Genomic DNA, 55,630 nt, shown 5'->3' on the forward strand with positions numbered 1-55,630 from the left:
CAAATGATGGCAAAACCACCACGCTCACCTACATCGCGCCGCCGAAGGGTATCTATCACCGCGCAATGCTGGAGCGGCTGGCCGAGTGGATCGCGCGGGACATGGCGGAAAAGGGGGTGCGCCCCCGGCTGATCCACGCGCACAAGCTGACCGTGGAAGGCATAGTGGCTTTCGCCCTGGCCCAACGGCTCGACATCCCTTTTGCGATAAGTCTGCAGGGCAATACGGACGAGCGGATCATGCGCGCGCGCCCCGATCTCAAGGCGCATTTCGCCCGCATCTGGCGCGGAGCGGCGATCGTATTCGCCTATGCGCCGTGGATCCAGCGGCTTGCTGAGAGCAAGTTGGGGCCACGTGACGGGGCCACCGCCATCCTGCCCTGTCCTACGCCGCAAGACGCCATCCTGCCACCTCGTGAAGCGCCGGCGCATCTGCTCACGGCTTTCCATCTCAGGCTTCGCAAGCTGAAGAACATCGACACGCTGATTGCAGCGGCGAAACGGGCGGGCGAGAACCGTCCGACCATCGAACTGCAGATCGCGGGTGGGGGCGAGGATGCCGATTTCGCGGCGATCGAGGCGATGATTGGAGGCAGTCCGCACGCACAGCTTGTCGGGCCGGTGCCGCACTCTGAAATGCAGGGGCGGATGAACGCAATGGCGGGTTTCGCGATGGTATCGCGGCGCGAGAGCTTCGGACTTGTATTTGTCGAAGCGCTACTGGCTGGTTGTCCGATCGTTTATCCGCGGCACATGGCGGTGGACGGCTATTTCGACGGGCTGCCATTCGCCATTGCAGTCGACCCCGACGATGTCGGCGAGATCGCGCAGGCGCTGGAAAGGTTGGTCGATCAGCAGGCGTTTCTGAAGGCTGAGCTGGCCAAATGGCAGCAGACGTCCGAGGCCGCGCGTTTCCGAAGTGCTTCTATTGCTGCCACTTATCGGGCGGGGGTGGCGGCGGCTCTCGGTGGGCCGCTATCCGCCGGTGGGCTCGAAGACTAGCGTTCCCAGCGTCGCATTGCTCCCGAAAGGTGCGCGCAGCTCCAATTGCTGAACCGGGCAATCCGCGCTGATCGCGATCGATGCGGGCCAGTCTCTACCACTCATTTTGCGCCCACCTGCAGCGCAGGATAGCTGCCACTGCCAGTCTCCGCTGTCTGCCGCACCGTCGGCGGGCTGGAGGCGATAGGAGCCGGGGGGCAGTGCGAGCATGCGCGTCGTTCCGTCCGACCCGATCGCGTTGGAGCGCCGCAGAACCGGCCCGTTCTGCCCATCCTGCGCGGTTCGATAGCCCTCGGCGAGCCGCCAGCCGAAACCACTGCTGCCGACCGAGTTCTCACTCCAGTCGAGGCGCAGAGGATAGCCCTCAGGCGCAATAAAGCTTGTATAAAGCCGCGCGCCGAGTTCGTTCCTGCGGCTATAGCGCAGGGTCTCGATCACCTGTGCGGTTGCCTCACGGTCGAGATCTCCGCCGCCGGTGCGTAGGTTCGGGGTGAGGGCGACAATGCTCTCATCCTCTATTTCGGCCGCATGTTCGCTGAGAAAATTGATCGGCCAAGCCTCTCCGCCTGAACGCCTCATCGCTTCACCGAGTGCCTCTACGAAACCGCGATTGCCATCGACCCGCTGCGCGAAATCCTCGAACAGCGGTTCGGCACTTTTCTGGCGGCGCAACAGCGCTTCGGCCTGCTGAAGCGCGAGGGCGGGATTGCTATCGATAAAATGGTTGTAGAGGTTTTGTTGCGTCAGAGTGCTATGGCGTGAAAGCCGCCCGGCATGTTCGAGAAGTCGATCGGCCCGATCGCCGTCGGCGTGAATGCCGAGATAGGTAAAGGCTTCGGGACTGAGCGGTGACTGCCGGATCGCGCGGCGGACGAATTCGCCTTTTTCCTCGGTCGCATCAATATCACGCGCAAGCACCCATCGCGCAAGCGGGGCCGCCGCGAGGGGCTGCGAGCCCGGCGTACCGCGCAGCACCATTGTGCCCTGGAGCACAACCGCACCATAAAAGGCAGCAAACGCACAAGCGAGCCCGACCAGAGCGGCCACGACGTTCCGGGGGACCGACGGGCTGCTCTTGCGGGCCTGCCACTTATTTGCGGGCATTGGCCTTCTGTTCCAGCGCGGTCGGTGTGCCATACGCATAGTAGGAATAGCTGTAGCTATATGAGTCACCGGCCTCGAGCGGGCGGTACTTGGTCAGCACACCGCCGATGACATTGGCGCCGACGTCCAGCAGGCGCCGCATGGCTGCCTTGGCCTGGCCGTAATGCGCACGATTGGCCTCGACCACGAACAGCGTAGCGTCGACATGGTGCGACACGATCGGCGAGTCCGCCAGGCCGATGACCGGCGCGGTATCGAGAATGATGATGTCGTACGAATGGCGGTAGCGCTCGATGAACTTGGGCAACAGATCGCTCGACAGCAGCTGCACCGGGTTGGGCGGCAACGGACCGAGCGGAAGCACATCGAGATTCTCGATCGTGTTGACCAACATCTCGTTTTCAATCGGTGCGTCTTTCGACAGCACGTTCATGAAGCCGCGCTCGCTGTCATCATCCGGCGTGCGAAGCGACTTGCCGAGGCTCGGCTTGCGAAGGTCGGTATCGACGAGCAGCACGCGGCGTCCCGCCCGGGCGTAGTCCGAAGCAAGCGCGATCGAGGTGATCGACTTACCTTCCGAAGGCGAACTGCTGGTGACCTGCAGAACGGGATGCGACTTTCGACCCAGGGTGAAGTCGATCGCGACGCGCAGGGCGGAATAGGCCTCTGCCACGTGTGAATGCGGTTCGGACACGCTCTGAAGCGGTTCGCCTTCCGTGAACGGAATGCTCCCCAGCAGCGGCACGCCCAGCTTCGTTTCGACGTCGCGCGGCGAACGCACCCGATCGTCGAAAATCTGACGCATGATCGTCAGTCCGACGCCCAGACCGGTCCCGAGCAGCAACGCAATCAGAAGATTGGCGAACAGATTGGGTGAGTACGCGCCGTTCGGCACCTGTGCCGGGTCGAGGCTGGACAGGCGACTTGAATCGATATTCGCGGCCGAGGAGATCTGGTTAAAGCGGTTTAGCAGGCTGTCGAGCTGATCCTGAAGTGCCGTTACATCGCGATTGAGGATGTTGAATTGCACACGGCGGCTCTGTTCCTCGATGGCCGAATCCGAAACCGAATTGAGCTCCTCCAAAAGGCCGTTTTCCTGCCTCTGTGCGATCCGATATTCGTCGCGGATCACGCTCTTCACGTCATTCGCGATGCTGGCGATGTTCCGATCGATCGAGGTGAGCTGCGCACGCAGTTGCGCGACCTCGGGATAATCTTCGCGATAGCGCTCGCGCAGCTCGTTCAAGCGGCGCTCGATCTCGCTCTTCTGTGCGATGAGCCCTTGCACGACCGGATTGCTCTGCACTTCGGGCACCTGCATCGGTGCCATGTCCCGCACGGCAAGCCAGCGCTGCTCCGCCTCGATCCTTCGAATACGCGCCGCGGCATAGGTTTCGTTGACCGTGACGAGATTGGTGCCGCTGATGGTCTGCGCGGTGCCCACGGGCTCGCTGCCACCGCCTGCGTCGCCCCCGGAGCTGGCGCTTCGGGAGGACGAGATCGGCTGGCCGACGATGCCGTTGTTGCGGGCGTATTCGATCGCCTCGGATTCGGCTTCCTGTAGCGATTCGCGAACCTGTTCGATCTGCTCGAGCAGGATTTCGCGTGCGTAGGAGTTCACTTCCGAACCGCGCTGCAGTTCACTGAGAAGCAGGGATTCGACGTATGCGTTGGCAACCCGTGCGGTGAGCGCCTGATCTTCGGATTTGTAGCCGATGCGCATGACCCGCGTGCGGTCCACAGGCTCGGGCATGACATTGTCGGACAGCTTCTCGGCCGCGATCTTGCGACGCAGCGCCGCGCGCTGGTCTTCGGGAAGAGTGGTGTATCTCTCGGGTAGAGAATCGCCGATGAAGGACTGGTCCTGATCGAGCTGCAGCTCATCCACCACGGCCAAAGCCATCGATTGGCTTTCGATCACCTGGGTGAGGGTGGCCATGAAGACCAGGATGTCGTTCGGCCGGACCTCAGGGTCGATATCCTGGCCCTCGACGATCTGACCGCCAGTCTCCTCGATCTGGATCGAGGCATAGGCGCGGTATTCGGGCGTGGTGAGCAAGGTGGCGATGACGCCCAGCACAAGCGCCACTGCGATGCAGGCGACCAGCACGAAGCGTTCGCGCCAAAGAATGGAGCGAATATAAGCGAGATCGAGCAGGCCTCCGCCATCGTCGGAGCGCATGGCGCCCCCTTCCTCGATCACCAGGTCGTTGCGCCCACGCGCACCAACCGAGCGTTCATCCGCATTCATGTATAAATTCTCGCATTAAAAGACACGTGTGAAGATGGCAGCCGCCGGCAGCGCGGTAAGCGCGTCCTGCCACAGCTGCGACAGCTGCGAGGTGCCGACGACGACGCGATCGCCCGGGCGAAGCACCGGATCGATCATGGTCCCTCTGCGCATGGCAGTCAGATCGAACAGGGCGATGGTCATCCCTTCCGGCGTATCGCGGAAGACTATGATTTCCTCGGTTTCTGCCGTGCGGGTCGGGCCCTGGGCAAGCGAAAGCGCGCCAGCGAGGGTCGTGCCCGGATCGAAAGTAAAGACCCCTGGCCGGGTGACCGCGCCTTCGACGGTAACCCGGTGCGAGCCGTAGCTCACGACATTCACGCTTACGCTCGGATCATTGAGATAGCGCGCGGCGAGCTGGCTTTCGACGGTCTGGCGCACCTGTTCGGGCGTGAGGCCTTCCACTTGGACCAGGCCCAGCAGCGGCAGGGAGATGGTTCCGTTTACGGGGACCAGTACCTCGCCGACTGAAAGATCGGGCTCACGGAATACGCCGATGCTCAGGCGATCGCCGGGGCGCAGGATATAGTTCTGCGGCGCGACCGGCGAATACTGGCCTGCGATGCCCTGCGGCTCCGCCATCGGCCCGACCAGACCCGGGGTCGGGGGAGGCGTGCTCGCGCAGCCGGACAAGCCGATCGCAGACATCAAAAGCGCGGCGCCGAACCCGCGTGAGCGACCAGAATGTATCATTGAGGGGCTCCCAGGTGTTCCCGCAAGCGGGCATAGCTAGCTGGCGAAATAGAAGCAAGCGGATGAACCTTCACTTTAGCCCGCATCGGGGCCTCCGTGAGACGTATTTGCAACTGGCATTTCAAGGACTTTTGCGTAGGCGGCCAGCAGCGGCGCGATCTGCCGTCCCCATCCCAGTTCTTCTTCCACGCGGGTCCGGCCAGACAGGCCCATCGCCTCGCGGCGGGCGGGATCGTCAATCAGTTCGATGATCTTGTCACCCAGATCGCGGGCATTGTTGGGGGCGGCGTAGAGCGACGAATCCTGTGCCGAAAAGCGCCCCTCGGTCACGTCGAACTGCACGACCGGCTTGCCCATCGCCATGTATTCCATGATCTTGTTCATCGTGGACTTGTCGTTCATCGCGTTGACCCGATCCGGGTTGACGCCGACATCCATGGTCGAGAGCACCTCGAACAGCACATGGTCCGGTGCGCGGCCGGTAAAGGTCACGAACTCGCCTAGCCCGCGCTCCTCAACCATCGCCTTCAAAGACGTCAGGCTGGGTCCGCCACCCACGAGGCAGAACTGGATGTCGTCGCGCCCAAGCTTGCGCACGATATGTTCGACCGCTTCGATCAGCAGGTCGATCCCCTCCTGGTCGCCCATCACGCCGACATAGCCGACCATGTGGCGGCGCCCGTTCTTCCAGCTTTCGACCGGGGGCACGCGCACAAGCCGACCGAGATCGGGGCCGGAGCGAACGACGAACACCTTGTCGGGATCGATACCGCCGCGCTCGATCGCGATCTGGCGATAGCTGCGGTTGGTCGCCATCGTCACATCGGCGGCTTTGAAGGTCAGTTTCTCGAACAGGACCATCAGCTTCCAGAAGAACCCGCGGCGGTTGAACTTCGCTTCGTAAAGCTCTGGATTAATGTCGTGATGATCGAAGATGTATTTCACGCCCAGCAGCTTGAAGGGCAGGGCGACGAGGAAGATCATATCCGGCGGGTTGCAGCCCTGGATCACATGAAAGCCGCGCTTGAAATAGATTCTCCACGCCAGGATGGTTTCCCAGAACAACGCCGCTCCATATTCGAGCAGGAAGCCCAGCGCGCCGCTCGCGTCGAGCGGCAGCGAATGGCGATGGATGTGAACCCCGTCGATCAGTTCGTAGGACTTTTCGTATCCCTTGCCCTTGGGGCAGATCACCGAAACCTCGGCCCCGGCGGCGCGCAACGTGCGCGCTTCCTGCCAGACCCGGCGATCGAAGGGGAGGGGCAGGTTCTCGACCACGATCAGCACGCCCTTGCCGGCCAGCGGCTGGCCTTCGATGAAGGTCGGGACGGTGTTGCTCTTGTCTACATTCCCGCCGCCGGGCTGAGCAGTCATGGGATCGTGCTCAGGTCGATCGCCCGCACACCGCCCAGATCGAGCGTGTCGACCAGCCTATTGGTCGCGACCGCGACCGCATAGTCTCCGCTTTCGGCCTCGGCCTTGTCGACCAGCAGCGCGTCGATCGCGGGCAGGTTGGCATAGGCGTAGCCCAGATTCTGGCCGACCAGCTTTTCGGGGCTGAGCAGCGGATCGTAGATTTTCAGGTCGTAGCCTGCGTCGAGCAACTTGCGGGCGAGGTCGACTGCAGGGCTTTCCCGCAGATCGTCGGTATCGGCCTTGAAGGCGAGCCCGACCAGCAGGATTTTCGCGCCGGGCTCCAGGTCCTGCGTAACGCCGAGGAACTGGTGATGCTTGTGTGCTGCATTGGAGCGCAGCAACGAGTCGACGAGGTGCGTGTTCGCGCCGCTGTCGCTTGCGATATGCTGGAGCGCGCGGACGTCCTTGGGCAGGCAAGAGCCGCCGAAGGCACCCCCCGGCCGAGTGTAATAAGGTGAGATATTGAGCTTGCGGTCGGCCACAAAAATCTCGTGGACCTGCTTCGCGGAGATGCCCTGCAACTGGCAGACGCGACCGATTTCGTTGGCGAAGGTGACCTTCACCGCGTGCCAGGCATTGTCGACGAACTTGGTCAGCTCGGCCTCGCGGATGCCGACATTGAAGACCGGCGCCTCGATCCCCTCGTGCAGCGCTTCCATCTTGGTCGAGGGTTCGCCCGACATCGTGCCCAGCACGATCTTGGGCGGGTTGAAGTAATCCTCGATCGCGGTCGCCTCGCGCAGGAATTCGGGATTGTAGACCAGCTCCACCGCGGTGCCCGCCGCGTCGCCGAGAAACGAGCGGAAGATCGGCGCAATGATCTGTTCGGTGCTGCCAGGGCGCATGGTCGAACGGAACGCTACGGTGAGCGGGTCTTTGCGCTTGGGATCGACGGCGGCAGCGATCGCGCGTGTGACCTGCGCAATATAGGTCATGTTGTGCGCCCCGTCGGGGCCGCTCGGCGTGCCGACGCAGACCACCGCGATATCGCAGTCATCGAGTTCGTTGGTGACTTCCTTGACGGCGTCGAGGCGACCTTCGGTATGGGCTTGCGCCAAAAGTTCGTCGATGCCCGGCTCGCTGATCGGCGAGCGCCCGGCGCGAATGGCCTCGACCTTGTCCATGCTCGGGTCGATCCCGATAACCGTGTGGCCCTGGCTCGCGATACAGGCCGCACCGGTGCAGCCTACGTAACCGAGCCCGAAAATTGCTACTTTCAAGTGACTTTCCCTCGAAGTCTCGAAGACCCGGGGCGGGCCTTATGGAACGTCGCGCAATGCTGCAATGCTGCAATGCGAGATATCAGGTGTTCGTGCGTCGGCGCCCGCCCGCGATCTCTGCCGCGCTCGTCGCGACAGCGATCGCCACGAATGTGGCGGTGAAGATGGCGGCGGTGCGGAACGGATAGTCGACCAGCGAGTGGAGCAGCGGCAGCACAATCGCGACCAGTGCCATTCCCAGTCCGATGGCCTGTGCGGACTTCGCCTTGCGAGCCCGCAAAACCATCATAGCCAGCCAGCCGATTACGGCGGCGATCAGGGCGACCCCGAGCACGCCGAATTCCATGACCAGTTCCAGCACGTCGTTATGGGCGTGGTTGATGTATTTGATGCCGATCGCCGACAGCGGCTCGTGCACTTCCAGCGCGCGGCGAAAACTGCCGCCACCCGAACCGATCGGCCAGAAAGCCTGCAAGGCATCGATTACGACCGGCCAGATTTCCTCGCGCGGATCATCCTCTGCCGCCAGCCGGGATACAGCGGAGCCCGCTCTCGATCCGCTGAACAGCGCGATTGCCGCGACGGCCACCATGATCCCGCCCCCGCCAGAGACCGCAGGCCAGAACATCGGCGTGCGTCTTTCGCCCGCGAGAGCAAACAGGATCGCGGATGTCAGCCCCGTAGATGCCAGGATCAGCACGAGCCCAGCACGCGATCCGGTGCCGAGCACAGCAATGATTGCGAACAGGGCCACCGCCAGTGCGGCCCCGTAGACGATCCGCAGCTCGTCGGGCGTCCGCCCCGTGCGCAGGCGCTGGACGATCATTGCCAGCAGCGGGATGCCCATGGCGATGAAGCAGGCCTGGTGATTGCGATTGGCGAAGAAGCCGACCGCGATCGTCGAATGTGCGTTTGCGTAAAAGCGCGGCGCGATGCCGGACGCGGCGAATTGCAGCAGTCCGAAAAGGACGGCGAACAGCCACGCCGCCGCCAGGCCGAGCAGGATGGCGCGCCGCCGCTCCTCGCTTCCCAGGCGATAGGCGAAGTAGAAGGTTAGCGCGGGCAAGAGGTAGATCACCGTATAGAGCGTCTGTGCCGGTTGCAGGCTGATCGGCCGCCAGGGCAGGGCGTCGAACACCAGCAGGTCCCCTTGTTCGAAGATTTCGCGACCGGGCATGGCGGTCCAGAGCGAAGGCGGCAGCGGTATCAGCTGAAGCAGGAGCAACGCGACGATGCCGATGGCGAAATAGTCGCTCGCCCGCCTCTGCCACGACAAGGGGGCAGGCCGCCGCAAGACCGCGACAAGCGCCATTGCCGCGATCAGTTGGCCGATCAGACGCCCCCCGATCGAGCCGTCTCCGCCGCCGCCCGTAATCACCACGATGAAGATCGCTGCCGCCCAGATCAGCGCGGGCAGCGACCAATCCAGCACGGCCAGCCGCCCCCGTGCATTGGAGGGTCGTCTGGTCCTTATTTTCCGTGATGCCTGGGCTTCTTGCAATTCGATCTCATCCGCGCGAAAGGAAGCGGCGTTGTAGGGCCGTAGCCGCCTTAGTTAAGAATATAGGGTGGGACAACATGTTCAATCTACTCGGCTCGGGCCTCTATTTCATGGTTGCCCTGACCGCGCTTCTGGCCGCTTTCATGGTCCGGGGGGATCGGGTCGGAGACCGCATTCACTGGGTTGGCATAGCCGCGCTGTATATGGGCTTCGCCGCTTCGAGGTGGTTTCAGATCGAAGTCGGTCTGAGTTCGATGTTGCGCGAAACAATCCGTTCTGCGGGTGCCTATGGCGAGCGGGCCTCGTGGCAGGCTCCAGCAACCGTCGTCCTCGTCGTTCTGCTCTTCGCGCTCGGCTGGTACTTTGTCTCGACATGGCGCAGGCGGAGCCCCGGCAGCCGCGCGAGGGCGGTGTTCATATCCCGTTTCGCAGGGATTGCGCTGTTGCTGTTCGTGGGGGTCAGGATCGCGTCGCTGCACGCGATCGACAAGCTGATCTATTCGGGCGGGCCCATCCGGCTGAACTACATCATCGATCTCGGCTTGACGGGCATCGTGCTGGCGATGGCGATCCTCTACGCTTACCGTTCATGGCAGCGGGGGGGCGGCGGCAACCGACGCGCGCCCCGGCGCTGAATCACCGACGCGCGCCCCGGCGCTGAATCCCTGCCTCTCAGCCGAGTAGGCGAGCCACCGTTTCGGACAGTGATTCCTGCCAAGGCGGGGCGACATGGCCGAAGACTTCACCGAACTTCGCACTATCGAGGCGGGAATTGGCGGGGCGTGCGGCCTTGGTCGGATAGTCCGACCCCGGAATGCCTGTAACTTCGCAAACAGGGCCGCCGCACTTGCCGCTCTGCGCGAAGATCGCACGCGCGAAATCGGCCCAGTTGGTCGCGCCGGTTCCGCCGAAATGATAGAGCGCGTTCGCGCCATGGCCCGGCTCCGCCTGCCAACGATCGGCGACTGCTAGCAATGCGTCGGCGATGTCGAGCGCGCTGGTCGGGTTGCCGTGCTGGTCGTTCACGACGTTGAGCGCATCGCGCCCCTCGGCGAGCCGCAGCATCGTCTTGACGAAATTGGCGCCGAAGGGGCTGTAGACCCAGGCCGTGCGCAAAATGGCATAGGTGGCTCCCGATTCGCTGAGCGCCTCCTCTCCTGCCAGCTTGGTCTTGCCGTAAACGCCGATCGGGCCGGTCGGGTCATCCTCGCGCCATGCGCGCTCGCCACTGCCGTCGAACACGTAATCGGTAGAAAGATGCAGCACCGGCGCACCGGCGCTTGCCGCAGCCTTTCCGATGATGCCGGGGGCCTCACCGTTGATCGCCATCGCCAGATCGGGCTCGTCCTCGGCATCGTCCACTGCGGTATAGGCGGCGGCGGAGATGACGAGATCGGGCTGCGCCGCGTCGATAGCGCGAGCGATGCTGGCGGGATCGGCGAGGTCGAGCTCGGGCCGCGCGGCGAAGATCAGCTCGTGCGGATTGTCGCGTGCGCCGCAGCGTTCGGCCAGCGATTGCGCGACCTGCCCGTCGCGCCCGGTGACGAGGATCTTCATGTCTTGTCGGAGCCGAGCCGTTCGCCCGAATACTTGCCCGAGCGGATCGGGCCCCACCACCACTCGTTGTCGAGATACCAGTCGATGGTCTTGGCAAGCCCGCTCTCGAAGCTCTCCTGTGGGCTCCAGCCCAGCTCGCGCGCGATCTTGCTGGCGTCGATCGCATAGCGACGATCATGCCCGGGGCGATCGGTGACGAAGGTGATCAGTTCGCGGCGGCTGGTGCCGCCTTCCAGCGGGCGACGCTCGTCGAGCGCGTCGCAGATCGCTTCGACCACCTGCAGGTTGGTCCGTTCCTGGTTGCCGCCGATATTGTAGCTTTCACCCAGCTTGCCCTTGGTCAGCACGGTGATGAGAGCATTTGCGTGATCTTCGACGAACAGCCAGTCGCGCACGTTCTCGCCCGTGCCATAGACCGGCAGCGGCTTGCCATCGAGCGCGTTGAGAATGACCAGCGGGATCAGCTTTTCGGGGAAGTGATAGGGCCCGTAATTGTTCGAGCAGTTCGAGAGGACCACGGGCAGCCCGTAGGTCTCGTGCCAGGCGCGCACGAAATGGTCGCTCGCCGCCTTGGACGCCGAATAGGGCGAGGAGGGCGCGTAGGGCGTCTCCTCGGTAAACAGCGTGTCGTCGAAATCGAGATCGCCGAACACTTCGTCGGTCGAGATATGATGGAAGCGGAAGTTCGCTTTCTTGTCGCCTTCCAGCCCGCGCCAGTATTCGAGCGCGGCGTCGAGCAGGCGGAAGGTGCCGACCACATTGGTCTCGACGAAGGCGCCGGGTCCATCGATCGAGCGATCGACATGGCTCTCGGCGGCCAGATGCATGATCCCGTCGACGTTTTCCTCGCGCAGCAGCGCCAGCACCATCTCGTTGTCGAGGATATCTCCTTCGACCAGCCGATGGTTGGGCGCATTGGAGATCGTCTTCAGGCTTTCCGGATTGCCCGCATAGGTCAGCTTGTCGAGATTGATGACGCGCTTGCCGTCGCGCACCAGCTGGCGCACCACTGCCGAGCCGATGAAGCCCGCGCCGCCGGTGACGAGGATGGTTTCCATGGTCGGTCAGCCTTTATACGTAAACGGGGTATCGAAATCGGCGAAAAGCGGCGCTTCGAGATCCTTCTCGGACAGCGTCGGCTCGCCATCGATCGTGGGCCAGTCGATCGCTAGCGCAGGATCGTTCCAGCGGATCGCGCCTTCGTGTTCCTTGGAATAGGGGCCGCTGACTTTGTAGAGCACCTCGGTATCGGGCTCCAAAGTCATGAAGCAGTGGGCGAAGCCGATCGGCACCAGCAGCTGGTTCCATTTGTCCGCCGACAGCGTGACGCCGACATGCTGGCCATAGGTCGGCGAGCCCTTGCGGATATCGACCGCAACATCGTAGATCGCACCGCGCAGCACGCGGACCAGCTTGTCCTGCGCCACAGGCGGCACCTGGAAATGCAGACCGCGCACCGTGCCGACGGCGGCGGACATCGACTGGTTGTCCTGGATCCAGTCGATATCGATTCCCTCGGCCTCGAAGGCGGATCGTTTGAAGACCTCGGAGAAGAAGCCGCGATGGTCGCCATATTTGGGCGGGATCACCTCGACCACGTCGGGGATGGCATGACGGATGAACTGGGTCACGCCGGGTTCTCCACGAGCTTCTTCAGATAGGCGCCGTAGCCGGTCTTGCCCATCATGCCGGCACGTTCGAGCAGTGAGTCCGCGCCGAGCCAGCCCTGGCGGAAGGCGACTTCCTCCGGACAGGCGATCTTGATGCCGGTCCGGTGCTCGATCGTGCGCACGAAGCTCGATGCTTCGTGCAGGCTTTCGTGCGTGCCGGTGTCGAGCCAGGCATAGCCGCGGCCCAGCCGCGTGATGTGCAGGTCGCCGCGCTCCATATAGGCGCGGTTGATGTCGGTGATTTCGAGTTCGCCGCGCGCGCTGGGCTGCACGTTCTTCGCGATCTCGACCACATCGCTGTCGTAGAAATAGAGGCCCGTCACTGCCCAGTTCGATTTGGGATTGGCGGGCTTTTCCTCGATGCTGGTCGCTTTGCCGGTTTCGGCGTCGAAGGCGGCCACGCCATAACGCTCGGGATCGTCGACATGATAGGCGAACACGTTGGCTCCGCCTGCCGCAGCCTCGGCAGCAGCGGTGCGGCATTTCTCGCCCATCTTCTCGCCGTGATAGATATTGTCGCCCAGAATGAGCGCGCTGGGCCCGCCGGCAACGAAGTCCGCACCGATGATGAAGGCTTCTGCAAGGCCGTTGGGTTCGGGCTGCACCGCGTAGGACAGGTCGATGCCGAAGGCCGATCCGTCACCGAGGAGATTTTCGAACATCGGCAGGTCGCGCGGGGTCGAGATGATCAGCACCTCGCGAATACCCGCCAGCATCAACACGCTGAGCGGATAATAGATCATCGGCTTGTCGAACACGGGCAGCAGCTGTTTCGAGAGCGCCATGGTGGCGGGATAGAGCCGCGTGCCGCTGCCGCCGGCAAGGATGATGCCTTTCAAGTGAATTCCCCGAATTGCCTGACGTGGTTTACCGTCCGCGAGCCCACTAGCCCTAGGGCCCAAAAGTGTCACCCCTCCGCGCGATCTTGCCCCGAATTGGGCGCAAACCCGGTGCGCTGCGACGACCAAACAATGTTTCGGGAGGCGTCTGCACGGCACTCGATCGGCTGCATCGAGCAGCCTCCAAACTGCGGCATTTGGCCAGGCAAGCCTTTCTATCTTGGCTTCCAAGCCCGAAGCCGTCATGTGGGGCCGCGATGACGAAACTGACGCATCTCCAGCGCCTCGAGGCAGAGGCGATTCACATCATGCGCGAAGTGGTGGCCGAGACCGCCAGGCCCGTGATGCTCTATTCGGCCGGCAAGGACAGCGCGGTGATGTTGCATCTGGCGCGCAAGGCCTTCCACCCTTCGGCGCCGCCGTTCCCGCTGCTCCATGTCGATACGACATGGAAGTTCCAGGAGATGTACGCGGTACGCGATGCCTCGGCCAAGGCAGCGGGGATGGAGTTGCTCGTGTGGCAGAACCCCGAGGCGAAAGAACGCGGGATCAACCCGTTCGATCACGGTCCGCTCCATACCGATATGTGGAAGACGCAAGGGCTCAAGCAGGCGCTCGATCATTACGGCTTCGATGCCGCTTTCGGCGGTGCGCGGCGCGATGAGGAGAAGAGCCGCGCGAAGGAGCGCGTGCTGTCGTTCCGCACGGCGGCCCACGCGTGGGACCCGAAGAACCAGCGGCCCGAACTCTGGAACCTCTACAATACGCGCAAGGATGCGGGCGAGAGTATTCGCGCCTTCCCGATCTCCAACTGGACCGAGCTGGATATCTGGCAATACATCATGGCCGAAAAGATCGAGATCGCCTCGCTCTACTACGCCGCACCCCGCCCGGTGGTGGAGCGCGACGGGATGCTGCTGATGGTCGACGATGATCGTTTTCCGCTGGCCGAGGGCGAGCAACCGCAGACCCGCTCGGTCCGATTCCGCACGCTGGGATGCTACCCGTTGACCGGCGCGGTCGAGAGCGAGGCGGACACGATCGAAGGCGTCGTGCAGGAAATGCTGCTTACCACCAGCAGCGAGCGACAGGGCCGCGCGATTGACAAGGACGAAGGCGGCGCCGGGATGGAGAAGAAGAAGGCGGAGGGGTATTTCTGATGGCCGACGCCGAAGACCGGACATACCGCCCCGATGCGCTGATCGCGCAGGATATCGAGGCCTATCTCGCCCGCCACCGCGACAAGGGCCTGCTGCGCTTCATCACCTGCGGCAGCGTGGATGACGGCAAGTCCACCCTGATCGGGCGGCTCCTGTATGATTCGCGCGCCGTGTTCGAGGATCAGCTGAGCCAGTTGCACAGCGACAGCGCGAAGGTCGGCACGCAGGGCCAGGAGATCGACTTCGCACTGCTGGTCGACGGCCTCTCCGCCGAGCGCGAGCAGGGCATCACGATCGACGTCGCCTACCGCTTCTTCGCGACCGAGACGCGCAAGTTCATCGTCGCCGACACCCCGGGGCACGAGCAATATACCCGCAACATGGTCACCGGCGCATCGACCGCCGATGCCGCGGTGCTGCTGGTCGATGCCCGCAAGGGTGTGCTGGTCCAGACGCGGCGGCATGCTTTCCTCGCGCATCTGCTGGGCATCCGTCACATCATCCTGGCGGTGAACAAGATGGACCTGATCGATTACGACCAGGCCACCTTCGAGACGATCCGGGATGAGTTTGCGCAGTACGCCGCCGATCTCGACTTTGCCGATATCACGGCGATCCCGATCTCCGGCTTCAAGGGCGACAATATCGTCACCGCGTCCCCGGCGATGGAATGGTATGAGGGCCCGACGCTGGTCGGCCAGCTCGAAGCCGTTCCGCTTCCGGGCGAGCGCGCGCAGGCGCGGCCCTTCCGCATGGCCGTCCAGTGGGTCAACCGGCCCAATCAGGATTTTCGCGGGTTCGCCGGGCTGATCGGCGATGGCGCGATCCGGCCGGGCGATCCGGTTCGCATCCTGCCCTCGGGCGCGCAAACCACCGTGAAGAGCATCTCCACCTTCGACGGCCCGCTGGATGAGGCGGTTGCAGGTCAGTCGATCACGCTTACCCTGTCGGACGAGGTCGATTGCAGCCGGGGCGATGTGATTGCGACCGCCGACGATCCGCCGCAGGTCGCCGACCAGTTCGAGGCGAGCCTCGTGTGGATGGACACGGCCGCGATGAAACCGGGGCGGGGCTACTGGCTCAAGCTCGGCAGTCGCATGGTCACTGCGACGCTGCAGGCGCCGAAATACGAGATCGACGTCAACAATCCGCTCGGCTCGGGGGCGCATCTGGCGGCAAAGACACTCGAGTTGAACGGGATCGGCGTGCTCGAACTGCACACCGACCGCCCGATCGCGTTCGAGCCTTATGCCGACAGCAAGGCGCTGGGCGGGTTCATCCTCATCGACAAGGAGAGCAACGCGACTGTCGCCTGCGGCATGCTCAACTTCGCGCTCCGCCGTGCGCAGAACGTCCACTGGCAGCCGACGGACATAGCCCGCGAACATCATGCGGCGCTCAAGAACCAGGTGCCGCGCGTGCTGTGGTTCACCGGGCTCTCGGGCTCGGGCAAGTCGACCATCGCCAACGCGGTAGAAAAAAAGCTCGCGCTGATGAACCGGCACACCTTCCTGCTCGACGGGGACAATATCCGCCATGGGCTCAACAAGGATCTCGGCTTCACCGAGGCCGACCGGATCGAGAATATCCGCCGGATCGGCGAGGTCGCCAAGCTGATGGCCGACGCCGGGCTGATCGTGCTGACCGCCTTCATCAGCCCTTTTCGGGCCGAGCGGCAGATGGTGCGCGAGATGCTACCCGACGGGGAGTTCATCGAGATTTTCGTCGAGACCCCCATCGAGGTGGCCGAGAAACGCGATGTCAAAGGCCTCTACAAGAAGGCGCGCGAGGGCAAGCTGAAGAACTTCACCGGGATCGACAGCCCCTATGAAGCGCCGGCGAGCCCTGAGATACGGGTCAACACGGTCGACATGAGCGTGGACGAGGCGGCCGATCACATCGTCTCGAAAATCCTGCCGCTCAAATAACGTCGAACCGGGGGGATACGATGTTTCTGTTCAATGGTCGCGAGGCCCATTCGCGCTCTTTCGTAAAGGCGGTCAGCTGGCGGGTATTGGGCAGCATCGACACCTTCCTGCTCAGCCTTCTCTTCACCCGCAACGTCGGGGCAGCAGGGGCTATCGCGACCACCGAAGTCCTGACCAAGATGTTCCTCTATTATTTCCATGAGCGGGTCTGGGCCGGCATCTCATGGGGCCTGTCCGGCGACACCGGACAAACTGCCGAGGCCCCGAAGGCCTCAAACACATGACCGATCTGGAACTGGCACATGCGCTGGCCGAGCAGGCGGGCAAGGTCGCGCTCGCGATCCGTGCCGCCGGCCTTATCGAGGGCAAGCCGCTGGGCGCAGCAGGCGACCGCGCAGTCAATGCATTCCTCGTCCCGGCAATCGCCCAGCACCGGCCCGATGACGGGCTGCTCTCCGAAGAGGAGAAGGACGATTCTGCGCGGCTCGACAAGTCTCGCGTGTGGATCGTCGATCCTGTCGACGGGACGCGCGAATATGGCGAGGAGCGTGAAGACTGGGCGGTCCACATAGGGCTGGCGATCGACGGCGTTGCCCATACCGGCGCGGTCGCTCTGCCGGGTCTGGGCCTCGTCCTCACCAGCGATGGCGCGTCGCGCGAGGACCATGCACCCACCGGCAAGATCGTCGTCAGCCGCAGCCGTCCGCCTGCAGAAGCGGAGCGGGTCGCCACGGCGCTGGGCATGGAGCTGGTCGGCATGGGCTCTGCCGGTGCGAAAGCGATGGCGGTCGTGCGCGGCGAGGCCGATGCCTACCTGCATAGTGGCGGACAATACGAGTGGGACAATTGCGCGCCGGTCGCGGTGGCGCAGGCGCACGGGCTGCACTGTTCGCGGATCGACGGATCGCCGCTGATCTACAACCGCGCCGACGTATCGCTGCCCGACCTGCTGATCTGCCGTCCGGAGCTGGCGGAAGATATCCTCGGGGCGGCTCGGCAAGGTTGAGCCGACGCCGCGTCGCTGGCCCCTCGTCCGGTCGAACCACGCGCTGCCAAATTTGCTGGCAGTGAGTTCGATTTTATGCCACGCAGTCGCGTCGCCCTTGACCCCGAGAAGTCTCGGGCAGAGATCGTCGCACTTGATCCCGATCCGAGTCGGACACACTACGTCGAGAGTAATTTCAGACGTTTGTCTTGCGAGGGCTCAACCGGGCGGTCTTTGGCGATAGAGTTTTTTGGGAGCGGACAAATGGGTATGTCGTTCGACGAGCGTATCCTGAATTTCGACCGTTCAGCCGACATACCGATCGAGAAATATCGGATCCAGCTCTATATATTCCTGCTGATCGGGGATGTGTTGCTGATGGCGTCGTCGATCCTTGTGGTCAGCGGTATCTACGAGGTTCGTCCCTGGCACACGGCGGCCGGAGAAGAGATTGCATCTGCAATTACCCCGATCTTTGCGATCCTGTGCTTCTATCTCGGGCTCTATTCGATCCCGTCGCTCGCCAGCGTCCGGAAGATGGTGCTTATCGTATTGCACGCGTCGGTAGCATCGGCCGTGCTGTTTCTGATCGTCACGTTCGTGACGAAGACCACGGCCGAAACGTCGCGTTTCATGCTTACCGTGGGGCTGACCGTGGGCACCATCATGGTCATCGCCTTCCACGCGGTCGTCACCGGGATTTGCCGGAAATGGCTAGGCACGAACTTCGAGAACGTGATGATCGTCGATGCCGGTGGCGGCCCGATCGAACTCGACGGGGCGCACCAGTTCGATGCGTCGGGTATCTGCCTCGAACGCCTCAAGCATTCGCCCGACGAGTTGCACGATCTGGGCTCGAAGATGCGCAATATGGATCGCGTGATCCTGAATTGCCCCCCCGGCGACCGGCCCGACTGGGCCCATGTCCTCAAGGCATTGGGGGTACGGGCGGAAATAACCTCCTCCATCCTCGAGGACATGGGCGCGCTCGAGATTCGAAAAGAGGATGGGTTCACCACCATTCTTGTCGCCACCGGTCCGCTCAGCCTGCGCAAGCGCGTGATCAAGCGCGCGTTCGATCTTGCGCTTACGGTGCCCGCGACCATCGTTCTGCTACCTGTATTCCTCATCATCGCAATTGCCATTCGGCTCGACGACGGTGGTCCGGTGTTCTTCCGGCAGCGCCGCACAGGCCGCAACAATTGCTTCTTTACGATGCTGAAGTTCCGCACCATGCGGGTCGAGAAGACGGACAGCGACGGCAATGTTTCCGCTTCGCGCGACGATGACCGGATTACCAAGGTCGGAAGTTTCTTACGTCGCACCAGCCTCGACGAACTGCCACAGCTTTTTAATGTGCTCCTCGGCCATATGAGCATCGTCGGCCCGCGTCCGCACGCGATCGGATCTCGCGCTGGCGACAAGCTGTTCTGGGAAGTGAGCCAGGAATACTGGCAGCGTCATGCGATGAAGCCCGGGCTGACGGGCCTCGCGCAGGTGCGTGGCCTGCGCGGCGCGACCGATCGCGAGGAAGACCTGACCAAGCGATTGACCGCCGATCTGGAATATCTCGCGAACTGGTCGCCGCAGGGGGACCTGTGGGTCATCCTGCAGACGCTGCGCGTGCTGGTGCACCCCAACGCCTATTGAGGGTTGCGTAAGGAGCGCGTGGCGGGAGGTGACCTGTCTCTCTCTCCGCTCGACCGGAGGCCCTCGCTTGACGCTACCTGGCGGAATTGCAAATCTCCCACTCGCGGCGTTCGCCAGGACCGCCGCATAATGGCAGCCATTGGGGGAAATGGGGATGTCGAAGGGATGGATGCTGGCCGCGGGCCTGACATGCGCATTTGCGGTTTCGGCTCAGGCGCAGGAGCAACCGCAGCCGGACAAGCAATCAACGTCGATCGAGAAGGCAGACCTCGTCCACGTCTCTCGCGGCGTCGAAACCGCCGTTCTCGGCGACCGCGACGAAGCACGGCGCGAACTGGCTGCGAAGGTAGAGATGGCGGCGCGCATGGCCTGCGCCGATTCCTGGAGGCCGCGCTCCACGATCTATGAATCGATCCGCTATAGGGTCGACTGGTCGGTGCCCGAGAATGCCCGCGCCGGTGGGCGCAAGGCCATCGCGCGCGATATCAGCGTGCGTTGCCGGCGCTAGCTCCGCCTCTGGCGAGCGACGCCATACCGCGCTAGGGCAAGGCTATGACGACCATGCCCAAGCCCGCCGCCGATGTCCGTCCGTGGGCAGCCCGATCGCTTCTGTTCGTGCCGGGCGACAGCCCGCGCAAACTTGAGAAAGCGTTGGCGGGCGAGGCGGACCTCATCATTCTCGACCTTGAGGATTCGGTCGCCGAGAATGCCAAGCCGGGCGCGCGCGAACATGTGGCCGAGGCGCTGACTTCGGGCGAGCGCGCAAAGCCGCTCTGGGTGCGCATCAACCCGCTCGATTCGGCCGATGCCCTCATCGATCTGGTCGCGGTCGTGAAACACCGGCCCGACGGGATCATGCTCCCCAAGGCGACACCGGACGAGGCGCTGCTGCTGGGCCATTACCTCACCGCGCTCGAAGCAGCTGCGGGGATCGAGCACGAGACGATCCGCCTGATCGTCGTCGCGACCGAGACCGCGCCTGCGCTGTTTCGGCTTGGCGACTATGCGAGTGTGCCCCGGCTCGATGCGCTGACCTGGGGGGCGGAAGACCTCGCGGCGGCGTTTGGTGCAGCTGCCAACCGCGATGCTCAAGGCAATCTACTCGAACCCTTCGCGCTGGCGCGCACGCTGTGCCTTGCCGGAGCCCATGCGGCGGGAATCGCACCGATCGAGACGATCGACCCGAATTTCCGCGACGAGGATCGCATGGCCAAGGTGCCGACGGATGCACGCCGCGTCGGCTTCCGGGGCATGATGGCGATCCATCCGGCGCAGGTCGGCCCGATCAATCGTGCTTTCACTCCCTCGAAGGAAGAACTGGCGCGCGCGCGCCGGATCGTCGACCTGTTCGAGCAGAGCCCCGATGCGGGCGCGCTCCAGCTCGATGGCGAAATGATCGACATCCCGCACCTGAAGCAGGCGCGCGGTTTGCTTGCACAGGCGCGCGTGTAGGGCTCTGACACACCTGACACAGTGTCCTAGGGGCAAAAAACTCCCGGCTCGGAAGGTGCGGACGCGGGCGCGCGAAAGACACGCCGCCGCAAGAAGCGAATGGGGTCGACGGTGAGAAAGAGCTGCGAAGAGGCTAGCGAGGACTGGGCGAGTAGGAAATCCAGCTCCCGTCCGCGTGTCTATCTAATCTCGCAGCATACTACCGTCCCTTGAACTGTGCCTCACGCTTGCCGAGGAAGGCCTGCACGCCTTCGACGAAATCCTCGCTGTTGCCCGCGATCCGCTGCGCTTCGGCCTCGGCATTCATGGCGTCGGAAAGGCTGCCCGATTGCGCGCCCCGCACCAGCCGCCGGATCTGCCCCATCGCCACGGTCGGGCCATTGGCGAGCCGCTCCGCGAGTGCCCGTGCCTCGTCCATCACCGCATCGTCTTCGACGCAGCGGTTGATCATGCCCAGCTCGTGGGCGCGCTCGGCCGCGATCCGCTCGCCGAGCAGCATTGCTTCCATCGCCGCCGGGATGCCTGCCGCCTTGGGCAGCACCCAGGTCGCGCCGCCATCGGGGACGAGGCCGATATTGACGAAGGCCTGCAGGAAATAGGCGGACTTGCCCGCCACGATCAGGTCGCCCGACAGCGCCAGCGTGCAGCCGATCCCGGCGGCCGCGCCGTTGACTGCGGTCACCACCGGCACATCGAGCCCGGCAAGCGCCAGCATCAACGGGTTGAAGCTGGTCTGGAGCGACCGGCGCGAGGCATCGCCGGGCTTCGATCCGCCACCGCCAAGGCTCCGTCCGGAAAGGTCCGCGCCCGAGCTGAACCCGCGTCCCTCGCCCGTGATCAACAGTGCGCGCGCTTCCATGCCCGGCAGGGCGTCGAAGACGGACATCATCTCGGCGACCATTTCCGGGCCCATCGCGTTCATCTTGTCCGGCTTGTTCAGCGTCAGGGTGACGACGCCGCCGGACTGGTCCACGCGAACGGTGTTATAATCTGCCATGGCGTTCGGTTCCTCTTTCCCAGGTTCTTTGGCGCTTGGTTCGGGCATGGAGTCGAATTTGGCAAGGGTTGCGCTTTGCAATCGACCTTTCCCGGTTGCGCAGGGGCGGGGCGGGTGCCACCTGCTCGGGCATGAGCGATTCCTCGTCAGCCTCCGGCCCCACCTTCCTCGCCACAGACGGCATCCACAATTTCCGCGATTACGGCGGCTATCGCACGCAAGGGGGAGGGCGCGTGCGTACCGGCCTCCTGTTCCGCTCGGGCCAGCATGTCGAGGCGAGCGAGGCGGACCTGAAGACCTTCGCCGATCTGGGCATTCGTACGGTGATCGACCTGCGTGGCAACGCCGAGCGCGAACGCCATCCGTGCCGCCGCCCGGACCTGTGGGACGGCGAGGTCGTGTTCTACGATGGCGAGACGAGCTCGCGCCCCCCGCATGAGCCCGAGCAGCCCATCGAACTGACCGCCGAGACTGCGCACGGCCGCATGCTCAAGGTCTATACCCGCATGCCGCACAACGAGCCGATGCAGACGATCTTCGGGCAATATTTGCGCGCGCTGGCAGAGCGAGACGGCGCAAGCCTCGTCCATTGCTTTGCGGGCAAGGACCGCACCGGCATCGCCGCCGCGCTGCTCCACCATATCCTCGGCGTGTCGCGCGCCGACATGCTGGAAGAATTCCTGCGCACCAACGATGCGCCAACCTACGATATTCTCGAGCGGCAATCGCTTCCGGGCATCGAGGCACGGCTGGGCGGCCCGCTGGATCGCGATGCGGTGGCCGAGCTCATGCAGGTGCGCGAACCCTATTATCAGCGCTTCATGGAGACGGTCGGCGAAGGATGGGGATCGCTGGACTCGTTCCTCGATCGGGCGATTGGTGTGGATGACACCTTGCGAGAGCAGCTTCAGGCGCGCTTCGTGGCGTGACTCTCGCGATCACGATCCCCATACTTGCAAGCCAAGACTTCAGAAGGACAGGAGAAGCGCGCACATGGCGACGCACCGCACCAAGATGCTCATCATCGGTTCCGGCCCGGCAGGCTACAGCGCCGCCATTTACGGCGCGCGCGCGATGCTCGAACCGGTCATGGTCCAGGGCCTTCAGCCGGGCGGGCAGCTGACCATCACCACCGATGTGGAGAACTATCCCGGCTTCGCCGACGTGGTCCAGGGCCCGTGGCTGATGGAGCAGATGCGCGCGCAGGCGGAGCATGTCGGCACCAGGATGCACTGGGACACGATCGTCGAGATCGATCTCAAGTCCGGCCCGCCGTTCCGCGCGGTGGGCGACAGCGGCGACGAGTATATCGGCGACACCGTGGTGATCGCGACCGGCGCCTCGGCCAAGTGGCTCGGCGTGCCGGGCGAGCAGGAGCTGGGCGGCAAGGGCGTATCCGCCTGCGCAACCTGCGACGGGTTCTTCTATCGCGGCAAGAAGGTCGCGGTGATCGGCGGCGGCAACACCGCGGTCGAAGAGGCGCTGTATCTCACCAACCACTCCGACGACGTCACCTTGATCCACCGCCGCGACGAACTGCGCAGCGAGAAGATCCTGCAGGAGCGGCTGTTTGCCTCCGACAAGATCACCCCGCTGTGGAACAAGGCGGTCGAGCGGTTCGAGGCGGGCGAGAACGGCGCGTTGCACCATCTCGTCCTCAAGGACACGCAGACCGGCGAGGAGAGCACGCTCGAAGTCGATGGCGCCTTCGTCGCGATCGGCCACGCGCCTGCGACCGAGCTGTTCACCGGTCAGCTGCCGATGGACGATGGCGGCTACCTGATGGTCGCGCCGGGTACGCCCAAGACCGAGATCCCCGGCGTGTTCGCCTGCGGCGACGTGATGGACCACACCTATCGCCAGGCGGTGACCGCAGCGGGCACGGGCTGCATGGCCGCGCTCGACGCCGAACGCTTCCTCGCCACGATGGACTTCGCGAAAGAGGAACTGCCGGCAGTCGAAGCGGCGGAGTAGCCGCTAGACCGTCTGGAGGAGGGCCTCACCGCCCCCGGTGCCGCCACCGAACACGGTGGCCGCAGCGATACCGATCAGCGCCATCAGCACCACGCTGGAAATCGCAAACAGGACGAAGCGCACGATCACGCGGTTGGCGGTCACTTGGACGATCGTGTGGATGACGCGCAGGCCCATGTAGATCCACGCGAGCAAGGCGGTGACGCCATCGCCCGCACCCAGAATCGCGAGCACGATTGCAGCAGCGTAGAACACAGTCGGCTGTTCGAGCAGGTGATTATAATTGTGCGCGGGCCACTGATCCCGCTCGGGCAAGACGCCGTCGAGCGCGCCGGTTGTCCCGCCATGCAAGTGCTTGACGTCGAGATCGGGGCTCTTCTGCATGGCCGGAATGCGCCGGATATACATCAGGAGCCACACGAACATGGTCCAGATCATCAGCGCGACGACGGGTTGCAGGATGTCCATGCCGATCATGAGGGGGCTCCGAGAGTTGCGATGAGCGCCATGACCGCAAGCGCGATCAGCGCGAGTGTCGAGGCGATAAACAGCAGGAAGCGCACTGCCACGATATTGACCGTTGCCTGCCAGACCGAATGAACGATTCGCAAAGCCACATAGATCCACGCCAGCAACACGGCGAGCGGGCTGGGGGCGAGGATCGCGAGGATCACGACCGTGGCGTAGAACACCGTCGGCTGTTCCATCAGGTGGGCGTAGTTGTGCGATTTCCACTGAACCTTGTCAGGGATCACGCCGTCAAGGTTCTGGCCGCGACCGCCGCGCGGTGCAGCCTTCAGCCCGCCGGTCACCTTGCCCATTGCCGGGAGGCGGGTTGCCGCCATCCACAAAAGCATCACGAGCGACCATGCGACAAGCACCGCAGCCGGTGCCAGCATCTGAGCCTGCATTATTTGCCCTCCCTGAAATCAGTTTTCGATCAAAACCTACCTTGGCGGGTTCGTGCCGTCAATCCGCCTCGCCGGTCGCGCGATACAGCCGTTCGAGCCGGTAATAGCCGCCCATGCCGTCGCGCCCCTTACGGGTCCAGCCTGGCTGTGCGGCAAGTTCTGCGGCTACCTCGGGCAGGTTGAGCCGGGGGGCGACATGAAATTGCTTGAGCCACCATTTGAGGATCCGCGCGCCCAGTGTGTCGCGCGCGCTGTAGCTGCCGAAGTCGACCACGTGTAGCGATCCGCCCGGTGCGACCAGCGTTGCCGCGTGGCGCAAGGCGCGTTCCCAGTCGGGGATCATCGACACCGAGTAGGACAGGATCACCCGATCGAAGGTCGCGCGCCCCAGCATGGCCCGCGCGTCGAACTGGCGCGCATCGGCGGGCGCGAGGATCGCTGCCGTGCCAAGCTTGCCTGCCGCGCTCTTGAGCATTTCGGTAGAGATATCGATCCCGAACGCCTTGGTGCCGGGGTAGGCGCGCTGCACCTTGGCAAGGTTGCGGCCCGTGCCACAGGCGATTTCGAGCACGCCGTCGCCCGGAGCGCAATCGAGCCCCCGGATCAGGTCGTCGCGCCCGAACAGGTAATATTTGCGCGTCACATCGTAGATGTACTTCTGGCCGCGATAGATCGAATCCATCAAGGCCGCGTGATCGTGCACTTTGCCGTCTTTTGGCCCCCCCTGCGCCATCATGCGAGCTCGTAGAGGTGCACGCCGCCGTAGATCGAGCTGCGGTCGCGCTGGGTCAGGTCCTTCGACAGCTCGTCGTGATAGGTCCACTGATCGAGGATTTCGTTGGGCACGCGGCCCGGCAGCAGGCTCGGCTCGGCGGCGGTGCGAAACAGCACGCGCGCCCCCTTGCGGGCGGTACGGGTCACTTCGCGCCACAGATCGGTCAGCTGGTGATCGTCCATCCAGTCCTGCGCATCGAGGAACACGTAGCGGTCGAGGCTCATCGCCGGCTGGGCGGAGAGGAATTCGGAAAGATTGGCGCGCTGCACGCTCAGCTTCGCCACCCGCTCGCGCAGATCGGCGTAGTTTTCGCGCTGGAGATAGGGGGGTAGCGGCGCATCGTCCTCCTTGGAATAGCCGCGATTGAAGGCCTGCCACGCGAAGTAGTTGTCCTTCACGTCGAAATCGCAGGAGAGCTTTTCCAGCCGCTTGCGCAGCACTTCCGCCATTTTCTCGTCGCCCGCCAGTGCGTCGTATTGCGCAGGGGGAATGCCGAGGCCGAACAGCGAAGCGGGCTGGTTGGTCACCCAGCGCACGAACTTCTTGTCGAACACGGGCGCAAGCTCGTTCTCGAACACCTCGCGCTGCTGCTCCACCGTCGGCGCTTCCAGCACCTTGCGCAGGTCCACCCCGTAAAGCTTGGCGAACAGGTGCGCCATGCCGATGAAGTTGCCGAGCAGACCCTGCTTGTAGATGCCGCGCGAGAACTGCGTGATCCGGCGACGTCCGCGAATGTCGCGTCCCTCCCAGTACTTGCGGCTTTCGGCGTCGAGCAGCGGGGCGATCCGGTCTTTGTAGATCGCCACGTTTTCCTTGTAGTCGGAATGCGCGAAGAAGCGGCGGAACAGGTCGTAATTGGGCAGCGCATTGATGGCCGCGATCTTGAGCCGGCCGAGCGCGATATGCGCGCGGTTGAGATCGACCGCCGTGATCGCCGCCGGGTTCGCGGTCAGGTAGCTCAGCGCGTTGCAGCTGCCGCTGGCGATGCACAGCACGCGGCTGTCTTCCTTGATCTGCAGGCCTTCCATGTCGACCACCGGGTCTTCCCAGATCTGGGCATAGACCAGCCCGCGAAACGCGGTGGCGAAGGCCTTGTCGAGCAGCGTGTCTTTCAGACCGGAGCTTTTGCGGACGACCGAACGGTCGATGATATGGGTTTCGCCTTGCGGCATGGGGGAAAGTCTCCGGTTAACGCGGGTCGATCGTGGCAGCGAAGCTCGCAGGGTCTACGTTGCGGCCTGTCACCATGATCGTGGTGTCGTCGATCAGCGCTAGCTTACCGGCAAGGGCTGCCGCAAGGGCCGCTGCGCCGCCGGGTTCGATTACCAGGCCCAGGTTTGCGAAGCCGAAACGCTGTGCCGCGCGCACCTCTTCATCGGTCACGGTGACGCCCGTCTCTGCGCGCCCGCGCAGCACATCGAGGTTGATCGGCTTGGTCGCGGGGGGCTGGAGCGCGTCGCAGATGGTCTCCGGCGCATCGGGCGCGACCTGCACGATTGCGCCTTTCGCCAGCGCTTGCCCGACCATATCCCACCCGTAGGGCTCGACCGGCACGATCTTGCTGTCAGGGCAGGCGAGGGCGAGTCCGGCGGTCAGCCCGCCACCGCCACAGCAAGCGAGGATCATGGGCGGCTGTTTGCCCAGTTGCTCGGTAATCTCGATCCCGGCGCTGCCTTGTCCCTCGATCACCCACGGATCGGCAAAAGCGTGGACCAGCACCGCGCCGCGTTTTGCGATCTCGCGCGCGGCGACCTCATCGCGATCCTCTCCGGGCCGGTCGTAGAGGATGATTTCGGCGCCGAGCGCTTCGGTCGCCTCCAGCTTCACCTTCGGTGCGTTGCGCGGCATCACGATAGCGGCCCTGATGCCGAGCTTCCCCGCCGCCCAGGCGACGCCCTGCGCATGGTTGCCGCTGGACACAGCGATCACGCCGCGCGCACGCTCTTCCTCGCTCAGACACGAAAGCCGCCACCAGCCACCGCGTATCTTGAACGCGCCGATCGGTTGCAGGCTTTCGGCCTTCACCCAGCATTTCGCGCCGTCGATCTCGACCGGCAGCAGCGGGGTCGGAGGCAGGATTTTTGCGATACTTGCGGCTGCGGCAAGCACGCCGTCGCGGGTCGGCTTGCGCATCAGGCTGCATGCTCCCTGACACACCTGACACAGTGTCCTGAGGCGAAAAAACCGGCCGGGTCACGCCGACACGCTTCAGGCAGTTCGATGATGGGATTTGGCGCGCTCATGCGGCCCCGTTAGAACCCCCGACCGGGTTAGGAAAGCACGCTTTGCCACAACGCGCGCCGGATCGTTTGGAGGCGCGCGTCCGTTTGGCTAAGGGCGCGCGCAAGGATTCGAATTCGAAAGGAATACGCACATGGCGAAGGTACTGGTGATCGGGGCAGGGGGCGTCAGCTCGGTCTGCGTCCACAAGATGGCGATGAACGACGGAATTTTCAGCGACATTCACCTCGCCAGCCGCACGAAATCGAAGTGCGATGCAATCGCCGCCTCGGTGAAGGAGCGCACCGGCGTGGACATCGCGACCTACGAGATCGACGCGGAAGAAGTCCCCGCGATGGTCAACCTGATCAAGAAGGTTCAGCCCAAGCTGGTCGTCAATCTGGCGCTTCCCTATCAGGACCTGCCGATCATGGATGCCTGCCTCGAAGCGGGCGTCGACTACCTCGACACCGCGAATTACGAGCCCAAGGACGAGGCGAAGTTCGAATATCACTGGCAGTGGGCCTATCAGGATCGCTTCAAGCAGGCCGGCCTGACCGCATTGCTCGGCTCCGGCTTCGATCCGGGCGTGACCAGCGTGTTCACGATGTGGCTCAAGAAGCACAAGCTGAAAACCATCCGCCAGCTCGACATTCTCGACTGCAACGGCGGCGACCATGGGCAGGCCTTCGCGACCAACTTCAACCCGGAAATCAACATCCGCGAAGTGACCGCGCCTGCGCGCCACTGGGAAAATGGCGAGTGGGTCGAAACGCCCGCGATGCAGGTGAAGACCGAGTTCGACTTCGAGGAAGTCGGCCCCAAGAACGCCTACATGATGTATCACGAGGAGCTGGAAAGCCTCGCCAAGTTCGTGCCCGAGCTAGAGCGTGCGCGCTTCTGGATGACCTTCGGCGATGAGTACATCAAGCACCTCAGCGTGCTGCAGGCGGTCGGCATGACCAGCATCGAGCCGGTCAAGTACCAGGGCCGCGACATCATCCCGCTGCAGTTCCTCGCCGCCGTGCTGCCCAAGCCGGAAAGCCTCGGCGAAACGACCAAGGGCAAGACCAATATCGGCGTCATCGCGACCGGCGAGGCGCTGGATGGCAGCGGCGAGAAGACGTTCTACATCAACAATATCTGCAGCCACGAAGCGGCTTACGAGGAAACCGGCAACCAGGCGGTCTCCTACACCACCGGCGTCCCCGCGATGATCGGCAGCGCGATGATGGTGCAGGGCACGTGGGACGGCGACGGCGTGTTCAACATGGAGCAGTTCGATCCCGATCCCTTCATGGACATGCTGAACGATCACGGCCTGCCGTGGAACGTGAAGGAGCTGGACGGGCCGGTCGGGTTCTGACGATGGGCGCGGTCCTCGAAGTCTACCGGGGCGATATTACGAAGCTGGATGTCGACGCAATCGTCAACGCCGCCAATTCCTCCCTGTTGGGCGGGGGCGGCGTCGATGGCGCGATCCACCGTGCGGCGGGCAAGGAGCTGGTCCACGAATGCCGCCTGCTGGGCGGATGCAAGACCGGGCAGGCCAAGATCACCGGCGGATACGAGCTGCTGGAGAAACACATCATCCATACGGTCGGCCCGGTCTGGCGCGGGGGTGATAACGGGGAGCCGGAATTGCTCGCAGACTGCTATCGCAACTCGCTGCGGGTCGCGCGCGAGAATGCGGTGCGAAGTCTGGCTTTCCCTGCGATTTCGACCGGCATCTACGGCTTTCCGATAGAGCGTGCCGCGCCCATCGCCGTGCGGACGGTGCGCGAAGAGGCGGCGCGGCATGACGGGGCGTTCGACCGCATCCTGTTCGTTTGCTTCGACGCCGCCGCGCAGTCGGCGTTCGAGGCTGCGCTGGCAGGCGATTGAGCGCGGTCCCGCAAGAGGCGAAGCGTGCGAGTTGACATGCCGGACCGCCGCTGCATTTGCTCGCCGGAGTTCAAGCAAATCGGCCGGAGTATTCTCAACCATGCGCAGCTTCGCCCTCGGGTGTCTTGTCTTTGCCTCGCTGGGCGTTTCGGTGCCTGCCACGGCGCAGGACGTGTCCGCTGGCTCGGCCCAGCCCGAGGCGGCTTTCGATGCGGCGGCGGCGTGGGGCGAGTTCGAACAGCTGCTGCGCGGCAGGTATGCCTATATCGAGCGCGACGATATCGACGTCGAGGCGCAGCTGAAGCGATCGCGCGCGCTGGCGGCCAGGGCGCCCGACAAGGCGGCGCTGCGGCGGATCATGCACCGCACCGCGCTCACCTTCATGGACCCGCACCTGATCGTCGGCCCGTTTGAGGATGACGACTACGCCATCGTGATGACCGCCGCCGATCTCGACGCGCGGTTCCATGATGGCGGGGCGATGATCGTCGATGTGCGGCGCGGATCGCCTGCGTTCGACGCGGGGTTGCGGCCGGGCGACGAGGTGCTTTCCATCGGCGGCAAACCAGCGAATTCTGCCGCGCGGGCTCCCTTCGTCGAGGTGCTGCCCGATCCTACCGCGGCGCAGCTCGACTACGGGCTGACGCTGGCGGTCAACGGGCGGCGCAGGGGCGAGCGCACGCTGGAAATCCGCTCGGCAAAGGGTCAGACCCGCACGGTCGAGCTGGGCTCGACGCGCGACTGGGCCAACTCGCTGCGCGAGCGCGATCTGGTCGATCTTTCCTTCGTCGGCACCGGCGGCGATGTCGCGGTTCTGACGCCGCTCAATTCGCTGGGCGACAATGGCACGATCACCGCCTTCGACGCAGCGATGAAGGAGGCCATCGGGGCGGGCGCTCGCGCGATCATCCTCGACATGCGCGAGACGCCCAGCGGCGGAAACACCGAGGTTGGCCGCTCGATCATCGGTCATTTCACCAACCGGGTGAGCCCATACCAGATGCACCGCATTCCCGCGTTCGAGCGAGAATTTACCGTGCCGCGCCAGTTCGTCGAGTATGTCTTCCCGCGCGAGCCCTACTTCGGCGGGCCGGTCGTCGTGCTCCACGGCCGCTGGACCGGCAGCATGGGCGAAGGGATCGTCATCGGGATGGATGCAGCGACCCGCGCGACGACGATCGGCTCGAACATGGGCGATCTGCTGGGCGGGCTCTGGAACGAGCAGGTCGAACTGAGCGGCGCGCGCGTCGACCTGGGCGGGGAGGCGCTGTTCCATGTCGATGGCACGCCGCGAGAGGACTACGTCGCCGCGATTCCCATCGAGCCAGCCAGCACCGGGGCCGACGGCTCGGATCCGGGGATCGCACGGGCATTGAAGGAACTGGAATAGCGCCGCCGACCGTGGGCGATCACCTGCTCGCCGGGCGGCCCCCATAGGCGATACCCAGCCGCACCGCCGCCCACACCAGCCCCAGGATCGCGATCGCCTTCAGCATCAGCGCCATGTCCGGCTGGAACAGCGCGAGCGTCGCCAGCGAGACGCCGAACAGCTGTGGTATGATCGACACGCACATCCATGCCACCGCCGCCATCGCGGCCAGCGGAAACCACAGACTGAACCGCCCGAACGCGCTGGCTCGTTTCGCACGCAGCGATCCGCGCTTCACCCATGCCCACGCCATCGCCAGCAGCAGCACGATGGGCCCGGCTGCCAGCGAGAGGAAGTTGGCGATCCGCATCGCTCGGCCCGTGTCTCCCGGCGGCGGCAGGTCGAGCGCGCGCGCGACCAGCCCGTAACGCAGCTGCGTCGTCTCGGCGAAACCCATCCCGCTGCCGCCATTGGTCAGCACCACCACACCGCGCTTCTTCGCGGGGATCATCGCCGCGATCGTCTCGAACCCGGGGCTCAGCCCGGTATGATAGGCGCTGCCTTCCGCACCATCGAGCATCCAGCCAAAGCCGTAACCGGGCGACGCATCGCTGGCAGGCTCGAGCATCCGTGCCTTGCCCGCCGCACTCAGGATATCGCCGCGCCCGTTCATCATCATCTGCAGATAACGCGCGAGGTCGCCCGCGGTGGAAACGATGCCGCCTTGCGGGGCCGAGCCAAGGCCGCTCCATTTCGCCTCCGTCGCGCGCATCGAACCGAACCACGGCACATGCCCTTGCGCAATCGCGCCCTGCGGCTCTCCACTCGAGACATAGCTGTCGTCCATGCCAAGCGGGTCGAAGATGTTCGCCGCAACATAGTCGGAATAGCGCATTGCGCTGACCGACTCGATCACGCGGCCGAGGATCAGGTAGTTGGCGTTGGAATATTCCCACCGGCTGCCGGGCGAATAGTCTGGTTCCTGCTGCGCAAACCATGCGGCGCGGCGCGCGATCCCATCGGGCAGAGCTTCGGTGTCCGCCGGGGCGCTGTTGCCCTGGAGGGTCGAATAGCCGCTGGTGTGGCCGAGCAATTGCCTCAGCGTGATCGCCCCGGCGGGCTTGCCCTGGAAATCGCCAAGGTAGTGCGACACCGGCTGGTCCAGATCGAGCTTGCCCGCTTCGACCAGTTGCATGATCGCGAGCGCGGTGAAGCTCTTGGAGATCGAACCGAGCAGGAAGCGCGTTTCGGCGGTCACCGGCTCGTCGCCGCCCCTTGCGACTACGCCATGCGCGCCGGTTGTCACTTCGTCGCCGTCGACCATCGCCCAGGCGACACCGGGCAGCGCGCTATCGCGCATCTGCCCCGCGACGAAATCGTCCAGCTCGCCTGCCGATGCAGGAGCGATCAGGGCCGCCAGCAACAACAATACCGCCGATATGCGGAGCATTCTGCGTTCCCCTCCGACTGTGCGCGAATCCGATCCCTGAAACGGTTGCATAGCACCGATTGCTGAGACGGCCACAAGTCGTCGACCGACATATCACGGCAGCCGATGACGGCAGCCGATGACAGCACCCGATGACAGGGGCGCGCCGCTTCCCTATCTGGCGCCCATGGAAACAAAAGCCGGCGACCCGGGCGCCTTCGCCCATTTCGATCTCTCTCGCGTCGAGACCCCTGCCTTCGTGGTGGATGCGGCCAAGCTGCGCGCCAACTGCCAGATCCTGGCGGAAATCCGCGACGAGGCGGACATCAAGATGCTCAGCGCGCTGAAAGCGTTCAGCATGTGGAGCACCGCGCCGATCCTGGGCGAATATCTCGACGGGGTATGCACATCGGGCCTGTGGGAAGCGCGGCTGGCATCCGAGTTCTACGATGGCGAGATCAGCACCTATTGCGCGGCCTACAAACCCGACGAGCTGGAGGAGGTTGCGCGGCTATCCGACCATGTCATCTTCAACTCGCCCGGCCAGATGAGCCGCGCCGCGCTGATCCTCGAGCATGCGCGCGCCAGTGGCGGTGCGTTCGATGTGGGCCTCAGGATCAACCCGCAAGTGCCGACCGGTGAGGTGCCGCGTTACGATCCGTCCAGCCCCGGCAGCCGCTTGGGCTTTCCGCTCAGCCAGCTGACCGAGGAGCATATGGAAGGGGTGGAAGGCATCCACTTCCACAATCTGTGCGAACAGGGCTTCGAACCGCTCAACCGCACGTGGGACCGGGTGTTCGACGCGATCGAGCCGTGGTTCGGCCAGCTCAAATGGATCAATATGGGTGGCGGCCACCACATCACCCGCGCCGATTACGAGCGCGACGAGCTGATCGAGTTCCTGCGCGACGCGAAGGATGACACGGGGGCGGAAATCTACCTCGAACCGGGCGAGGCGGTGGCGCTCGATGCGGGTATCCTGGTGGGCACGATCCTCGATACCGGAGAGAACGACGGGCCATTCGCCATCACCGACATTTCCGCCACCTGCCACATGCCCGACGTGATCGAAGCGCCGTACCGGCCCGCGATGCTGGACGAGAAAGCGGGCGAGCCGCCGGTGCGGCTGGGCGGATCATCATGCCTCGCGGGCGATGTGATCGGCGAATATTCGCTGCCGGTGCCCAACGAGCCGGGGCAGCGGATCGCCTTCCTCGACCAAGCGCATTATTCGATGGTGAAAACCAACACTTTCAACGGGGTCCCGCTGCCCTCGATCTGGCTGTGGGACAGCGAAACCGACGCGCTCGATTGCGTCAAGCGCTTCGGCTACGAGGAATTTCGCAACCGGCTTAGCTGAACCAGGCAAAGCGCGGTGCTGGCCAAAGCCCGCGGATTGTGGAAGCTTCTTCCGGCATCGGAAGGGGACGGACACACATGATTCGCAAGCTGACACTCGGATTCTCGCTTGGCCTCGCTCTGCTCGCCGCGCCTGGGTCGGCCCAGGATTACGCGCCGAAGCGCGTCGTCGGCGCGGTCGATATCGACGACCTTAAGGCGATCGTGGCCTCGCTCGATCACACGCTGATCGAAGTGGGGAGCGGCGACGAGGTTACGCTCGGCGCAAGCGCCGATGACGGCACCAAGTACATCCTCACCGGCACGGCCTGCGACCGGGGCGGCATAGCGGGCTGCCAGGGCGTGATGATGCAGGTTCGGTACGATCCGATAGCTTCGGTCACCGATGCGGATCTGGCCCGTGCCAACCGCGAACAGGCAGCCATTCTCACATGGCAGGACGATTCGAACGGCACGATCGGCACGACCCGTTACGTGGTGCTCGATCATGGGATAACGATGGCCAACCTGCGCGAGAACGTGCGCGTCTTGCTGGCCATCACCCCCCTCGCGATCGAGGCACTCGTCGGCGATTGAACGCGGCAGCCCGTCGCACTCTGGCGGGTTTTCGGAACCCCCTGCTTTCCCAGCGTTGAATCAAGGAACGCTGCGCTGACGATTTCTCTTGCATCGGTAGGCGGATGGCTTATTTGCCCGCCTCCGCTGCCCCAAGGGGACTCTTAAACCGCAAGGCAGCCCCGGCACCGTCCGGTACTGAAACCTAACCGTTTTGGGGGTCCCTTGAATTGGCCACTTATCCTGACGCTCGATCCGTAGTCGAAGCCCTCGCGCCCGACGAACCGGTCATTCTCAACCGTCCGCACGCCGCGGCCCGCGCCGCGCGTTTCTTCGCGAACGGGTTCCGCGGGCGTTCGCTCTATGCGGTCAAGGCGAACCCTTCGCCCGACCTGATTCGCATCCTGTGGGATAACGGCATCACGCATTACGACGTCGCGTCGATCGTCGAGGTGCGGCTGGTGCGGTCGATCCTGCCCGATGCGGAGCTGTGCTTCATGCATCCGGTAAAGCCCAAGAGCGCGATCGCCGAAGCCTATCACCAGCATGGATGCCGCACGTTCAGCCTCGATAGCGAGGAAGAGCTGGCGAAGATCGTCGACGCGTGCCGCGCGCCCGACGGTAGCCCCGCGAAAGACCTCAAGCTGCTCGTGCGCCTGCGCGTCTCCAGCGAGTTTTCCGAGCTGTCGCTGGCCAGCAAATTCGGGGCCGACCTGACCGAGGGGCCGGTGCTGTTGCAGCAGACCCGCCAGCATTGCGACTGGCTGGGCGTCTGCTTCCATGTCGGCAGCCAGGCGATGACGCCGTTCGCCTATATCCAGGCGATCGAGCGTGCGCGCGCCGCGATTGTCGCATCCAGCGTGGTGATCGACATCGTCGACGTTGGCGGAGGCTTTCCGAGCATTTATCCGGGCATGGAGCCGCCGCCGCTGGAAGACTACTTCGAAGTGATCTTCCGTGCGTCCGAATCGCTTCCGGTCTCCTATTCGTCGGAACTGTGGTGCGAACCTGGCCGCGCGCTGTGTGCGGAGTATTCCTCGCTCCTCGCGCGTGTCGACAAACGCCGCGGGAACGAGCTGTTCATCAACGACGGCGCCTATGGCGCGCTCTACGATGCGGCGCATCTGGGGTGGAAATTCCCGATCCGCGCGCTCGATCATGAAGAGCATGCGGCGGCAGAAGACTTCGCGCTCTACGGCCCGACCTGTGACGATGCGGACTACATGGAAGGGCCCTTCGCGCTTCCCGCCGACATCAAGGCGGGCGACTATATCGAGGTCGGCATGCTGGGTGCCTATGGCGCGGCGATGAAGACCGATTTCAACGGCTTCGGTGCGACCCGTGCCGTGGAAGTCGACGACGATCCGATGCTGAGCCTCTACGACGGCCGTCGCGAGCGTCCACAGACCGACAACGTGGTCAACCTGCGTTAATTTCCCGGTTGGGGCGGCGGGTCTTCCAGGGCCTGCCGCTCCGCCGCCTTCTGCGCTTCCCATTCGGCCATGCGCATCGCCTGGTAGCGGCGCAGCAGCTCGACCCGGCGCGGGCGGAAGCTCGTGCTGCCTGCCTCCAGCCGTTCCATCCGCGCGACTTCGAATGTGCGGTAATCCTCGCGCAGCAGGCACCAGCCGACCAGCATCAGCGTAGTCGGGCTGTAGGATAGGCCGAGCGGGAGGATCTCGCGTTCCGACACGCGCTCGCGCCGGTCGCGATAGGTTATCGTGACGCTCGTCTCGTCCCAGCAGGACTGGCGCAGCAGATCGACATCGACCGCGATCTCCGGCCGATCCCCCGGCATGCGCCACGATCGCATGATCGCATGCATCGATTGGCGCGCCTGACGGTCTGGCAGGGTGGCGATGATCCGCGCCATGGCGTCGCGACCGGCCTGTGCAAGCCGTTCGTCGCCCAGCTCCTCCAGACTGCCCACCGCCAGCATCAGCGCCTCGGTTTCGAGGCGGGAGAAGCTTTGCGGCGGCAGCGCGGGATCTTCGGTCAGCGTGTAGCCGAACCCTGCCGCGCCATCGATCAGCACGCCGCCAGCGCGCAGCGTGGCGACGTCGCGATAGAGCTGGCGGCGCGAGATTTCCGTTTCCGCTGCCAGACGCTCGGCCGTGACGGGCGAGGGCAGCCGCCTGAGCGCCGCCAGCAACCGCATGAGTCTGTCCTGCCGCGCCATCGCCCTACTGCCTCATTCTGTCAGTAGAGAGTGCATATCCGTGGCCCATCGAAAACGGAAAGGAAAATCACATGGCAACGCTCTATCACTCGCCTCAAACACGCTCGGACACGGTCGTCCATCTCGTGCATATGCTCGGTGCCGACGTCGACATTCGGGAAGTAACGATCACCCGGCAGGACGGTTCGGGTGCGGCCGACGCGGACAACCCGCATCCGGAGAAGAAGGTGCCCTACCTCGTCGATGGGGCCGATACCGTGCGCGAGCGGGGTGCGATCATGCTCTATCTGACGGACAAGTACCCGCAGGCCAAGCTTGGCCCGGTTGTGGGCGAGGCCGGGCGAGGCGCGTATCTTTCGTGGCTGTCGTATTACCAGGGCGTGATGGAGCCGCTGTTGATCCTCAAGTTCGCAGACCTGACGCATCCCGCCATCACCGCCGGTCTGGGCGACCTGGAAAGGATGCTGGGGCAACTCGACGCGGCGCTGAGCAAGGGGCCCTGGCTTCTCGGAGAACGGTTCAGCGCAGCGGACATGCTGTGCGCTTCGCCCTTCCAGTGGTTCGCGGAGATGCTGCCCACCGACCCGGCGATCCGCGACTGGGTGGATCGCTGCGCCGCCAAGGTTGCAGAGGCAACGGCTTAGGCCGGATGGCGGGGAGGGGGCAATCTCTCCCCGCACATCGCGCAAAAGCGGCTCTAGCGGCTATATGCCCGCTTCCACCGCCACGCGGATCAGGTCTGCCGAGGTGCGCAGCTCCAGCTTTTCCATCACCAGCTTGCGGTGCATCTTGATGGTCTTTTCCGACAGGCCGAGCGCGGCGGCAATCTGCTTGTTGAGCAGGCCCGCGGCGACCATCCGCGTGACCTCGAACTGTCGCGGAGAGAGCGTTTTCACCATGGCGGCCGCGCGTTCCCTCCGGCTGGCGGCCAGCGCCGGGTCGCCATCGGCGATCTCGACCTGGCTGCCGAGGAAATGCAGCAGTTGGTTCTCGTCGTCGAAGATCGGCGCGACGAGCACGGCGTTGCGGAACGGATCGCCGTTCTTCTTGTAGTTCAGAATCTCGACGATCACGGGGCTGCAATTGCGCACGCCCTCGCGGATTTTCTCGGTCAGCCAGGGCTCGGTCCCGTCGCCTGCGAGGAAGCGGCAGTTGCGGCCGAGAATCTCATCGGGCGGATAGCCGGTCAGATCGATGAAGGGCTGGTTCACCACGACGATCGGATTGTCGTGCTGGCGCGGGTCCGACACGACCGAAGCAATCGGGCTCGCCTCCGCCATCTGAAGCACCCACGGGGCGGGCCTGTCCTCCGAAACACAGAAGGACTGGTCGCCGAAAGCTTCCCATTTTACAGCGGGCTTAACCTCTTCCATGGCTCTTGTATCGCGAGGCCTGCGCGAAATTGCAATTCCCTACGAGCACCCCTTGCCCAGCGCCGGGCATGGCGCGGCGGGGTGAGGTGGCGGCGGGCGAGCGCGTCAATCGGCAAAGCCGACGAAGCGCACGGTTTCCTCGAGGCTCTTGCGCTCGGTCACCACGGCGTTCGCGGCGAAATCGGGATCGGGCCAGCCCATCGCGACGCAGATCATGATGACCTGATCCTGCGGAATATCCGCGTGTTCGCGCACGACCGGGCTTTGCATGATCCCTTGCGAATTGATCACGCAGCCAAGCCCGCGCGACCATGCCGCATTGACCAGCGCATTGGTGACCGCGCCGCAATCGAAGGGCGCGATATCGCTGCCGAGGATCGCGCGGTCGTAGGTAACGACGATCGATACCGGCGCATCAAACTGGCGAAAGCCACGCAACGTCCAGTCCTGCCTGCGTTCCTTGTCGTCACGCTCGATCCCCATCGCGCCGAACAATTGCTTGGCAACGTCGATCTGGCGGCGCCGGTGATGCTCGGGCATGTCGCCTTCGGGGCGACGGAATTCGCGGCTGTCGGGATTGCCCGCAAGGATACCTTCGGTGTTGCCCTGCCGGATCGCATCGAGCGGGTCGCCGGTGACGACGGTGAAGTTCCAGCATTGGTTGTTGAACGAGGACGGCGCGCGGGTGGCCAGCGCAATCACCTCCTCGATCAATTCGCGCGGCACCGACCTGTCCAGAAACCCGCGGATGCTGCGTCGGCCGGTGACGACCTCGTCATACGTCTGTTTGCCGCTCACCGCTTTTCTCTCCCATGGCATTTTGCCCGTCGATTAGCCCGGCCCAGAGTGCGCAGCAAATCCGCTACGGCACTGCGATGCTGCGCCTCAGGGGCGGGCGCGGGGGAGACAGGCGCCGGGCGCGGGATCGGGAAAGGTGCGGCAGTCGAAATAGATTGCTTCGCCATTGCCCGAACGCGCGGGCAGGAAGCTGAAGCCGAGCGTGCGCCGCGCCTCGTCCGAGAGGGGAAGCTGCGAGGGGATCGCGGAAGGATCGCTCCAGCCATAGACCTGGCAGAACCCGCCGCCCGGGCACAGTGCGCGCGCGCGTTCGACCAGTGCAGCGGGTGCCTCGCCGCGAGCGACGAGCACGAAATGCACGCGCGGATCGGGCGAGGTTGCGGGCGCGCTTGCGGCGGGGGAGGGTGGCTTGGAGCCTTCTATCAAGCGCGGGCCATCCTTGCCGCCGCTGGTGATCGTACGCTGCGCCGCGCCGTCTTCGGCGAAGGTCTTCAGGATGGTCTCAGGCCGTTCGATCTCCATTGCGGTTTCGCGCAGCCCCATCGGGTCGGGCTCGCCGCCGCGATAGCGCGCGTTGAGCGCCTGCGGCGTGCCCCAGAAGCCGCGCCAGCGATAGAACATGTGCGGGCCGACGGCTGCGATCTTGTCCAGCTGCGGGCTCCACCACGGATAGACGTAGTCCGCATGGTAATGGGTGGCGAGGCCGACTGCGGCTTCGACCCGGCCGCCCAGCGCTTCGTCGGCCCGCTGGCGGGCGGCGCGCCATTCGCTGTCGGGGTAGCGCCGCGATAGCGATCCGTCGCAGGTGAAGGTGAACTGGCAGCCCGTCCGTCGATGCGAGCCCTGATAGACGACGCCGCACACGGTATTTGCGAAACCGGGGTGGCGCGTGCGGTTGAGGATGACCTGCATCACCGCGCGCTGGTCCGCATCGCCGTAACCCGCCTCGGCCATCGCGGCGAGCGCGAGGCAGTCACGCGCGCGGACCCGGTCGGGCCCGCTGCCAGCGAACATGAAGGATGGCGCGGTGCCGGGCCCGCCCTCGACGATCTCGACCGCTGCATTGCGCGCAGCAGCGTCCTCTGGCGCGAGTTCGGATTCGCGCAGGTCCGCTTCCTCCCCGCTGGCTGGCAGTGCCTCGACCGGGGGCGGGGCGGCACTCTCGTCCAGGGCGCTCCGGGCCGCCGGCTCTGCGCGCCCAGCGCCGACGATCGCCATCGCGGCGAACACCACGAACAGGATCGCGCCAACGCCGAACAGGGGCGCATTCTCGCGGAACAGGCTGGAACGCTGGAAGTCCATCGCGCCTAGATAGCGCTGCGCGAGGGCAATACTATCGGTGTCGGTTCAGGATGCCCCAGCATTCGACCAACTTCGCAATCGCGGGCTGGCGCGATGCCTCAAACATGTTGCGGCACATGCCGGTGCTTTTGCAGGACTTTCGCCACTCTGCCCAACGCCGCACCGATCGTTTCGGGAAACTCGCCGGGCGCCAGGTCGGCGGTGGCATTATGCGCGGTTGCCACGCGGCGCGCGGCCGCCCAGTCCTGCGCCATGCCGATCGCCCATTCGCGAAAGGCGTCGGCGGCGTGCGGATCGGGTTCGAGCGCCTTGGCAAGCGTCGGATGAAACGACAGCCGACCGGTCATCGGCAACAGCGAGAGCGGGAAGGGTGCTTTGAGCGCGGTGAGCGTATCGTCGACGAAGATCGTGCCGCTGGGTGCGTGGTAGGCCAGCACCGACGTGAAATGCACGTTCTCGTCCTCGCACACCATCTGTACGCCCTTGGGGACGGAGAATTGCAGCGCATCGCCGAACAGCGTGTCGAGCGCACCGGCCTCGCACTTTTCGCTTTCCCACTTGAGGTCGGGGAATTTCTCGTGGTGGCGCTTGGTGCCGTAGAGTTTCGCCTGCGGGTAGGCGTTCGCCATCCACTCGCAATGCAGCGTGTGGAAGGGGTGCAGGTTGACGATCGCCGCGACCTTGCGCCCATTGTCCGTCAGAGCGTCGACCTTGGCCTTGAGCTCGTCGTCCAGCGTATAGCTGTCGAGGAAGACGAAGCGCCCGTCGGGCAATTCGACCAGCGCGCAATGCGTGCCGAGGTCCAGCACCCCACCGAGCCGGAAGGTCCCACGGATATGGTGGAAGCCGTTTCCGAAATCGGTGAGCGTGCCGGGTTTCGTTTTTGTTATCTCTGCCATGGTGGCCAAGCGGTTCAGTGCCCGCCCTGTTCCCGGCGTTTACTGCGGACGCATGATGAAAAGCGCGCCCAGCAGAAGGTCGCTATCGTCCGCACGGCGCGTCTGGATGCCCACCGATACCGCCGCCGTGCCGCCCTGCGGGCCGAAGAAGCCGCCCCCGAAAGTGCCGGAAGTGGTGTTGTTCGCATTCACGATCAAATCCGAATATCCCAGCGGATAGCCCTGCACATTCGCGAAGGTGGTCGTGCCGGTGAAGGTGCCGAGATCGGTTATCGTGCTTGATGCCTGACCGTTCGTCAGCAGCTGCCCCTTGAGAGTGAGCGAGAAACCGATCTGGCCATTGGTCGGATTGCCGGTGAGGGAGACGGTCGAGGCGGAGATGCGGTAGCTCTCGACCGGCCCGGCGCCAGCATTCCGCACCACCTGCGCCGTCCCGAAGGTGGCGAGCCCGCTATAGGTCACGCTCGTGGAGGGACGATCGGTCGCCAGCGTGGGTACGCCGAGCGCGCAGGTCTGGTTGGTGTAACCGGAGAAATTCTCGGCCACGACCTGGGATACCCGCACATAGGGCAACTCGGCGGAATTCTGCGTGATCGGGAAAATCGAGAAGCGCTCGGTAAAGCCGTTCGGCGTGTTCTTGCGATAGGCTTCCCCACTCACCGACGCATCGCGGTCTGCCTGGGTGAAGGAGGTCTCGAAGGGGGCGAACAGGCCGGTGCCGTCGCTCGCTACATTGTAGGAGGGCTGGCTACGATCGGAGACGATCGTGATCCCGGCTCCCAACGGAGCGCCGCCGACGGGCAAGGGGCTGCGTCCCGCCTCGATATAGCTGCCGCCGCAAGTCGTTATGAAAGTCTGAGTGCCGGAAAGCTGGGCGAATGTCTGGTAGGTCGGGCCCGCAGGCGGAGTGCCGCCACCGCCGCCGCCGCCACCCCCACCGCCAATCGGTGGAGTTGAGGAGCCACTGTCGCTGCCGCACGAAGCCAGCATGACGCAGCCGATCACGAACGCACTAGAACGCAAGCGACGCATATTCTGTTTTCCTGAAAATACCCCCGGCCCCGTTGGCCGTTTGAACTAAATAGCGCGGTTCGATCTCGGTGAATACGGATTTCGTACGCGGATCAGGAACATAACGACGTTTTGTGTTCTGGCGACCGGTGGCGCGTCACCTTGCCGGACCACCCGCCGCGCGGGTGGGGGATTTTCGCTTGGATATGAGGTCGCAAGCTTTGCTCAAATCCTCGTCAGATCGCGCATCGAATCCCCAGAGCGCGTTGAATTGGGCTGGGCCCTGCCGCTCGACCAGGAGCCGAAAAGGTCTGTCATCCCGAAATCGAGAATGGGCAACCAGAGAGCCCCGGATATCTCTCTCGCTGACATTACCGAAATGAACTTTGTCGACCGACATCTTGTAAACTTGGCGGCTACGCCAGTTTTCCATCCCATACGCTTTGCCGGCTTCCGCATCGAGCGTGAAGCTTTCGACAAACGACAGCTTCCCGCTGATCACGGCGAGGTTCGGACAACGCGCTTCGATCTTCGCCGAATTGCCGGTCGTTTGGCATGCCGAAACCGTCACCAGCAGGGAAATCAGGAGCATCCCATTTGATCGACACGCTACCCCCTCTCCCGGCGCGCCTACGCCGCCTGCCGCAGCTCCAGCTCAAGCCGGTCCCAGATCTCGGCCAGCGCATCGACCAGCTCGCGCATCATTTCCTCGGTGTGCGCGGGGCCGGGGGTGAATCGCAGGCGTTCGGTGCCGCGTGGCACGGTCGGGAAGTTGATCGGCTGCACGTAGACGCCGTATTCGGCGAGCAGGATGTCGCTGATCCGCTTCGCCTTCACCGGGTCGCCGACCATCAGCGGCACGATGTGCGTGGTGGAGTCCATCACCGGCAGGCCTGCATCGCGCATGATCTGCTTGAGCAGCTTGGCGGCGGCCTGCTGAGCGTCGCGTTCTTCGCTGCTGGCCTTCAGGTGCTTGACCGAGGCGAGCACGCCCGCGACCAGTACCGGCGATAGCGAGGTGGTGAAGATGAAGCCGGGCGCATAGCTGCGGATGCAGTCGACGATCCGCTTGTCCGCCGCGATATAGCCGCCCATCACGCCGAACGCCTTGCCCAGCGTGCCTTCGAGAATGTCGATCCGGTGCGCGGCCTCGTCGCGCTCGGAAATGCCGCCGCCGCGCGCACCGTACATGCCGACCGCGTGGACTTCGTCGCAATAGGTCAGCGCGTTGTACTTCTCCGCCAGGTCGCAGATCGCGTGCAGCGGAGCGACGTCGCCATCCATCGAATAGACGCTTTCGAAGGCGATCAGCTTGGGCGTGTCGGGGTCTTCTGCGGCGAGCAGCTCTTCGAGATGCTCAATGTCGTTATGCCGGAATACGCGCTTGGCGCAGCCCGAATTGCGGATGCCCGCAATCATGCTTGCGTGGTTGAGCGCGTCGGAGAAGATCACGCAGCCGGGCAGCAGCTTGGCAATGGTGGAGAGCGTCGCGTCGTTGGAGACGTAGCCACTGGTGAAGATCAGCGCCGATTCCTTGCCGTGCAGGTCGGCCAGTTCGGCCTCCAGCTCGACATGGTAATGCGTGTTGCCGCCGATATTGCGCGTGCCCCCGGAGCCAGCGCCGACATCGTGCAGCGCCTCTTCCATCGCCTCGGTCACCTTGGGGTGCTGGCCCATCGCGAGATAATCGTTGGAGCACCACACGGTGATCGGCTTCGGGCCGTTATGGCCGTGGAAGCAGCGCGCGTTGGGGTAGGCACCCTTGTTGCGCAGGATATCGATGAAGACCCGATACCGGCCCTCTTCGTGCAGGCGATCGATCGCCTTGTCGAATATATGGCTGTAGTTCGTCACGGTGGGCACCGTTTAAAGGTCAAAAACCGCAGTTTCCAGCGCGATCTTTGCGAGTGATTCGCAAAGGTGACGGATAGAATGCAATCAGAATTGCGTGGCGTGCATCAGCCCGTGGCGTTCGAGCATTGGCACGAGGCTGGTGAGGCCATTGGTGCTGCCGGTCACAACCGCGAAATCCTCTTGCTTGCGCGCAAAATCCTGCCCTTGCGTCAGCGAGGCAATCCGCCGTGCGATCCCTTGCGCGCCGTCGACCAGTTGAATGTCCTGCCCGAAGACCTCGCGCAGCTCTTCGGCCAGCAGCGGGAAGTGCGTGCAGGCCAGCACCAGCGTATCGAGGGCTTGAGCCTGCGGATGGTCGCGCAAGCCCGCCACCGCCTTTGCCACCGCGCCATGGGCCAGCATTTCGCCACGCATCTTCGCTTCGGCCAACGGCACCAGCGCATCGGCGGCGTGGCGAATCAGGCTCTTGCCCTGCGCGAACTCCGCCTCCAGCCGGTCGACATAGGGCTGGCGCACGGTTGCCCCGGTGCCGAGCAGGCCGATCGTGCCGGTCCTGGTGGCCAGTGCCGCAGGCTTGATCGCGGGCACCGTGCCGACGATCGGGATCGCGAGCACATCGCGAACCATGCCCAGCGCAATGGTGCTGGCAGTGTTGCAGGCGATGCAGATGAGGCGCGGCTGATACCGCTCTGCCATTCGCCCCAGCAGCCCGCACACCCGCGCGGCAACCTCGGCTTCGCTCTTGGTGCCATAGGGCAGGCCTGCGAAATCGGCGGCGTAGATCACCGGTGCCTCGGGCAGAGCCTCGCGCACTTCGGCGAGGATCGTGAGCCCGCCGACACCGGAATCGAAGATGAGGATGGGGGCCGTACGGGGCATGGATCCGAGCCCATGCCCCCGCACACCGTCGGGGTCAATCGACAGGCTCAGCTCGCGACACGGGCCCCGTCGTCGATCATCGGGGTCAGCCACGCGCGATACTCGGCCAGCGTGATGCGACCGTCGGTGTCACGATCGGCTTCGGCTAGCTCCTCCATATCGGGATCGCCCTGCCCCGATGTTTTGCGCTGCACCATGACGAAACGGGCGGTTCGGACTTCGGATGCATCGATCACGCCGGAATTGTCGCCATCCAAGACCAAAAAGGTGCGGTTGACAGTCTCGTTGGGGTTCCCTCCGGCACGGGCATATACGGTGGCATAATCGGGGGTGGCCGGAGGCGCTCCCATCTCGCCAGTTCCGCGGATTTCCGCATCGTGCTCTTGCGTCCCATTGTCGGCATCGATTGCGCCGACTTCTGCTTGACCGGTGATCTCTTCACCGTTGGCAGGCGTGCGTGCGCCAACATTGCCGGAAATTTGTTGTGTGGCAGCAAATGCCAAGGCTGCGATTAGAAGGCTCATGATGATCGCTCCGGGAACCGAGAGGCTGCTTCGCCGCCACTCCCTGGTCCCCGAAGGAAGCGCGACGCGGGCAGCATCATCTCGACCTCCCATCCCGTCCGGAAGCTCCGCCGGACCGGCTACGGTGCGGTCGTACCCCTCGGCCTCCGCCAGAAGACGCGCCGCCTCGAGCGAGGTCGCCACATCGAGCTTGGTCCGCGCCATCTTCAGCCGCTTCTCGACCGCGTGGTGCGAAATGCCGAGGTCAAGCGCGATTTCCTTCGCGGTCTTGTGCTCGAGCCACAGCCGCAGGCACTCGCGCTCCCGTTCGGTCAGCCGCGCAATTGCCGAGGCGGCACCCTGAGTTACTGAGGCTTCCATCGCGCGAAGGTTTACCCGCGGCGGTGGTGCGCGCAAGGTACGGTCTGCTGGTACTCGAACCGATCCGGGCGCATTTTGGCAGGCAGAGCTTCGACAAGCGGCCCGGGCGGGCTATGGGGAGGGCATGGACACTCTCTACGCCGCTCTGATCGGCTATCTCCTCGGCTCGATTCCCTTCGGCCTGTTGCTCACCCGGTTCGCGGGGCTGGGCGATGTGCGCAATATCGGCAGCGGCAATATCGGCGCGACCAACGTGCTGCGTACCGGCAACAAGCGGCTGGCGGCATTCACGCTGCTGGGCGATCTCGCCAAAGGCCTCGCGGCGGTGCTGATCGCGCGGGCACTGTTCGACCAGCCCGATCTGATGCCGCAGGCGGCATACGGCCCGGTGCCCGTCGCCGCGCTGGCTGCGGTGCTGGGCCACTGCTTCCCCGTCTGGCTGGGCTTCAAGGGCGGCAAGGGCGTCGCGACCAATGCGGGCGTCTGCTTCGGGCTGGCTTGGCCACTGGGGCTGACTTACGCGATCGTGTGGCTGGCCATTCTCGGCGGGCTGCGGATCAGTTCGCTTGCCGGGATGGCGGCGGTCGTGTGCGCCGCGATTGCCGCGTCCATCCTCGATTACGAGCCTTTCGTCCCGGTGCTCGCGCTGATCGCGGTGCTGGTGCTGTGGCTCCACCGCGCGAATATCGGGCGGCTGGTGAAGGGCGAGGAGCCCAGGGTCGGCGCGAAGAAATGACGCAAGGGGCGGGCTCCGGGCTGTCGCAGGCCGAAGCGTTCGCCCGCATCCGCCTGCTTCGATCCCCCCGGATCGGCCCCGTCACCTTCGCGCAACTGCTCTCCCGCTATGGCAGCGGGGAGGCAGCGGTCGAGGCGCTGCCCAATCTCGCCAAGGCGGGTGGAGGGCATCACACCCTCGCAAAAGAAGACGCGGTCCGTCGAGAGATCGACGCGGTGAAGCGCCACGGCGCGCGCTATCTGTTCCACGACCAGCCCGATTATCCGGAAGCGCTGGCCGCTTGCGAGGGCGCGCCGCCGATCATCACCTATCGCGGCGACCTGTCGCTGGCGAGCAAGCCGGTCGTCGCGATGGTCGGCGCGCGCAATGCCAGCGCAGCGGCGGTCAAGCTGTCGCGCGAGTTCGCTCAGGCGCTTGCGGGCGCCGGCTTCGTGGTCGTTTCGGGTCTGGCGCGCGGGATCGACGGTGCAGCGCACGAGGGCGCTTTTCCACGCACCATCGGCGTGATCGCGAGCGGGATCGAGATCGCCTATCCGCCGCAGCATGCCGAGCTGCAGAAGCGGATAGCGAGCGAAGGTCTGCTGATTGCCGAGCAGCCCCCCGGGACCGAGCCGCGCGGCAGCCACTTCCCCAGTCGCAACCGGATCATCGCCGGGCTCGCGCTGGGCACGCTGGTGGTGGAGGCGGCGGTGAAATCCGGCAGCCTCATCACCGCCCGGCTGGCGGGCGAATACGGGCGCGAGGTGATGGCGATCCCCGGCAGTCCGCTCGACGCGCGCAGCCACGGCTGCAATCACCTGATCCGCGAAGGCGCGGTACTGGTGCAGGAGCCCGCCGATGTGGTCGAGTTGCTGAGCAGCTTCGACGGATCGCCGCGCAGCACCTTCCGCGAATCCGTTAGCGCCTATGATGCAGTGTCCGATGACATCGCCGAGGCGGAGCCTGCCGACATCGCGAGCCTGCTCGGCAATGTGCCCGTCGCGGTGGATGAGCTGATCCGCCAGTCGGGCGCGCCAGCAGCAGCGGTGCAGCTCGCGCTGCTCGAACTGGAAATCGCCGGGCGGCTCGAACGGCATGCCGGGGGCCGGGTGAGCCTTTCCTCGGGCTGATCATCGCTCTATGCCTTTGCAATAAGGGCGTATCAGGGAACTCAGGGGGAAATCGAGTGGAACGCGAAGCCGACGTCAGTGGAATCTTGAGCCAGACGATCGAGACCGTCGGCGCAGCGGGGCGATCCGTGATTGTCTATGTGCTGGTGCTCGGTCTGCTTTCCGGATTTGGCGCGTTGTTCGGCTTCGTCTCCATGGATGACAACCTGTTTTCCATGCGCCTCTTCGAAGGCGGATTCGATACCGAAACCGTGGGCATGCTCGGTGCGCTGTTCGGTCTGGCGAACTTGGCTGTGTTCGTGATCGCCAGCTACTTTCTGCTGACACAGATGATGGCAGCGATGGGACGACCGATGCACGCCGGCGCGCGCTTCTGGAGTTTCGTCGGCTTGTCGATCCTCGCCGCGATTGGCGTGATGATCGGCTTCGTCTTTCTGGTAATCCCGGGCATCATCGTGATGGTGCGCTGGTCGGCTGCAAATGGTTACCTGCTGAGCGGAGAGCACGGTGTCACCGGGAGTCTCGGCGCGAGCTGGAAAGCCACCGACGGGCACGGGCTTTCGATCTTCGGCGCCGGGCTGCTCATCTGGATCGGGCTCGCGGTGCTCAGTTCGGGCGTGGTTATGGGGGTGGGAATTTCCGGCAGCGGCAACATGTTGTCGCCCATGTTCGCGCTCGCAATAACGCTCTCAAGCATCGTGGAATCGTTCAGCAATGCGGTGAGCTTCGCCTTCAGCATCGCGGTGTTCCACCTCCTCGCGCCGACCGACACCAGCGTAGCGGACGTGTTCGAGTAGGGCCTGCGGGCATTTAAATCGGGTGCGGGAGCGCATGCCGCTTGACGAACCGCCCAACCGATTCCCACTCTCGCGCGTACGTACACGTGAAGGAACGCCCCCACTCTTATGCAACTGGTCATCGTCGAATCGCCCGCGAAGGCGAAAACAATTGAGAAATATCTCGGCAAGGACTTCAAGGTTCTCGCCTCCTACGGGCACATCCGCGACCTGCCGCCCAAGGACGGCAGCGTGCGGCCGGACGAGGATTTCGCGATGGATTGGGAGATCTATTCCGACCAGCGCAAGCGTAGCCAGGTGAAGGCCATCGCCGATGCGGCGAAGAATGCCGACCGCCTCGTCCTCGCAACCGACCCCGACCGCGAGGGGGAAGCGATTAGCTGGCACGTGCTGGACATGCTCAAGAAGCGTAAAAGCCTGCCGACCAATGTCGACCGGGTGACCTTCAACGCGATCACCAAGGGCGCGGTGACCGAGGCGATGAAGAAGCCGCGCGCGCTCGACCAGGATCTGATCGACGCCTATCTCGCGCGCCGCGCGCTCGATTACCTGTTCGGCTTCACGCTTTCGCCCGTGCTGTGGCGCAAGCTGCCCGGCGCGAAGTCGGCAGGCCGCGTGCAGTCGGTCGCGCTGCGCATCATCGTCGACCGCGAGCGCGAGATCGAGGCGTTCAAGGCCGAGGAATACTGGTCGATCATCGCCAGTTTCGAACAGGACGGCACGCCGTTCACCGCGCGGCTGGTCACGCTCGACGGCAAGAAGCTCGACAAGATGACGCTCGGCGACGAGGGCAGCGCGATGGCCGCCAAGCAGGCGGTCGAAGACGGGCGCTTCACGGTCGAGGGGATCGAGACCAAGCCGGTCAAGCGCAACCCCGCGCCGCCGTTCACCACCTCGACCTTGCAGCAGGAGGCCGCGCGCAAGCTCGGCTTCTCCGCCAGCCACACGATGCGCTGCGCGCAAGGCCTCTACGAAGCAGGCACGATCACCTACATGCGTACCGACGGCGTGAGCATGGACCAGAGCGCCATCGACGCCTGCCGCGACGCGATCACCGATCGCTATTCCGCCGAGTATCGCCCTGAAAAACCGCGTTATTACAAGACCAAGGCGAAGAATGCTCAGGAAGCGCACGAAGCGATCCGGCCGACCGACTTCCGTAAGGACAAGGCAGGCTCGGGCGACGAAGCGCGCCTGTACGACCTGATCTTTAAGCGCGCGCTGGCGAGCCAGATGGCGACCGCGCAGCTCGAACGCACCACGGTCACCCTGACCGAGGGTAGCGGGCAGCACTCGCTTCGCGCGACCGGCCAGGTGGTGAAGTTCCCCGGCTTCCTCGCGGTCTATCAGGAAAGCTTCGACGACAAGGATGACGAGGACGGCGGCCTGCTGCCGCACATGCGCGAAGGCGATGCCCCGGCGCGCAAAAGCGTCGAGGCGAACCAGCACTTCACCCAGCCGCCGCCACGCTATTCCGAAGCCTCGCTGGTCAAGCAGCTGGAGGAGCTGGGCATCGGGCGTCCGTCCACCTACGCCTCCACCATCCAGACGCTGCGCGACCGCGAATATGTCCGGATCGAGAAGAATCGCTTCTTCGCCGAGGAATCGGGCCGGTTGCTGACCGCCTTCCTCGAACGCTTCTTCCCCACCTACGTCGCCTACGACTTCACGGCGGGGATGGAGGAAGAGCTCGACGACGTCTCCGGCGGGCGCGCCGAGTGGAAGGCGATCCTCGAAGCGTTCTGGAAGGACTTCAAGCCGAAGTCCGACGAGGTGATGGAGCAGAAGCCGTCGGACATCACGGCGGTGCTCGACACCTTCCTGTCAGACTATCTGTTTCCCGAACGTGAGGACGGCAAGGACGCACGCTTCTGCCCGCTTTGCGACAAGGAAGGCCGCGCCGGGGGCCGCCTGCACCTTCGTGGTGGGCGCTTTGGCGCGTTTGTCGCCTGTGAAAACTATCCTGAGTGCAAGTTCACGCGTCGCTTCGCGCAGCCCGGCAGCGACTCCGACGAGGTGGCCGAGGACGCGGTGCTGGGCAACGACCCGGAAACGGGCCTGCCGGTCGAGCGCAAGACGGGCCGCTTCGGGCCGTACCTGCAGCTGGGCGAGGGCAAGGAAGCCAAGCGCGCGAGCATCCCCAAGGATGTGCCCGAGCTCGATCTGGAGATGGCGCTCAAGCTGCTCAGCCTGCCGCGGATCGTCGGCCAGCATCCGGAGACGGGCAATGATATCGAAGCGAGTATAGGACGTTACGGCCCGTACCTGCGGCACGATGGCAAGTACGCCAAGCTCACCAGCACGGCCGACGTATTCGACACCGGCATGAACGCCGCGGTCACGCTCCTCGCCGAAGCGGCGCAAAAGGGCGGCCGCGGCCGCGCGAAGGCGGAGCCGATCAAGGTGCTCGGCAAGCACCCGACCTCCGAGGCCGAGATGAAGGTGATGCCGGGCCGCTACGGCCCCTACGTCACCGACGGCACGACCAACGCGACCATCCCCAAGGATGTGAAGCCCGAGGACGTGACCGAGGAGCAGGCGATCGAACTGATCAACGCTCGCGCCGCCAAGGGACCGGCGAAGAAAAAGAAAAAGGCGCCCGCCAAGAAGAAGGCTCCGGCGAAGAAAGCCGCTGCGAAAAAACCTGCCGCGAAGAAGGCTCCAGCGAAGAAGGCTGCCGCGAAGAAGGCGGACGACTGATGGCGAAGGACAAGTTCGAGCGGCACAAGCAGCCCTGGACGGGCGAGGAGGCGGGCCAGCTGAAAACGCTCGCCTCCAAGGGCCATGGCCTCAAGCAGATCGCCAAGGCGCTCAATCGCAGCGAGGAATCGACTAAAGACTTCGCGAAGAAGAACAAGATCGCGATCGCGAAGAAGCGGTAAGAGCGGCCCCTCCGAGCCGCTGCCTAACGGCACCGGCCCACCTCCCCATTTGGCTACGCAAAATGAGGAGGACTGTCTTGGTGTGATCCTCCCCGCTTTGCGGCAGGCCAAGTGGGGAGGTGGCAGCCGCGCAAGCGGCTGACGGAGGGGTTCTTTAGTTCCCCTACTGCGCCACCGGCACCTCTGTGATCACCGCCACCGGGCGGTCGCCGCAGGAAATCATGATCTCGCGGATTTGCGAATAGGGAGTCGGTTCGGCGTAGCGGACCTCGGTCGAGGTGATGACCTGCGTCGTCATGCCGTCGGGCGGGGTGGCTTCGAGCTGGAAGCGCAAGCCGGGCGGCTGCATGCGGTCGGCGGGGCCTCCCACGAGTTCCACCGTATAGCCGGGCGTGGGCATGTCGACCGTGCCCTGGATATGCAGCGTCGGTTTTGAACCGGGGCCGGGCATCGCGCTGATCCATGCCTGCCAGCCGCGGCTGACATTGGGGCAGGTGGCCGACCCCTCGTTGGGGACGGTGACACACCCGCTCAGCGCAAGGCAGGCGGCAATGGCAAGAAACGGGGCGGGGGTGGCGCAACGCATAAGAAGTCTCCGGGGGGTTGGATTTGCCGAAATGTAGGCCCGTCACTTCGTCCAGTCGAGGCCCATTTCCTCGAACATTTCCTTGTCGTCGGCCCAGTTTTCGGTCGCTTTGACATGCAGGAACAGGTGGACCTTGCGGCCCAGCAGCTCGCTCAGTTCCTCGCGCGCTGCCTGCCCGATCGACTTGATCATCTTGCCGCCCTTGCCAAGCACGATCATCCGCTGGTTGTCGCGTGCGACGATGATCTGCTGGTGAATCTCGACGCTGCCATCCTTGCGCTCGATATATTTCTCGGGCCGCACCATGGAATCGTAGGGCAGTTCCTCGTGCAACTGGCGGTAGAGCTGCTCGCGCGTGATCTCGGTCGCGAGCAGGCGTTCGGATGCGTCGGAGACCTGGTCTTCGGGGTACATCCACACGCCTTCGGGCATCAACTGCACCAGCGCGTCCTTCAGTTCCACCACGCCATCGCCGGTCAGCGCGGAGATGAAGTAGATTTCGCTGAACTCGACCTTGGCCGAAAGCTCTTCCGCCAGCGCCAGCAGCGGTTCCTTCTTGGCCTTGTCGACCTTGTTGAGGACGAGGATCTTTTTCTCGGGCCGCTCGGCCAGCTGTTCCAGCAGCGGCTCCAGCTCGTGGCGCCGCTGCTTGATCGGATCGACCAGCAGCAGCACGGCATCCGCGCTTTGCGCGCCTTCCCACGCCGCGCTCACCATCGCGCGGTCGAGCCGCCGACGCGGCGCGAAGATGCCTGGCGTGTCGACCAGGATGATCTGCGTGTTCGCATCATCGCTTTCATGCAGTGCGATGCCCAGCATGCGGGCGCGGGTGGTCTGCGCCTTGGCGCTGACGATCGCGACCTTCTGGCCCACCAGCGCGTTGACCAGCGTCGACTTGCCCGCATTGGGCGCGCCCAGCACGGCAACGACGCCGCATTTTTGCTTATCACTGCCGCTTGTGGCGGGTGTCTCGGTCCTGTCTGTCATATCCCGCTCGTCCTGAGCCTGTCGAAGGGCGAGCGCAAGCGCACACTAACCATACTGCTCCATAAACGCTTTCGCGGCGGCCGTCTCGGCCTCCTGCTTGCTGCTGGCGGTCGCCTCTGCCTCGCCGACCTTGTTGACCGAGACGCGCACGGTGAAGCGCGCGTTGTGATCGGGGCCGGACCGGTCGACCAGAGCATATTCTGGTGGCCGCCGGCGATTGCCCGCCGCCCATTCCTGCAACGCGGACTTGGGATGCTTCGCGCGGCCGGCATCGCCTTCCACATCGTCGGCCCAAAGCTCGTGGATCAGCGTCCGCGCGCTTTCGAACCCGGCTTCGCGCATCTGCGCGCCGAGCAGCGATTCCATAACGTCGCCGAGGATATTGTCGCTATCCGCCGCGCCATCGTCGCGCGCCTGCCGCCCCAGCCGCACATGATCGGGCACGCCGATCTTGCGCGCCACGCGGGCACAGGCGCCCTTGCTGACGAGCGCGTTGAGCCGCTGCGCCAGCTTGCCCTCGGCGTCGGCGTGCTGGGTGTCGAACAGCCATTCCGCAATGGCGAGGCCCAGCACCCGGTCGCCGAGAAATTCCAGCCGCTGGTAATCGCGTTTCTCGCCGAGGCTGCCGTGCGTCAGCGCCTCGGTCCACAGCTCGGCATCGCGGGCGGCGAAGCCCCGTTCGTTCAGCCAGTCTCTGGTGGCAGCCCAGTCGCTCACAGGCTTTCTCCCATCCGGTCGCGCCGCCAGCCGGTGAACCAGGTGCCGGGATTGCGCAAGTCGCCCGATCCGTCGTTCGACCACAACACCGCGCCCGCCTGGCCAACGAGCAAATCCTGCGGGACGAAGCCGACGCCGCCGCCGGGCAGGGCGGGGAAGCGGCTGTCCATCGAGTTGTCGCGATTGTCGCCCAGCAGGAACAACTTGCCTTCGGGCACGGTGCGCGGGCCCCAGTTATCCTGCGGCGTTTTGCCGAAATTGAACACTTCGTAGCTGATCCCGGAGGGCAGGTATTCGCGATTGCGGGTGTAGCGGCAGTCGGCCCTGTCGCCAGCAGGCCGCATCTCCTCGCGCCCGCCCCACGCGCATGGCAGGTTGGGGCTGACGGGCACGATCGCATCGTCGGTGCCCGCCTGGCTCAGGATCTGGCCGTTGAGGATCACATATCCATCGCGCAGCTCCACCTCGTCGCCCGGCAGGCCGATCACGCGCTTGACGTAATCGACATGGTCCACCGGATGCTTGAAGATCACGATATCGCCTCGCTGCGGCTGCGCGGGGAACCAGCGGCCCGGTATCAGCGGAAGGTCGAATGGCAGCGAATTGCTGGAATAGCCATAGGGCCATTTCTTCGCGGCGATTGTATCGCCCGGCATCAGGCGCGGCATCATGCTTTCACTCGGGATCGTGAACAGCGAGACCCCGAAGGTGCGAATGGCGAGCGCGGTCAGCGCGACGAGCAGCACCATCGTCAGCAGCCCGGCCAGCCCGCCACCGCGCGCATCGTCGCCAGCCTTGCCCGGCATGTCCGCTTCGCCCTTTTCATCCATCGGCATTGCACCTAGGCGCTGGCAGCAGGCAGGCAACAGGATTTTTTGCGATATGAGCGATAGCAAGACGGCAGCTTGGCAGCGGATCGAGGGCTCGCCTCGGGAGAGCCTGACCGCCCTGTTCGGCGGCGACGAAAACCGGGTGGAACGCCTATCGGGCCGGATCGGCTGGGGAGCGGGCGAGGACGCCGCCGGCATCCGCTTCGACTGGTCCAAGACGCACCTGACCGACGATTTGCTCGGCGCATTCGAGGAACTGGCACAGGCAAGCGATTTCGAGGCCAGGCGTGCCGCGCTGTTCGCGGGAGAGGCGATCAACGTAACAGAAGGCCGCGCGGCGGAGCATACCGCGCAGCGCGGCTCCGGCAGCGAGGCGAGTGTCGAGGAAGCGCAGGCGCTGCTCGCGCGGATGCAGATGCTGGTCGAGGCGATCCGCGAAGGCGCGCTGGGCGATGTGAACCATCTGATCCACATCGGCATTGGCGGCTCCGCGCTCGGCCCCGCGCTGGCGATCGACGCGCTTACCCGCGACCTGTCTTACGTCGATTGCCATGTCGTTTCGAATATCGACGGTGTCGCGCTGGAACAGGCATTTGCGACGTGCGACCCGGCGACCACGCTGGTCGCGGTCGCATCGAAGACCTTCACCACGATCGAGACGCTCACCAATGCCGACAGCGCAATGCGCTGGCTGAGCGAAAACGGCGTGTCGGACCCGCATGGCCGCGTGATCGCGCTGACCGCCAATCCCGAAGGCGCGGTGGAATGGGGCGTGGACGAGACGCGCGTGCTGCCGTTCATGGAATCGGTCGGCGGGCGCTACTCGCTGTGGTCGAGCATCGGTTTCCCGGTCGCGCTGGCCGCCGGGTGGGACGAATTCGCCGCCATGCTCGAAGGTGCGGCGGCGGTCGACGCGCATTTCCGCGACACCGATGGGCGCGACAACCTGTGCCTGCGCGCGGCCTTTGCGGACCAATACTATGCCCGCGTGCGCGGATGCCAGACGCGCGCCGTGTTCGCCTATGACGAGCGGCTCTCTCTGTTCCCCGACTATCTCCAGCAGCTGGAAATGGAGAGCAACGGCAAGCGCGTCACGTCGGCAGGCGAGCCGGTCGACGGGCCCACGGCCCCGATCACCTGGGGCGGGGTGGGCACCGACGCGCAGCACGCGGTGTTCCAGCTGTTGCATCAAGGGACGCATCTGGTGCCGGTCGACTTCATCGCGAGCATCGCACCCGGCGATGCGCTCGATCCCGCGCACCACCGCATCCTGCTGACCAACTGCTTCGCCCAAGGCGCGGCATTGATGGCGGGCGGCAACATGAGCGCCGACGGGAAAGACCCGGCACGCCAGTTCCCCGGCGACCGCCCGAGCGCCACGATGCTGTGCGACGATCTCGATGCTGCGACCCTGGGCGCGCTGATCGCCTTCCACGAACACCGCACCTTCGCCAATGCCGTGCTGATGGGCATCAACCCGTTCGACCAGTTCGGTGTCGAGCTGGGCAAGAAGATGGCGAAAGATATCGACGGGGGCGACGCGGAGTTCGATGCGAGTACCACCGCGCTGTTGGCGGCAAGCGGGTTGGGGTGACGGCGGCCCGGATGGATGATCCTTCTGCATTAACGAATGTAAGATTCTGAAAGGTTTGCCGACCCACGCGTTGGTCAGGCTGATCCGAAGGAACAAAGAAGGATGATCCGATGAAGCATCGCATTGCGATAACCGCCATGATGACCAGCGCCGCGCTGGCGCTCACCGCCTGCGGTTCGGAGGACGTCGAAAACACGCCGGTCGACGATATCGACGAGATCGTGGACGCCGATAACAACCAGACTGCCGACGACGCCTATCCGGTGGGCGACAC

At 64.5% G+C, this 55,630-nt stretch carries 56 protein-coding genes (2 of these 56 running past the window's edge); 25 read left to right on the plus strand and 31 right to left on the minus strand.

Annotated features, from left to right (window positions below; translation table 11 throughout):
• Window positions 1-1,001, plus strand: partial view of a glycosyltransferase gene (locus AAG612_RS01145; RefSeq protein WP_342506408.1) — the 3' portion only. 202 nt of this gene lie to the left of the window's left edge; only the last 1,001 of its 1,203 coding nucleotides appear in the window; the start codon falls outside the window, past its left edge; the stop codon is at window positions 999-1,001.
• On the opposite strand, the gene AAG612_RS01150 is transcribed toward AAG612_RS01145, so the two are convergent.
• From AAG612_RS01150 to AAG612_RS01175, 6 genes are all read right to left on the minus strand, one after another.
• Window positions 975-2,105 (minus strand): hypothetical protein, encoded by a 1,131-nt coding sequence (locus tag AAG612_RS01150; protein WP_342506410.1) that lies wholly within the window; start codon window positions 2,103-2,105, stop codon window positions 975-977. The two genes, AAG612_RS01145 and AAG612_RS01150, sit on opposite strands and share 27 nt — an antisense overlap.
• Entirely contained in the window at window positions 2,092-4,356 is a 2,265-nt protein-coding gene (locus AAG612_RS01155) for a GumC family protein (protein ID WP_342506412.1), read from the minus strand. Before AAG612_RS01155 ends, AAG612_RS01150 begins: the two co-directional genes overlap by 14 nt.
• 15 nt (window positions 4,357-4,371) lie before the next feature.
• Window positions 4,372-5,043 (minus strand): polysaccharide biosynthesis/export family protein, encoded by a 672-nt coding sequence (locus AAG612_RS01160; RefSeq protein WP_342506414.1) that lies wholly within the window; start codon window positions 5,041-5,043, stop codon window positions 4,372-4,374.
• Window positions 5,044-5,163: 120 nt separating this feature from the next.
• Entirely contained in the window at window positions 5,164-6,462 is a 1,299-nt protein-coding gene (locus tag AAG612_RS01165; protein ID WP_342506416.1) for a glycosyltransferase family 4 protein, read from the minus strand.
• Window positions 6,459-7,724, minus strand: coding sequence for a nucleotide sugar dehydrogenase (locus AAG612_RS01170; RefSeq protein WP_342506418.1), 1,266 nt, complete (start codon window positions 7,722-7,724; stop codon window positions 6,459-6,461). Before AAG612_RS01170 ends, AAG612_RS01165 begins: the two co-directional genes overlap by 4 nt.
• An 82-nt stretch (window positions 7,725-7,806) precedes the next feature.
• Window positions 7,807-9,156 (minus strand): O-antigen ligase family protein, encoded by a 1,350-nt coding sequence (locus AAG612_RS01175; RefSeq protein ID WP_342506419.1) that lies wholly within the window; start codon window positions 9,154-9,156, stop codon window positions 7,807-7,809.
• A 146-nt stretch (window positions 9,157-9,302) separates the two neighbouring features.
• Here AAG612_RS01175 and AAG612_RS01180 point away from each other — a divergent pair, with 146 nt between their 5' ends.
• A complete protein-coding gene (locus AAG612_RS01180; RefSeq protein ID WP_342506421.1) occupies window positions 9,303-9,860 on the plus strand; it encodes a hypothetical protein in 558 nt (185 codons plus the stop codon).
• A 37-nt stretch (window positions 9,861-9,897) separates the two neighbouring features.
• Here AAG612_RS01180 and rfbD read toward each other — a convergent pair whose 3' ends face one another.
• Genes rfbD through rfbA form a run of 4 tightly spaced genes read right to left on the minus strand, consistent with a single transcriptional unit; the run spans window position 9,898 to window position 13,291 of the window.
• Window positions 9,898-10,782: a dTDP-4-dehydrorhamnose reductase gene (gene rfbD, locus AAG612_RS01185; RefSeq protein ID WP_342506423.1), complete on the minus strand. Its 885-nt coding sequence runs from the start codon at window positions 10,780-10,782 to the stop codon at window positions 9,898-9,900.
• The gene (gene rfbB / locus AAG612_RS01190; protein WP_342506426.1) at window positions 10,779-11,840 is read right to left on the minus strand and encodes a dTDP-glucose 4,6-dehydratase; all 1,062 of its coding nucleotides are present in this window, start codon (window positions 11,838-11,840) and stop codon (window positions 10,779-10,781) included. The genes rfbD and rfbB overlap by 4 nt, the downstream gene beginning before the upstream one ends.
• 6 nt (window positions 11,841-11,846) lie before the next feature.
• Window positions 11,847-12,413, minus strand: coding sequence for a dTDP-4-dehydrorhamnose 3,5-epimerase (gene rfbC / locus AAG612_RS01195; protein WP_342506428.1), 567 nt, complete (start codon window positions 12,411-12,413; stop codon window positions 11,847-11,849).
• On the minus strand, window positions 12,410-13,291 hold the full coding sequence (gene rfbA, locus AAG612_RS01200) for a glucose-1-phosphate thymidylyltransferase RfbA (protein WP_342506430.1): 882 nt from the start codon (window positions 13,289-13,291) through the stop codon (window positions 12,410-12,412). The genes rfbC and rfbA overlap by 4 nt, the downstream gene beginning before the upstream one ends.
• A gap of 197 nt (window positions 13,292-13,488) precedes the next feature.
• On the opposite strand from rfbA, the gene cysD reads away from it, so the two are divergent.
• From cysD to AAG612_RS01235, 7 genes are all read left to right on the plus strand, one after another.
• Window positions 13,489-14,451: a sulfate adenylyltransferase subunit CysD gene (gene cysD / locus AAG612_RS01205; RefSeq protein WP_342506433.1), complete on the plus strand. Its 963-nt coding sequence runs from the start codon at window positions 13,489-13,491 to the stop codon at window positions 14,449-14,451.
• On the plus strand, window positions 14,451-16,379 hold the full coding sequence (cysN, locus tag AAG612_RS01210; RefSeq protein WP_342506435.1) for a sulfate adenylyltransferase subunit CysN: 1,929 nt from the start codon (window positions 14,451-14,453) through the stop codon (window positions 16,377-16,379). Before cysD ends, cysN begins: the two co-directional genes overlap by 1 nt.
• Before the next feature lie 20 nt (window positions 16,380-16,399).
• Window positions 16,400-16,663 carry a DUF2061 domain-containing protein gene (locus AAG612_RS01215; RefSeq protein ID WP_342506437.1) on the plus strand — a complete coding sequence of 88 codons (264 nt, stop codon included), beginning with the start codon at window positions 16,400-16,402 and terminating at the stop codon, window positions 16,661-16,663.
• The gene (locus AAG612_RS01220; protein WP_342506439.1) at window positions 16,660-17,385 is read left to right on the plus strand and encodes a 3'(2'),5'-bisphosphate nucleotidase CysQ; all 726 of its coding nucleotides are present in this window, start codon (window positions 16,660-16,662) and stop codon (window positions 17,383-17,385) included. The genes AAG612_RS01215 and AAG612_RS01220 overlap by 4 nt, the downstream gene beginning before the upstream one ends.
• A gap of 243 nt (window positions 17,386-17,628) precedes the next feature.
• Window positions 17,629-19,014: an exopolysaccharide biosynthesis polyprenyl glycosylphosphotransferase gene (locus AAG612_RS01225; RefSeq protein WP_342506441.1), complete on the plus strand. Its 1,386-nt coding sequence runs from the start codon at window positions 17,629-17,631 to the stop codon at window positions 19,012-19,014.
• A 154-nt stretch (window positions 19,015-19,168) separates the two neighbouring features.
• Complete coding sequence (locus AAG612_RS01230) at window positions 19,169-19,522, plus strand: hypothetical protein (protein ID WP_342506443.1); 354 nt, start codon at window positions 19,169-19,171, stop codon at window positions 19,520-19,522.
• A gap of 44 nt (window positions 19,523-19,566) precedes the next feature.
• Window positions 19,567-20,466: an HpcH/HpaI aldolase/citrate lyase family protein gene (locus tag AAG612_RS01235; RefSeq protein WP_342506445.1), complete on the plus strand. Its 900-nt coding sequence runs from the start codon at window positions 19,567-19,569 to the stop codon at window positions 20,464-20,466.
• Between the two features lie 199 nt (window positions 20,467-20,665).
• On the opposite strand, the gene AAG612_RS01240 is transcribed toward AAG612_RS01235, so the two are convergent.
• Complete coding sequence (locus AAG612_RS01240) at window positions 20,666-21,463, minus strand: enoyl-CoA hydratase-related protein (protein ID WP_342506447.1); 798 nt, start codon at window positions 21,461-21,463, stop codon at window positions 20,666-20,668.
• A gap of 131 nt (window positions 21,464-21,594) precedes the next feature.
• Here AAG612_RS01240 and AAG612_RS01245 point away from each other — a divergent pair, with 131 nt between their 5' ends.
• Window positions 21,595-22,392 carry a tyrosine-protein phosphatase gene (locus AAG612_RS01245; protein ID WP_342506449.1) on the plus strand — a complete coding sequence of 266 codons (798 nt, stop codon included), beginning with the start codon at window positions 21,595-21,597 and terminating at the stop codon, window positions 22,390-22,392.
• Between the two features lie 64 nt (window positions 22,393-22,456).
• A complete protein-coding gene (gene trxB / locus AAG612_RS01250; protein ID WP_342506451.1) occupies window positions 22,457-23,437 on the plus strand; it encodes a thioredoxin-disulfide reductase in 981 nt (326 codons plus the stop codon).
• A gap of 3 nt (window positions 23,438-23,440) precedes the next feature.
• Here trxB and AAG612_RS01255 read toward each other — a convergent pair whose 3' ends face one another.
• The 5 genes from AAG612_RS01255 to AAG612_RS01275 are packed head-to-tail and all read right to left on the minus strand — an operon-like array spanning window position 23,441 to window position 27,256.
• On the minus strand, window positions 23,441-23,914 hold the full coding sequence (locus AAG612_RS01255) for an MAPEG family protein (RefSeq protein ID WP_342506453.1): 474 nt from the start codon (window positions 23,912-23,914) through the stop codon (window positions 23,441-23,443).
• Window positions 23,911-24,348 carry an MAPEG family protein gene (locus tag AAG612_RS01260; RefSeq protein ID WP_342506455.1) on the minus strand — a complete coding sequence of 146 codons (438 nt, stop codon included), beginning with the start codon at window positions 24,346-24,348 and terminating at the stop codon, window positions 23,911-23,913. The genes AAG612_RS01255 and AAG612_RS01260 overlap by 4 nt, the downstream gene beginning before the upstream one ends.
• A gap of 58 nt (window positions 24,349-24,406) precedes the next feature.
• The gene (locus tag AAG612_RS01265) at window positions 24,407-25,081 is read right to left on the minus strand and encodes a class I SAM-dependent methyltransferase (protein WP_425341836.1); all 675 of its coding nucleotides are present in this window, start codon (window positions 25,079-25,081) and stop codon (window positions 24,407-24,409) included.
• Complete coding sequence (locus tag AAG612_RS01270) at window positions 25,081-26,295, minus strand: BtaA family protein (protein ID WP_342506459.1); 1,215 nt, start codon at window positions 26,293-26,295, stop codon at window positions 25,081-25,083. The genes AAG612_RS01265 and AAG612_RS01270 overlap by 1 nt, the downstream gene beginning before the upstream one ends.
• Before the next feature lie 16 nt (window positions 26,296-26,311).
• Window positions 26,312-27,256: a threonine ammonia-lyase gene (locus AAG612_RS01275; RefSeq protein ID WP_342506461.1), complete on the minus strand. Its 945-nt coding sequence runs from the start codon at window positions 27,254-27,256 to the stop codon at window positions 26,312-26,314.
• 241 nt (window positions 27,257-27,497) lie between these two features.
• Here AAG612_RS01275 and AAG612_RS01280 point away from each other — a divergent pair, with 241 nt between their 5' ends.
• The 3 genes from AAG612_RS01280 to AAG612_RS01290 all read left to right on the plus strand — a co-directional run bounded on the left by AAG612_RS01280 (window position 27,498) and on the right by AAG612_RS01290 (window position 30,617).
• Entirely contained in the window at window positions 27,498-28,709 is a 1,212-nt protein-coding gene (locus tag AAG612_RS01280; protein ID WP_342506464.1) for a saccharopine dehydrogenase family protein, read from the plus strand.
• A 2-nt stretch (window positions 28,710-28,711) separates the two neighbouring features.
• A complete protein-coding gene (locus tag AAG612_RS01285; RefSeq protein WP_342506465.1) occupies window positions 28,712-29,227 on the plus strand; it encodes an O-acetyl-ADP-ribose deacetylase in 516 nt (171 codons plus the stop codon).
• Between the two features lie 100 nt (window positions 29,228-29,327).
• A complete protein-coding gene (locus AAG612_RS01290) occupies window positions 29,328-30,617 on the plus strand; it encodes a S41 family peptidase (protein ID WP_342506467.1) in 1,290 nt (429 codons plus the stop codon).
• A gap of 19 nt (window positions 30,618-30,636) precedes the next feature.
• Here the strand turns inward: AAG612_RS01290 and AAG612_RS01295 are convergent, their stop codons facing one another.
• A complete protein-coding gene (locus tag AAG612_RS01295; RefSeq protein ID WP_342506469.1) occupies window positions 30,637-32,046 on the minus strand; it encodes a serine hydrolase domain-containing protein in 1,410 nt (469 codons plus the stop codon).
• A 166-nt stretch (window positions 32,047-32,212) separates the two neighbouring features.
• Here AAG612_RS01295 and AAG612_RS01300 point away from each other — a divergent pair, with 166 nt between their 5' ends.
• The 3 genes from AAG612_RS01300 (at window position 32,213) to AAG612_RS01310 (ending at window position 35,372) form a co-directional block, all read left to right on the plus strand.
• On the plus strand, window positions 32,213-33,385 hold the full coding sequence (locus tag AAG612_RS01300) for a carboxynorspermidine decarboxylase (RefSeq protein WP_342506472.1): 1,173 nt from the start codon (window positions 32,213-32,215) through the stop codon (window positions 33,383-33,385).
• A gap of 77 nt (window positions 33,386-33,462) precedes the next feature.
• On the plus strand, window positions 33,463-33,960 hold the full coding sequence (locus tag AAG612_RS01305; protein WP_342506474.1) for a type III secretion system chaperone family protein: 498 nt from the start codon (window positions 33,463-33,465) through the stop codon (window positions 33,958-33,960).
• 209 nt (window positions 33,961-34,169) lie between these two features.
• On the plus strand, window positions 34,170-35,372 hold the full coding sequence (locus AAG612_RS01310; protein WP_342506476.1) for a type III PLP-dependent enzyme: 1,203 nt from the start codon (window positions 34,170-34,172) through the stop codon (window positions 35,370-35,372).
• On the opposite strand, the gene AAG612_RS01315 is transcribed toward AAG612_RS01310, so the two are convergent.
• On the minus strand, window positions 35,369-36,097 hold the full coding sequence (locus AAG612_RS01315; RefSeq protein WP_342506478.1) for a helix-turn-helix transcriptional regulator: 729 nt from the start codon (window positions 36,095-36,097) through the stop codon (window positions 35,369-35,371). The two genes, AAG612_RS01310 and AAG612_RS01315, sit on opposite strands and share 4 nt — an antisense overlap.
• 92 nt (window positions 36,098-36,189) lie before the next feature.
• Here AAG612_RS01315 and AAG612_RS01320 point away from each other — a divergent pair, with 92 nt between their 5' ends.
• Window positions 36,190-36,762 carry a glutathione S-transferase family protein gene (locus AAG612_RS01320; protein ID WP_342506480.1) on the plus strand — a complete coding sequence of 191 codons (573 nt, stop codon included), beginning with the start codon at window positions 36,190-36,192 and terminating at the stop codon, window positions 36,760-36,762.
• A 60-nt stretch (window positions 36,763-36,822) separates the two neighbouring features.
• On the opposite strand, the gene AAG612_RS01325 is transcribed toward AAG612_RS01320, so the two are convergent.
• From AAG612_RS01325 to AAG612_RS01365, 9 genes are all read right to left on the minus strand, one after another.
• The gene (locus AAG612_RS01325; RefSeq protein ID WP_342506482.1) at window positions 36,823-37,491 is read right to left on the minus strand and encodes a LuxR C-terminal-related transcriptional regulator; all 669 of its coding nucleotides are present in this window, start codon (window positions 37,489-37,491) and stop codon (window positions 36,823-36,825) included.
• A gap of 105 nt (window positions 37,492-37,596) precedes the next feature.
• A complete protein-coding gene (locus AAG612_RS01330; protein WP_342506484.1) occupies window positions 37,597-38,289 on the minus strand; it encodes a nitroreductase in 693 nt (230 codons plus the stop codon).
• Window positions 38,290-38,376: 87 nt separating this feature from the next.
• A complete protein-coding gene (locus AAG612_RS01335; protein ID WP_342506486.1) occupies window positions 38,377-39,591 on the minus strand; it encodes a cell wall hydrolase in 1,215 nt (404 codons plus the stop codon).
• Window positions 39,592-39,689: 98 nt separating this feature from the next.
• Window positions 39,690-40,490, minus strand: coding sequence for a hypothetical protein (locus tag AAG612_RS01340; RefSeq protein ID WP_342506489.1), 801 nt, complete (start codon window positions 40,488-40,490; stop codon window positions 39,690-39,692).
• Between the two features lie 39 nt (window positions 40,491-40,529).
• Window positions 40,530-41,522, minus strand: a complete 993-nt coding sequence (locus AAG612_RS01345) for a hypothetical protein (protein ID WP_342506490.1) — start codon at window positions 41,520-41,522, stop codon at window positions 40,530-40,532.
• Between the two features lie 136 nt (window positions 41,523-41,658).
• Window positions 41,659-42,093, minus strand: coding sequence for a hypothetical protein (locus AAG612_RS01350; protein ID WP_342506492.1), 435 nt, complete (start codon window positions 42,091-42,093; stop codon window positions 41,659-41,661).
• A 38-nt stretch (window positions 42,094-42,131) separates the two neighbouring features.
• Window positions 42,132-43,364 carry a 5-aminolevulinate synthase gene (gene hemA / locus AAG612_RS01355; protein ID WP_342506494.1) on the minus strand — a complete coding sequence of 411 codons (1,233 nt, stop codon included), beginning with the start codon at window positions 43,362-43,364 and terminating at the stop codon, window positions 42,132-42,134.
• Between the two features lie 75 nt (window positions 43,365-43,439).
• Window positions 43,440-44,234: a glutamate racemase gene (gene murI, locus AAG612_RS01360; RefSeq protein ID WP_342506496.1), complete on the minus strand. Its 795-nt coding sequence runs from the start codon at window positions 44,232-44,234 to the stop codon at window positions 43,440-43,442.
• A gap of 47 nt (window positions 44,235-44,281) precedes the next feature.
• Window positions 44,282-45,118 carry a LuxR C-terminal-related transcriptional regulator gene (locus AAG612_RS01365; RefSeq protein ID WP_342506499.1) on the minus strand — a complete coding sequence of 279 codons (837 nt, stop codon included), beginning with the start codon at window positions 45,116-45,118 and terminating at the stop codon, window positions 44,282-44,284.
• A 124-nt stretch (window positions 45,119-45,242) separates the two neighbouring features.
• On the opposite strand from AAG612_RS01365, the gene plsY reads away from it, so the two are divergent.
• The 5 genes from plsY (at window position 45,243) to AAG612_RS01390 (ending at window position 50,642) form a co-directional block, all read left to right on the plus strand.
• Window positions 45,243-45,854: a glycerol-3-phosphate 1-O-acyltransferase PlsY gene (plsY, locus tag AAG612_RS01370; RefSeq protein ID WP_342506501.1), complete on the plus strand. Its 612-nt coding sequence runs from the start codon at window positions 45,243-45,245 to the stop codon at window positions 45,852-45,854.
• Window positions 45,851-46,963 carry a DNA-processing protein DprA gene (gene dprA / locus AAG612_RS01375; RefSeq protein WP_342506503.1) on the plus strand — a complete coding sequence of 371 codons (1,113 nt, stop codon included), beginning with the start codon at window positions 45,851-45,853 and terminating at the stop codon, window positions 46,961-46,963. Before plsY ends, dprA begins: the two co-directional genes overlap by 4 nt.
• Before the next feature lie 56 nt (window positions 46,964-47,019).
• Window positions 47,020-47,760 (plus strand): hypothetical protein, encoded by a 741-nt coding sequence (locus AAG612_RS01380; RefSeq protein WP_342506506.1) that lies wholly within the window; start codon window positions 47,020-47,022, stop codon window positions 47,758-47,760.
• Between the two features lie 108 nt (window positions 47,761-47,868).
• The gene (topA, locus tag AAG612_RS01385) at window positions 47,869-50,460 is read left to right on the plus strand and encodes a type I DNA topoisomerase (RefSeq protein ID WP_342506508.1); all 2,592 of its coding nucleotides are present in this window, start codon (window positions 47,869-47,871) and stop codon (window positions 50,458-50,460) included.
• Window positions 50,460-50,642, plus strand: a complete 183-nt coding sequence (locus AAG612_RS01390; RefSeq protein WP_342506510.1) for a hypothetical protein — start codon at window positions 50,460-50,462, stop codon at window positions 50,640-50,642. Before topA ends, AAG612_RS01390 begins: the two co-directional genes overlap by 1 nt.
• A 163-nt stretch (window positions 50,643-50,805) precedes the next feature.
• Here AAG612_RS01390 and AAG612_RS01395 read toward each other — a convergent pair whose 3' ends face one another.
• The 4 genes from AAG612_RS01395 to lepB are packed head-to-tail and all read right to left on the minus strand — an operon-like array spanning window position 50,806 to window position 53,762.
• Window positions 50,806-51,228, minus strand: coding sequence for a hypothetical protein (locus AAG612_RS01395; protein ID WP_342506512.1), 423 nt, complete (start codon window positions 51,226-51,228; stop codon window positions 50,806-50,808).
• A 42-nt stretch (window positions 51,229-51,270) separates the two neighbouring features.
• The gene (gene era, locus AAG612_RS01400) at window positions 51,271-52,215 is read right to left on the minus strand and encodes a GTPase Era (protein WP_342506514.1); all 945 of its coding nucleotides are present in this window, start codon (window positions 52,213-52,215) and stop codon (window positions 51,271-51,273) included.
• Window positions 52,216-52,260: 45 nt separating this feature from the next.
• Window positions 52,261-52,932, minus strand: a complete 672-nt coding sequence (gene rnc / locus AAG612_RS01405; protein WP_342506516.1) for a ribonuclease III — start codon at window positions 52,930-52,932, stop codon at window positions 52,261-52,263.
• Window positions 52,929-53,762 carry a signal peptidase I gene (gene lepB / locus AAG612_RS01410; protein WP_342506518.1) on the minus strand — a complete coding sequence of 278 codons (834 nt, stop codon included), beginning with the start codon at window positions 53,760-53,762 and terminating at the stop codon, window positions 52,929-52,931. Before lepB ends, rnc begins: the two co-directional genes overlap by 4 nt.
• A 52-nt stretch (window positions 53,763-53,814) precedes the next feature.
• On the opposite strand from lepB, the gene pgi reads away from it, so the two are divergent.
• A complete protein-coding gene (pgi, locus tag AAG612_RS01415) occupies window positions 53,815-55,356 on the plus strand; it encodes a glucose-6-phosphate isomerase (protein ID WP_342506520.1) in 1,542 nt (513 codons plus the stop codon).
• A gap of 110 nt (window positions 55,357-55,466) precedes the next feature.
• Window positions 55,467-55,630, plus strand: the beginning of a protein-coding gene (locus tag AAG612_RS01420) for an EF-hand domain-containing protein (RefSeq protein WP_342506522.1). It continues 466 nt past the right edge of the window; the window shows 164 of its 630 coding nt (coding positions 1-164); the start codon lies at window positions 55,467-55,469; the stop codon falls past the right edge of the window.

It is taken from the genome of Citromicrobium bathyomarinum (assembly GCF_038594605.1).
Classification (GTDB): domain Bacteria; phylum Pseudomonadota; class Alphaproteobacteria; order Sphingomonadales; family Sphingomonadaceae; genus Alteriqipengyuania; species Alteriqipengyuania bathyomarina_B.

What these genes read in the sequence shown, in the direction of transcription:
- topA (WP_342506508.1), top strand. Translation starts at nt 47,869, where the DNA reads ATGCAACTGGTCATCGTCGAATCGCCCGCGAAGGCGAAAACAATTGAG.
- AAG612_RS01245 (WP_342506449.1), top strand. Translation starts at nt 21,595, where the DNA reads ATGAGCGATTCCTCGTCAGCCTCCGGCCCCACCTTCCTCGCCACAGAC.
- AAG612_RS01325 (WP_342506482.1), bottom strand. Translation starts at nt 37,491, where the DNA reads ATGGAAGAGGTTAAGCCCGCTGTAAAATGGGAAGCTTTCGGCGACCAG.
- AAG612_RS01270 (WP_342506459.1), bottom strand. Translation starts at nt 26,295, where the DNA reads ATGCCGCAAGGCGAAACCCATATCATCGACCGTTCGGTCGTCCGCAAA.
- AAG612_RS01230 (WP_342506443.1), top strand. Translation starts at nt 19,169, where the DNA reads ATGTCGAAGGGATGGATGCTGGCCGCGGGCCTGACATGCGCATTTGCG.
- AAG612_RS01240 (WP_342506447.1), bottom strand. Translation starts at nt 21,463, where the DNA reads ATGGCAGATTATAACACCGTTCGCGTGGACCAGTCCGGCGGCGTCGTC.
- AAG612_RS01345 (WP_342506490.1), bottom strand. Translation starts at nt 41,522, where the DNA reads ATGCGTCGCTTGCGTTCTAGTGCGTTCGTGATCGGCTGCGTCATGCTG.
- AAG612_RS01365 (WP_342506499.1), bottom strand. Translation starts at nt 45,118, where the DNA reads ATGGAAGCCTCAGTAACTCAGGGTGCCGCCTCGGCAATTGCGCGGCTG.
- AAG612_RS01350 (WP_342506492.1), bottom strand. Translation starts at nt 42,093, where the DNA reads ATGCTCCTGATTTCCCTGCTGGTGACGGTTTCGGCATGCCAAACGACC.
- AAG612_RS01225 (WP_342506441.1), top strand. Translation starts at nt 17,629, where the DNA reads ATGGGTATGTCGTTCGACGAGCGTATCCTGAATTTCGACCGTTCAGCC.
- AAG612_RS01155 (WP_342506412.1), bottom strand. Translation starts at nt 4,356, where the DNA reads ATGAATGCGGATGAACGCTCGGTTGGTGCGCGTGGGCGCAACGACCTG.
- AAG612_RS01335 (WP_342506486.1), bottom strand. Translation starts at nt 39,591, where the DNA reads ATGGACTTCCAGCGTTCCAGCCTGTTCCGCGAGAATGCGCCCCTGTTC.
- AAG612_RS01215 (WP_342506437.1), top strand. Translation starts at nt 16,400, where the DNA reads ATGTTTCTGTTCAATGGTCGCGAGGCCCATTCGCGCTCTTTCGTAAAG.
- AAG612_RS01280 (WP_342506464.1), top strand. Translation starts at nt 27,498, where the DNA reads ATGGCGAAGGTACTGGTGATCGGGGCAGGGGGCGTCAGCTCGGTCTGC.
- AAG612_RS01150 (WP_342506410.1), bottom strand. Translation starts at nt 2,105, where the DNA reads ATGCCCGCAAATAAGTGGCAGGCCCGCAAGAGCAGCCCGTCGGTCCCC.
- AAG612_RS01315 (WP_342506478.1), bottom strand. Translation starts at nt 36,097, where the DNA reads ATGCGGTTGCTGGCGGCGCTCAGGCGGCTGCCCTCGCCCGTCACGGCC.
- AAG612_RS01390 (WP_342506510.1), top strand. Translation starts at nt 50,460, where the DNA reads ATGGCGAAGGACAAGTTCGAGCGGCACAAGCAGCCCTGGACGGGCGAG.
- AAG612_RS01235 (WP_342506445.1), top strand. Translation starts at nt 19,567, where the DNA reads ATGACGACCATGCCCAAGCCCGCCGCCGATGTCCGTCCGTGGGCAGCC.
- rfbB (WP_342506426.1), bottom strand. Translation starts at nt 11,840, where the DNA reads ATGGAAACCATCCTCGTCACCGGCGGCGCGGGCTTCATCGGCTCGGCA.
- AAG612_RS01265 (WP_425341836.1), bottom strand. Translation starts at nt 25,081, where the DNA reads ATGGCGCAGGGGGGGCCAAAAGACGGCAAAGTGCACGATCACGCGGCC.
- AAG612_RS01290 (WP_342506467.1), top strand. Translation starts at nt 29,328, where the DNA reads ATGCGCAGCTTCGCCCTCGGGTGTCTTGTCTTTGCCTCGCTGGGCGTT.
- lepB (WP_342506518.1), bottom strand. Translation starts at nt 53,762, where the DNA reads ATGGATGAAAAGGGCGAAGCGGACATGCCGGGCAAGGCTGGCGACGAT.
- AAG612_RS01395 (WP_342506512.1), bottom strand. Translation starts at nt 51,228, where the DNA reads ATGCGTTGCGCCACCCCCGCCCCGTTTCTTGCCATTGCCGCCTGCCTT.
- AAG612_RS01285 (WP_342506465.1), top strand. Translation starts at nt 28,712, where the DNA reads ATGGGCGCGGTCCTCGAAGTCTACCGGGGCGATATTACGAAGCTGGAT.
- trxB (WP_342506451.1), top strand. Translation starts at nt 22,457, where the DNA reads ATGGCGACGCACCGCACCAAGATGCTCATCATCGGTTCCGGCCCGGCA.
- dprA (WP_342506503.1), top strand. Translation starts at nt 45,851, where the DNA reads ATGACGCAAGGGGCGGGCTCCGGGCTGTCGCAGGCCGAAGCGTTCGCC.
- plsY (WP_342506501.1), top strand. Translation starts at nt 45,243, where the DNA reads ATGGACACTCTCTACGCCGCTCTGATCGGCTATCTCCTCGGCTCGATT.
- AAG612_RS01320 (WP_342506480.1), top strand. Translation starts at nt 36,190, where the DNA reads ATGGCAACGCTCTATCACTCGCCTCAAACACGCTCGGACACGGTCGTC.
- AAG612_RS01300 (WP_342506472.1), top strand. Translation starts at nt 32,213, where the DNA reads ATGGAAACAAAAGCCGGCGACCCGGGCGCCTTCGCCCATTTCGATCTC.
- AAG612_RS01340 (WP_342506489.1), bottom strand. Translation starts at nt 40,490, where the DNA reads ATGGCAGAGATAACAAAAACGAAACCCGGCACGCTCACCGATTTCGGA.
- rfbD (WP_342506423.1), bottom strand. Translation starts at nt 10,782, where the DNA reads ATGAAGATCCTCGTCACCGGGCGCGACGGGCAGGTCGCGCAATCGCTG.
- AAG612_RS01255 (WP_342506453.1), bottom strand. Translation starts at nt 23,914, where the DNA reads ATGATCGGCATGGACATCCTGCAACCCGTCGTCGCGCTGATGATCTGG.
- AAG612_RS01160 (WP_342506414.1), bottom strand. Translation starts at nt 5,043, where the DNA reads ATGTCTGCGATCGGCTTGTCCGGCTGCGCGAGCACGCCTCCCCCGACC.
- pgi (WP_342506520.1), top strand. Translation starts at nt 53,815, where the DNA reads ATGAGCGATAGCAAGACGGCAGCTTGGCAGCGGATCGAGGGCTCGCCT.
- cysN (WP_342506435.1), top strand. Translation starts at nt 14,451, where the DNA reads ATGGCCGACGCCGAAGACCGGACATACCGCCCCGATGCGCTGATCGCG.
- AAG612_RS01220 (WP_342506439.1), top strand. Translation starts at nt 16,660, where the DNA reads ATGACCGATCTGGAACTGGCACATGCGCTGGCCGAGCAGGCGGGCAAG.
- AAG612_RS01165 (WP_342506416.1), bottom strand. Translation starts at nt 6,462, where the DNA reads ATGACTGCTCAGCCCGGCGGCGGGAATGTAGACAAGAGCAACACCGTC.
- murI (WP_342506496.1), bottom strand. Translation starts at nt 44,234, where the DNA reads ATGCCCCGTACGGCCCCCATCCTCATCTTCGATTCCGGTGTCGGCGGG.
- AAG612_RS01275 (WP_342506461.1), bottom strand. Translation starts at nt 27,256, where the DNA reads ATGCGCAAGCCGACCCGCGACGGCGTGCTTGCCGCAGCCGCAAGTATC.
- AAG612_RS01180 (WP_342506421.1), top strand. Translation starts at nt 9,303, where the DNA reads ATGTTCAATCTACTCGGCTCGGGCCTCTATTTCATGGTTGCCCTGACC.
- AAG612_RS01295 (WP_342506469.1), bottom strand. Translation starts at nt 32,046, where the DNA reads ATGCTCCGCATATCGGCGGTATTGTTGTTGCTGGCGGCCCTGATCGCT.
- era (WP_342506514.1), bottom strand. Translation starts at nt 52,215, where the DNA reads ATGACAGACAGGACCGAGACACCCGCCACAAGCGGCAGTGATAAGCAA.
- AAG612_RS01260 (WP_342506455.1), bottom strand. Translation starts at nt 24,348, where the DNA reads ATGCAGGCTCAGATGCTGGCACCGGCTGCGGTGCTTGTCGCATGGTCG.
- AAG612_RS01305 (WP_342506474.1), top strand. Translation starts at nt 33,463, where the DNA reads ATGATTCGCAAGCTGACACTCGGATTCTCGCTTGGCCTCGCTCTGCTC.